Origin of the sequence: Clostridium puniceum (assembly GCF_002006345.1) — a bacterium.
In the GTDB taxonomy this organism is placed as follows: Bacteria; Bacillota; Clostridia; order Clostridiales; family Clostridiaceae; genus Clostridium; species Clostridium puniceum.
Window position 1 is genome coordinate 1 of record NZ_LZZM01000194.1, and the last position, 42,883, is coordinate 42,883.

General features: G+C 30.0%; 34 protein-coding genes, 1 pseudogene and 3 riboswitches. Of the genes and pseudogenes, 10 read left to right on the top strand and 25 right to left on the bottom strand.

Going from position 1 to position 42,883, the window contains the following annotated elements; translation table 11 throughout:
- Nucleotides 1-182: 182 nt before the first annotated feature.
- From CLPUN_RS18340 to CLPUN_RS18370, 7 genes are all read right to left on the bottom strand, one after another.
- Nucleotides 183-941: a class I SAM-dependent methyltransferase gene (locus CLPUN_RS18340; RefSeq protein ID WP_077848687.1), complete on the bottom strand. Its 759-nt coding sequence runs from the start codon at nucleotides 939-941 to the stop codon at nucleotides 183-185.
- Between the two features lie 589 nt (nucleotides 942-1,530).
- Nucleotides 1,531-1,854, bottom strand: coding sequence for an energy-coupling factor ABC transporter substrate-binding protein (locus CLPUN_RS18345; protein ID WP_077848688.1), 324 nt, complete (start codon nucleotides 1,852-1,854; stop codon nucleotides 1,531-1,533).
- Nucleotides 1,854-2,606 carry an energy-coupling factor ABC transporter permease gene (locus CLPUN_RS18350; protein ID WP_077848689.1) on the bottom strand — a complete coding sequence of 251 codons (753 nt, stop codon included), beginning with the start codon at nucleotides 2,604-2,606 and terminating at the stop codon, nucleotides 1,854-1,856. Before CLPUN_RS18350 ends, CLPUN_RS18345 begins: the two co-directional genes overlap by 1 nt.
- 155 nt (nucleotides 2,607-2,761) lie before the next feature.
- Nucleotides 2,762-2,899, bottom strand: a riboswitch (cobalamin riboswitch).
- A gap of 44 nt (nucleotides 2,900-2,943) precedes the next feature.
- Nucleotides 2,944-3,771: an energy-coupling factor ABC transporter ATP-binding protein gene (locus tag CLPUN_RS18355; protein ID WP_077848690.1), complete on the bottom strand. Its 828-nt coding sequence runs from the start codon at nucleotides 3,769-3,771 to the stop codon at nucleotides 2,944-2,946.
- Between the two features lie 12 nt (nucleotides 3,772-3,783).
- Nucleotides 3,784-4,644, bottom strand: coding sequence for a cobalt ECF transporter T component CbiQ (gene cbiQ, locus CLPUN_RS18360; RefSeq protein ID WP_423237308.1), 861 nt, complete (start codon nucleotides 4,642-4,644; stop codon nucleotides 3,784-3,786).
- 281 nt (nucleotides 4,645-4,925) lie between these two features.
- A riboswitch (cobalamin riboswitch) is annotated at nucleotides 4,926-5,107 on the bottom strand.
- A gap of 115 nt (nucleotides 5,108-5,222) precedes the next feature.
- Nucleotides 5,223-6,944 (bottom strand): methyl-accepting chemotaxis protein, encoded by a 1,722-nt coding sequence (locus CLPUN_RS18365; RefSeq protein WP_077848692.1) that lies wholly within the window; start codon nucleotides 6,942-6,944, stop codon nucleotides 5,223-5,225.
- Between the two features lie 60 nt (nucleotides 6,945-7,004).
- Nucleotides 7,005-7,087: riboswitch (cyclic di-GMP riboswitch) on the bottom strand.
- A gap of 188 nt (nucleotides 7,088-7,275) precedes the next feature.
- A complete protein-coding gene (locus CLPUN_RS18370) occupies nucleotides 7,276-7,623 on the bottom strand; it encodes a helix-turn-helix domain-containing protein (protein WP_242954179.1) in 348 nt (115 codons plus the stop codon).
- A gap of 198 nt (nucleotides 7,624-7,821) precedes the next feature.
- Here CLPUN_RS18370 and CLPUN_RS18375 point away from each other — a divergent pair, with 198 nt between their 5' ends.
- On the top strand, nucleotides 7,822-7,989 hold the full coding sequence (locus CLPUN_RS18375; protein ID WP_077848717.1) for an aspartyl-phosphate phosphatase Spo0E family protein: 168 nt from the start codon (nucleotides 7,822-7,824) through the stop codon (nucleotides 7,987-7,989).
- A 448-nt stretch (nucleotides 7,990-8,437) separates the two neighbouring features.
- On the opposite strand, the gene CLPUN_RS18380 is transcribed toward CLPUN_RS18375, so the two are convergent.
- Nucleotides 8,438-9,643, bottom strand: coding sequence for a cadherin-like beta sandwich domain-containing protein (locus CLPUN_RS18380; protein ID WP_077848693.1), 1,206 nt, complete (start codon nucleotides 9,641-9,643; stop codon nucleotides 8,438-8,440).
- Nucleotides 9,644-10,026: 383 nt separating this feature from the next.
- Between CLPUN_RS18380 and CLPUN_RS18385 the strand changes: the two genes are divergently transcribed.
- Nucleotides 10,027-12,006, top strand: coding sequence for a hypothetical protein (locus tag CLPUN_RS18385; protein ID WP_077848694.1), 1,980 nt, complete (start codon nucleotides 10,027-10,029; stop codon nucleotides 12,004-12,006).
- A 129-nt stretch (nucleotides 12,007-12,135) separates the two neighbouring features.
- On the opposite strand, the gene CLPUN_RS18390 is transcribed toward CLPUN_RS18385, so the two are convergent.
- Nucleotides 12,136-12,801 carry a YczE/YyaS/YitT family protein gene (locus CLPUN_RS18390; protein WP_077848695.1) on the bottom strand — a complete coding sequence of 222 codons (666 nt, stop codon included), beginning with the start codon at nucleotides 12,799-12,801 and terminating at the stop codon, nucleotides 12,136-12,138.
- A 204-nt stretch (nucleotides 12,802-13,005) separates the two neighbouring features.
- Between CLPUN_RS18390 and pdxR the strand changes: the two genes are divergently transcribed.
- Nucleotides 13,006-14,499 carry a MocR-like pyridoxine biosynthesis transcription factor PdxR gene (pdxR, locus tag CLPUN_RS18395; RefSeq protein WP_077848696.1) on the top strand — a complete coding sequence of 498 codons (1,494 nt, stop codon included), beginning with the start codon at nucleotides 13,006-13,008 and terminating at the stop codon, nucleotides 14,497-14,499.
- A 109-nt stretch (nucleotides 14,500-14,608) separates the two neighbouring features.
- On the opposite strand, the gene CLPUN_RS18400 is transcribed toward pdxR, so the two are convergent.
- The 3 genes from CLPUN_RS18400 to CLPUN_RS18410 all read right to left on the bottom strand — a co-directional run bounded on the left by CLPUN_RS18400 (nucleotide 14,609) and on the right by CLPUN_RS18410 (nucleotide 19,336).
- Complete coding sequence (locus CLPUN_RS18400) at nucleotides 14,609-16,291, bottom strand: ribonuclease J (RefSeq protein WP_077848697.1); 1,683 nt, start codon at nucleotides 16,289-16,291, stop codon at nucleotides 14,609-14,611.
- A gap of 1,049 nt (nucleotides 16,292-17,340) precedes the next feature.
- On the bottom strand, nucleotides 17,341-18,390 hold the full coding sequence (locus CLPUN_RS18405) for a galactose ABC transporter substrate-binding protein (protein ID WP_077848698.1): 1,050 nt from the start codon (nucleotides 18,388-18,390) through the stop codon (nucleotides 17,341-17,343).
- A gap of 475 nt (nucleotides 18,391-18,865) precedes the next feature.
- The gene (locus CLPUN_RS18410) at nucleotides 18,866-19,336 is read right to left on the bottom strand and encodes an iron dependent repressor, metal binding and dimerization domain protein (protein WP_077848699.1); all 471 of its coding nucleotides are present in this window, start codon (nucleotides 19,334-19,336) and stop codon (nucleotides 18,866-18,868) included.
- A gap of 330 nt (nucleotides 19,337-19,666) precedes the next feature.
- Here CLPUN_RS18410 and CLPUN_RS18415 point away from each other — a divergent pair, with 330 nt between their 5' ends.
- Nucleotides 19,667-20,965 carry an Nramp family divalent metal transporter gene (locus tag CLPUN_RS18415; RefSeq protein WP_077848700.1) on the top strand — a complete coding sequence of 433 codons (1,299 nt, stop codon included), beginning with the start codon at nucleotides 19,667-19,669 and terminating at the stop codon, nucleotides 20,963-20,965.
- Between the two features lie 373 nt (nucleotides 20,966-21,338).
- On the opposite strand, the gene CLPUN_RS18420 is transcribed toward CLPUN_RS18415, so the two are convergent.
- From CLPUN_RS18420 to CLPUN_RS18435, 4 genes are all read right to left on the bottom strand, one after another.
- Nucleotides 21,339-21,548 (bottom strand): alpha/beta-type small acid-soluble spore protein, encoded by a 210-nt coding sequence (locus CLPUN_RS18420; RefSeq protein WP_077848701.1) that lies wholly within the window; start codon nucleotides 21,546-21,548, stop codon nucleotides 21,339-21,341.
- 157 nt (nucleotides 21,549-21,705) lie between these two features.
- Nucleotides 21,706-22,209, bottom strand: a complete 504-nt coding sequence (locus CLPUN_RS18425) for a PTS sugar transporter subunit IIA (RefSeq protein ID WP_077848702.1) — start codon at nucleotides 22,207-22,209, stop codon at nucleotides 21,706-21,708.
- A 120-nt stretch (nucleotides 22,210-22,329) separates the two neighbouring features.
- Nucleotides 22,330-23,817 (bottom strand): glycoside hydrolase family 1 protein, encoded by a 1,488-nt coding sequence (locus CLPUN_RS18430; protein WP_077848703.1) that lies wholly within the window; start codon nucleotides 23,815-23,817, stop codon nucleotides 22,330-22,332.
- A gap of 45 nt (nucleotides 23,818-23,862) precedes the next feature.
- A complete protein-coding gene (locus CLPUN_RS18435; protein WP_077848704.1) occupies nucleotides 23,863-25,236 on the bottom strand; it encodes a PTS transporter subunit EIIC in 1,374 nt (457 codons plus the stop codon).
- Nucleotides 25,237-25,536: 300 nt separating this feature from the next.
- Here CLPUN_RS18435 and CLPUN_RS18440 point away from each other — a divergent pair, with 300 nt between their 5' ends.
- Entirely contained in the window at nucleotides 25,537-26,541 is a 1,005-nt protein-coding gene (locus CLPUN_RS18440) for an AraC family transcriptional regulator (protein WP_077848705.1), read from the top strand.
- A 162-nt stretch (nucleotides 26,542-26,703) separates the two neighbouring features.
- Here CLPUN_RS18440 and CLPUN_RS18445 read toward each other — a convergent pair.
- Together CLPUN_RS18445 and CLPUN_RS18450 are read right to left on the bottom strand one after the other, a co-directional pair.
- Nucleotides 26,704-28,113, bottom strand: a pseudogene (locus CLPUN_RS18445) (peptidoglycan-binding protein); the annotation flags it as partial.
- 112 nt (nucleotides 28,114-28,225) lie between these two features.
- A complete protein-coding gene (locus tag CLPUN_RS18450) occupies nucleotides 28,226-29,167 on the bottom strand; it encodes a DMT family transporter (protein ID WP_077848707.1) in 942 nt (313 codons plus the stop codon).
- 346 nt (nucleotides 29,168-29,513) lie between these two features.
- Here CLPUN_RS18450 and CLPUN_RS18455 point away from each other — a divergent pair, with 346 nt between their 5' ends.
- Nucleotides 29,514-30,413, top strand: a complete 900-nt coding sequence (locus CLPUN_RS18455) for a helix-turn-helix domain-containing protein (RefSeq protein WP_077848708.1) — start codon at nucleotides 29,514-29,516, stop codon at nucleotides 30,411-30,413.
- Nucleotides 30,414-30,708: 295 nt separating this feature from the next.
- Here CLPUN_RS18455 and CLPUN_RS27750 read toward each other — a convergent pair whose 3' ends face one another.
- From CLPUN_RS27750 to CLPUN_RS18485, 7 genes are all read right to left on the bottom strand, one after another.
- Complete coding sequence (locus CLPUN_RS27750) at nucleotides 30,709-30,945, bottom strand: dockerin type I domain-containing protein (RefSeq protein WP_341425890.1); 237 nt, start codon at nucleotides 30,943-30,945, stop codon at nucleotides 30,709-30,711.
- The gene (locus CLPUN_RS18460; protein WP_242954180.1) at nucleotides 30,899-32,008 is read right to left on the bottom strand and encodes an alpha/beta hydrolase; all 1,110 of its coding nucleotides are present in this window, start codon (nucleotides 32,006-32,008) and stop codon (nucleotides 30,899-30,901) included. The genes CLPUN_RS27750 and CLPUN_RS18460 overlap by 47 nt, the downstream gene beginning before the upstream one ends.
- Before the next feature lie 212 nt (nucleotides 32,009-32,220).
- A complete protein-coding gene (locus CLPUN_RS27755) occupies nucleotides 32,221-32,379 on the bottom strand; it encodes a hypothetical protein (protein WP_158078800.1) in 159 nt (52 codons plus the stop codon).
- Between the two features lie 406 nt (nucleotides 32,380-32,785).
- Complete coding sequence (locus CLPUN_RS18465; RefSeq protein ID WP_077848709.1) at nucleotides 32,786-33,985, bottom strand: endo-1,4-beta-xylanase; 1,200 nt, start codon at nucleotides 33,983-33,985, stop codon at nucleotides 32,786-32,788.
- A gap of 456 nt (nucleotides 33,986-34,441) precedes the next feature.
- Complete coding sequence (locus CLPUN_RS18475) at nucleotides 34,442-35,212, bottom strand: polysaccharide deacetylase family protein (protein ID WP_077848710.1); 771 nt, start codon at nucleotides 35,210-35,212, stop codon at nucleotides 34,442-34,444.
- 41 nt (nucleotides 35,213-35,253) lie between these two features.
- Nucleotides 35,254-36,525 (bottom strand): glucuronoarabinoxylan endo-1,4-beta-xylanase XynC, encoded by a 1,272-nt coding sequence (xynC, locus tag CLPUN_RS18480; RefSeq protein ID WP_077848711.1) that lies wholly within the window; start codon nucleotides 36,523-36,525, stop codon nucleotides 35,254-35,256.
- 164 nt (nucleotides 36,526-36,689) lie between these two features.
- Complete coding sequence (locus CLPUN_RS18485) at nucleotides 36,690-38,210, bottom strand: glycoside hydrolase family 43 protein (RefSeq protein ID WP_077848712.1); 1,521 nt, start codon at nucleotides 38,208-38,210, stop codon at nucleotides 36,690-36,692.
- 865 nt (nucleotides 38,211-39,075) lie between these two features.
- On the opposite strand from CLPUN_RS18485, the gene CLPUN_RS18490 reads away from it, so the two are divergent.
- From CLPUN_RS18490 to CLPUN_RS18505, 4 genes are all read left to right on the top strand, one after another.
- Nucleotides 39,076-40,113 (top strand): sensor histidine kinase, encoded by a 1,038-nt coding sequence (locus CLPUN_RS18490; RefSeq protein ID WP_242954181.1) that lies wholly within the window; start codon nucleotides 39,076-39,078, stop codon nucleotides 40,111-40,113.
- Nucleotides 40,114-40,115: 2 nt separating this feature from the next.
- On the top strand, nucleotides 40,116-40,784 hold the full coding sequence (locus CLPUN_RS18495; RefSeq protein ID WP_077848714.1) for a response regulator: 669 nt from the start codon (nucleotides 40,116-40,118) through the stop codon (nucleotides 40,782-40,784).
- 712 nt (nucleotides 40,785-41,496) lie between these two features.
- The gene (locus CLPUN_RS18500) at nucleotides 41,497-42,342 is read left to right on the top strand and encodes a C1 family peptidase (protein ID WP_077848715.1); all 846 of its coding nucleotides are present in this window, start codon (nucleotides 41,497-41,499) and stop codon (nucleotides 42,340-42,342) included.
- A gap of 159 nt (nucleotides 42,343-42,501) precedes the next feature.
- On the top strand, nucleotides 42,502-42,883 hold a 382-nt coding region (locus CLPUN_RS18505), incomplete at its 3' end, for a transposase (RefSeq protein WP_198944370.1).

The window sequence follows — 42,883 nt, forward strand, 5'->3', positions numbered from 1 at the left end:
TTTGTTCCACAAATGTAATTCCTTAAATTTCCAAGCAACATAGTTGCTTTATTTGTCATGCACTTTTTTATTGACTAAAAAATATGATTTTTTTATTAACTTATATTGACTTCATATAGTTAGTCTCTATCAAGGATACTGTCTTTTTTCGCTTTTCTAATAAATCACTTCAAGCTAGTAATCTACTTTTCTGCTCCAATCATAAACATAGGTGTGGAGCCATAATTGACCTTTTCCTCTTCATTCCAAACTCGACTTCCAATATCATTTTGTGTAAAAATCCTTTTAAAACCAATTTCACTCAATACCCCAATATCCCACTTAGGTCTGTAAATTTTACTTAAAGGCAAACTTCGTGCAATCTCTTCCATTGCAACAGTATTTGTTGTTATGTAATGATCCTTAATTTTTTTTGCTTTAGCATTTGCTCTGTCTTGCTCATAACCTTTTCTTTTTTCAGGATAAAATAAATGGTGGTACCAATTAGCATCAAAATTTAGTAAAATCCCTCCTGATGTCAACACACGATACCAATCTTTATACGCCTCTTGAGGTTTTTCTAGATTCCATGTTAGATTTCTAGTAATTATCAAATCAAAAGTGTCATCAGCAAAATTTAATTTATGAGCATCCATCCTCTGAAACTGTATCCCTAAATTTAAACTTTTCGCATTATTTTTAGCTTTTTGCAGCATTGCTTCAGTATAGTCTACAGCTGTAACATCATATCCACAGCTTGCCATGATGATAGCAAGAAAACCTGGTCCAGTTCCAATATCAAGTACCTTCATTTTTCTTCCAGTGATTTTTGGTGCATATTCATTAATCATATCTATCCATTCAGCTTTTTTGAAGCTATTTAGCTCTTCTAGATTCACTTGGCAATATCCTTCTGAACGCTTATCCCAATAATTTTCAACTTTATCTAATAATTCAGTCATTATTTATTCTCCTTTTTTAGAAACCTTTGAATAAAAAAAACACGACAACTACCCATAATCATTTCTGTTTACAGATAACCTTCGTGGTTACATTCTCATTTTTTCATTATTTCTATTTTTCTAACGTATTATATCTCTTTATTAAAAGTTTAAGCATTCGTGCTTAATATTCTCATTATTGTATATATCTTAAAATCAAGTTTATACAATAAAGTTAGTTTGTGGTATATGGTAACATGATTTTATTGCAAAATCATAGTTTCAATATAGATGATAGCACAATATTCCATAAATATCAATATTAAACCAACGAAAAATTAAAAATATTTTGCAAAATTGTATTATTATAACACATTATGCACCTAATATTTAATGTACATATGTTGCAATAATAAATCTACATCAAAAAACTTGTAATTATAAATCATATGCAAATGATTTATATGTAGAAATTTAATTGCAACATATATATAAAATACTAACAAAACTTAGTCAATAAAAAACCTCAAGGATGCACTGGGCAATCCTATGATTAGGTACTACTTTTGCAGTATTACTTTTCTTTATATTTAAATAATGAGAAAAAATACTATTTGCTTTTATTCTTATGATTTTCTATTTTGTTTCTCTCTACGAATCTTCCCATGAAGAAGGCAATAACGCCAACTCCAATACCTGTTTGTAAACAAAAAAGTAAACTTTCAATCTCGCCTGGTAACTCTCCACCAATCCAATTTTCCATAACAGGCGTAAACCAAGGTTCATACTCTGTACCTGTAATTTCAGCAACTACTTTGCTTCCTGCATCATCGGAACCACCAAATTCAGCTCCCTTTAATGTTAATAATGGTATAACAGCAATCAATGTAGCAATAATTAATAAAATTAAAACTTTTTTTTTCGTTTTTGTCATTAATTTTCGCCTCCATTCATGAATCCAACCTCTTTCAATTCAGATTTTGCATATGTTTCAAGACCAATAATGATTACAACCGTCAGAATACCCTCAATAATTGCTAATGGAACCTGTGTTGGTGCAAATACTCCAAGGAACTTTACTGCTGATGCAAGGATACCACCGGTTTCAGATGGATATGCAAGTGCAAGTTGAACACTAGTTATACAATAAGTGAATAGGTCACCAATTGATGCTGCCAAGAAAATACCTACATGTTTATTGACTTTCAGCTTGTTGCATAATTTATAAATTCCATAAGAAACGAATGGACCTGCAATAGCCATAGAAAAAGTATTGGCACCAAGAGTAGTCAATCCGCCATGAGCAAGCAAAATTGCTTGGAAAACTAATACAATAATACCTAGTATGCTGACTGCGCTTGGTCCGAATAAAATTGCACCAAGTCCAGTACCAGTCATATGTGAGCAACTTCCTGTTACTGACGGAATCTTTAAAGATGAAAGTACGAAAACGAATGCGCCTGCCATAGCAAGAATAGTAATTACTCTATGGTGCTTGGACAAAGTCTTCTTAATAGATAAGTAACCTGCTACTAAAAATGGAATGGAAATAACACCCCACATAATGCAGAATTTTGGTGGAAGATAACCTTCCATAATGTGCATTGCATTTGCTACGGGAGCTACTCCGAAAATTAAAGCAAATGCTGCCGCAATAGCGACAATTTTCTTTTCTTTTTGATTCATTTTTCCTCCTCTATAGTTTTTAATGTGAACGTCATTAAAAACTAGATAATAAAAATCACCTGCATTTACAAAATATAAATCAGGTGTGTGGTCCTAGGACAGGACATTAGCGACTTTCTCACTAACCACACTCAGTCATCGTTCGTAACTAAATGTAACAACTTATCACATTGGTTGGTCTCCTGACTTGGCAGCTTGTTCTACCTTTCACAGTGGCGTGACCGTATGGGATTCTCACCCATTTCCCGTTGCCCTTAACAAATATTTGCTGGCACCAATGGATATTAAATTATCAAAAGTATCATAACATATATATTCCACCATGTCTATAAAATGCCTAATTTTGAATAATTTCCTTAAATTCCTGTATGTTTTTCGGATAGTCCTTTGTATCTTTAAGCAGATGTTTTTCTATGAGCAATTCATAGACTTCCAACATGGTGGGCTGTCTAAGATTTGATTGTTTTAAAATATCTTTATTTTGGAAAATTTCTATTGGTGTGCCATCTGCAATAATTTTTCCCTGACAAAACACAAGAACTCTTTCAGCCCATCTATATGCAAAATCTACATCATGTGTGGAAATTAGCATTGTCTTACCCTCCGCTCCAAGTTTAATCAAAACTTCTTCCAACATTAATGCATTTAAAGGATCTAGTGCTGCTGTAGGTTCATCAAAGATTATAATTTCCGATTTCATAGCAATGATATCAGCAATACTGACACGCTTCTTTTCACCTCCACTCAAATAGTGAGGAGGGCGATCCTTTAACTCCGAAATATTCATATATTCCAGTGCTTCATCAACTCGTTTTAAAACTTCCTCTTTAGGAAGTTTTAAATTCATAGGTCCAAATGCAACTTCCCCTCTAACTGTGGATGCAATTATTTGGTTGTCTGCATCTTGAAATACGATTCCAATGTTTTTTCGGAGTTCCTTTAAATTCTTTTTATTAATAACTATATCGCGATAAATTATTTTCCCTTTTTCCGGTGTAAGTACACCGTCCACGTTCAAGAAAAATGTAGATTTTCCAGAACCGTTAGAACCAAGAACAGCTATTTTTTCACCTTCATAAATATCCACATTTACTCCATCTAATGCAGACTTTCCATTTCCATAAATGTAGTGAAGATCTTCAACTTTTAATATAGGTTTTCTCATAATCGTTCCTTTCTATCTTGTAAAGCTCCAAATCAAAATTAAAAAAATTATGAATGCGGCTGCGATGATAATTTGTTTTAGCTCTATGTTTTTATCTTCCTCCAAAAATATAATATCTCCATCATAACATCTGGCTTCCATAGCATCATAATAAGCATTTGCCTTATTAAGCGAAATAACCAGCATATTGCTGGCAATGCTTCCAAAGGTATAGCAAGAAGTTTTAAAATCACAATACCCCTGACGGGATTCTGCAGAGTTTTTCATTTTAGTATAAACATCCATCAAAATGAAAATATAACGGTAAATAAGACTCATTAGTTCTATAATAAGTTTTGGTACATGTGCCTTTCGAAGCACGTATATAATTTCAGAAGATGGAGTAGACAGTGTCATCATCTGTAGAGCACTGATAGCAGCAAAAATTTTTAAAAGCAAAAAAGTTACATTTTTAAGCTTTGCTTGTGACGTAAACACATAGCAAAAACCAAGATACAGATTATACTGACCAATGGGCTGCTTTGAAAAATCAATGGCAATGGTAAAAGTGCTAAGCAAGATAAATACAATTGGAATCGTAAGTATGGACAAATATCCATGCAATGAAAGCTTTCCTTTCACAACTGTCAAATAGAACATTGCAATAATAACCACAACAGATACATATATATTGTCTAATACAATGCAGAGAATCAGTGTCAGTACCGATAAAGATACTTTAAAAGTAGCATTCCAGTGTTTGATTTTAGAAGCATAAGCATAAAAATCAATTGAAGACCCTTCGCCGTGTTTATGTCCGATTTTATGATGATGTGTCTCTTCCCCATGGCTATGACCATCTTTATGTTTCCACTTGAGGAAAATGACAACCATCATAAATATAATACATAAAATAATAATTTTTTCCATATCAGATCTCCCTTGGATTTTTACTCCTTGTAAGCATTCAAAAATAATTTAGAACTAGAATTTTTCAGTTATATGTGGGCGTATACACAAAATGTCCATTTATTTATTGTATCATAACCTTAAGTTTTTTTATAAAATAAAAGTCTTTCTAACTAAAGTGTTAGAAAGACATAATAATAAAACATATTCATTCACTCATATAAAATCAATAAATATTTAAACGCCCTCTCCATCACTCGTAGAGTTTATAGTGCAAAATATAGGCAGGTCTTCTGACTTAAGAATCGTCATTTAAGTACGCCTTCCCTGTTTCCAAGTGACACACAATATACTTAAACTCCTCTAATACAGCTACGGGATAGTTCAGGAATTTCACCTAATTCCCTTTTAATTAATCAACATAAAATACAAAAAATTGCAATAAATTTTGATTAAACCTATATTTTATTATTAAATTTTATTTTTCTTACTCATATTACTCTATTATAAGATAACATTGTTAACCATAAAAATCAATTTACATATTCATAATTTATAGGTTATCATACTTTGAATTTAGTTATAATGCTTCTCAAATCTTCAGACATTTTAGCTAAAAGCTTACTAGATGATGCTATCTCTTCAACTGATGCCAATTGCTCCTCTGCTGCTGCTGATATTGTTTGTGTTTCATCAGCTATCTTCATACTTATGCTTTGAATATTATTCACAGAAGTAACTGAAGTTTTAGTTCCTGTCGTTACATCGCTAATAGAACTTGATATCTCATGAATTTGCTGAGATATTTCTTTTATCATGTGAAGAATTTCTTGGAAACTTGTTCCTGCAATATCTACAACCTTTGCTCCTGTATCAACTTCTTTGGAATTTTCCTTCATAACTAAAACTGCATTGTTAGTTTTAGTTTGAACATCCGTAATAATCTTAGCTATTTCTTTAGTTGCGTCTTGCGACTGCTCTGCTAACTTTCTAATTTCATCCGCTACTACACTAAATCCTCTTCCAGCTTCTCCTGCTCTTGCAGATTCTATTGCCGCATTTAATGCAAGTAAATTAGTTTGCTCTGATATACTTTCAATTGTATCAACAATATGTCCAATCTTGGCTGATTTTTCTTCAAGTTCACTAATAATTGAAGCTGTTTCATTTGTTCTTTTTTCTATTATTTCCATTTGACTAATTGCCTTTTCTACAGCTTCTTCACCAGCATTAGCTGAAGTTTGTGCATTGTCTGTTAATGTTGACACTGAAGTCGTATTTTTAGATATTATATTTATTTTTTCAGATATATTTTCAACTACATTAGTAGTATCATTAGTAAAGCTAAGCTGCTCATCTGCACCATGTGCCATAGTAGTTACAGCTGTAGCAACAAGATTTGATGCATCTGCTGATTGTTCAGCACTTGCAGTTAATTCTTCAGAAGATAACACTAACTGCTCTGATGTATTCCCTAATTGCTTAAGTAACCCTATAATATTCTTTGTCATTGTATCTAGAGCCTTCGTCACTATTCCAAACTCACTCTTATCTTCAAGATTTTCTTTCTTTATCTCTAATGAAAAATCTCCTTGTGCTAAAGCACCTATAAATGCTACAAAATCATCTAGTCTCTTTGTAATACGCTTTGTTATTAAAACTCCTAATAAAATTATTAAAATTGATGCTGTAATCACTATACTTAAAAATATTAATACTGCAACTTTAAAATTTGCTTTGTCTTTATTATTTATTTCTTCTGCAAGTTGTCTATTATGTTCACCAAGTTCAACCAAATCACTCATAAAAGCTTGTAAATATGCTTCAACATTTTTTTCATAATACTCATATGCTTCTTGATTCTTATTTTCTTTGGCTAAACTAATAACAGTTTTTCTCGTTTCTCTATATTTAGCTAAATTCTCTTCTATTTCTTTTATTTTATTTATTTCAAAAGAATCCATTTTTAAATTTTTATATTGGTTCATATAATTATTAAATTCTGCTGCACGAGTATCTATGTCCTTTATTAAATTTTCATTTTCATCTTTATCATTTGTCACCATAATTTTATAAATATCTGCCGAAATTGCCCTTGCATGAACTCTAGATTCATTTAACCACTCACTAGATAATAGTCTTTCATTGTACATAGAATCTAAACTTTTGCTTGATTGTGATAAAAATAAATACCCTGCCCCTCCTATTGCTAACAAACCTATTAAAGAGCATACTATAAGTAATGTTAATTTTTTACCTACCTTTAAATTATTTAACCATACCATTTTTTTACCTCCCACTTTTAATAAAAATTCAAATAAAAAAACCTACTAACAATTAATTTATTAATTGCTGGCAGGTTGCACCACTAACTCCGAATTCTTAAGGTGCCCAAATAAAAGAATCCATCCTCGTTTCCAACTTTTTACGACATTATATTATAAAATATAATAATATTCTCTTGTCTTTTTAATTATATCACTTATCGGTAAAAAGTAAACAAATCCTCATTAGGCTATAAGAAATTTTAAATTCCTTACTGATTCTTAACTCATTACCACTCATACATAAAAAGGAAAAACCGCAAGATATTTCAAGGCTTTCTTTAACCTAATCCTACGGTGATAATATGTCTATAAGATTTAAAATTATTTGTTGATCCTTAAGACTTTTTTTCCTTAATTTGTCTATTATATCATTAAGAGTTTTGGTGTCTACTTCAGTATTATTTTCATCTAAAAATCTAAATAAATCTACAAAAGTTATATCCAACGCATTAATAACTTTTTCTAAACTATGAATAGTCGCTCCTCTTTCTCCACGCTCTAGCCGTCCCATATGTGACAAACTTATTTCGGCTCTTAATGCCAACTCCTCTTGACTCCATTCTCGTTTGGTCCGTAAATCTCTTATCCTATGCCCAACAGCTTTTTTAATATCCATAATGTTTTCGCACCCTTCCAATAAATATGCCTATAGACAAGATAGCTTGTAACGTAATAAATATCAACGCCATATAGTGCATATATTTATGAAAATAATGGACTATATGGCGTTGATTACAAATCAATATATACTTATTATAGAATTAATACTAAAAATTAACACATATGTATTCATATAATTCAACATAAACAATAGTAGGAGGTTAATTTGAAAATAATGGATGAGTCAATTAATAAAATAGATCTGTGGAGACACCTGTTACATACTTCAATAAACAATAATAAAAATTTAAATAGTGGTGTAGTCTTGGAATTAAGTCAGAAACTAGATAAGGTTATTGTTGATGTATACAAGAAACAACCTAGTTTTAATAAAAACAAGTGACAAAATTAGGTGGTATGGTTGCATTTTAATTCGTGAAACTATATAACTATATAGAGAAAATATTTATATGGAAGATTTTGAAAATGAAGTCAAGCTATGAAAAAGTGCGGGATATGAAATAATTGAAAACTATAAATATTGTGTTAGCTTCTCCCAAACTATAAGCATAGACGAAGATGACATAAAGACTAATAAACAACCGGCAATAGAAAAAATAATCCCCACCGTAACAATTAAATTACGGCGGGGCTATTACAAAATATATTTTTAAGATTATGTTAGGGGCTTAAACGTGGTTCATTTAGTAAGTTTTTTAAACTTCCCCCCCTATTTTCAAGTTAGTATAAAGTATTTGTATTATTCTTTTTTAATTTTCTTTATATTTTATTTAATTCAGTGTAGATTAAATTTTTCATAGATTACTTTGTCATCTTTACTTTATACAAGATTATCTAATCCAAGCTCCATTAGCCCCTAATTTATAACCATTAATAGTTGTATTAGTAACCATCGCACCTGATGCACCTAAATAGTACCAAGTTCCATCAGAACTTTGAGCCCATCTGTTGGTATACATAGATCCTAATGGACCGCCTGAAACTGGATTTAAGTAGTACCAAGTTCCATTGTTATTATACCAACCAGTAGCTATATTTCCATCAGCTTTTAAGTAATAATATTTACCATCGTTTCTATCGTAGAACCAGTTATTTTTTATTGAATTTCCAGTTGAATCATTATATTGCCATAATCCATTTACTTGTACCCATTGATTAGCCTTAACCGTTGGAGTTGTTGTTGTTCCATTATTACTAGTATTTGTATTATCTGTAGAAGTCACACCTCTAGTAATATTTAGTGTATATGCTCTTATTTCATCATCATCATCTTCAACTGTTATTTTTATTTTATTTTCACCTTTACTTAAAGATACTGATTTTCTAAATTTGTCATCTTCATCAACTGTTGTTCCATCTATTGTGACTTCATAATCATCATACTCATCACTATCGCAATCTGGTTTTGCAGTTATTTTAATTTCACTGACAGATTCACCTACCTTTACGTTATAAGTAGATGTCTTCTTTGAAAAACTTAAATCTCCATCACTTAAAGTAATACTCTTTAAATATACATCTCCATCTTCGTCTTCATCTGTGCTATCTGAAGAACTTCCAGTACATTTTACTCTAATAGTATATTGACTAGTATAAGAATCATCACTATATTTTACAGTTCCTGGATCATCATCATATGTTCTTATAGTAAGATTTGTTGTTGAACCTTCTGATAATTCAATAGTGCTGCTTGCTTTTACCCCTTTAGTAGAGCTTGATTTTCCTTTAAATATTCTAACATGACTTGTACTAACACCACTTGTACTTATTTTTATTTTATTTGATGAAGTCTTAGCATAATAAGTTTCATCATCTTTCATTTCATCATTGTCTACTTCATTTTTACTCTTATAATCATCATCGCTATAAGTTTTTATTGTACTTCCACCTGAAGTTTTTACTTTTATACTTGTTAATTCACCACTTGATGCATAAGCCTTCGTAGTCATTAAATTGAAGTCTGTTGCTGGTATAACTGCATTAAAAGCACTAAACATAAGTGCAACTGCAATTATTTTCTTAATATTTCTGTTCATATGATTTTCCTCCTATAAAATGTAATTAGTATGGTCATTATCCTATATTGACATTATATAATACAATTATCCAATTTATTTTAGGTGCGTTTTTGAAAAGAACTTAATTCTGTATCATCATATAAGAAATCCTAACATAACATAAACTTAAATAAAAAGTATTCAAAATAAAAAGTACCTAATATAACTTTTAGCTATGTATAATATAGTACAAATAAAAATACGATATATTACATAATAATTCTAATTTCGATTTTTTTTTAAAAAGGTACCAAAATATTCATTAATAGGTTGTATTATATAGTGAAAAAGTAAAATGTTACTTTTATTTTTATAATAAATATTATCATTTTAAATTTTTTTACAAAGCAAGGGGGATTATTATGTTAAAAAGAGCAAACAAAATCACAGCTTTAGTAGTAGCTGCTGCATCAATCATGTCAGTAATACCAGCTATGGCAGTAGAAAAATTAGGAACTAAAGATGGTACTGTTACAGAAGGTATTGCTTTCGATAACGGTAATTACGCTTACTATGGTTACAGAACTGATGATGATGATACTGGAATCTGGTACAATGGCGGAAAAGATAAAAAAGATAAAGCTATCGAAGATTTAGAAGATTATGAATTACACACTAGTTCTTCTAAATACGGAGAAAAATATGCTTACGTTACTGAAAATGGTAATAGCGATGAGTACTTGGTAGATTTATCAACTGGTAAAATTGCTGATGAAGATACTCCAGAAGATCAAGAAGCTTCAGCTAAAGCCAAATTAACTTCAGCCTTAAAAAAAGCTGATAGATATAATGCAACTACAAGTCTTGAATCTTCTCAAGTAAGTACTGAAAGATTATTCCAAAATCAATTTGGTGAACTTTGGTATCAATATATTACAACTGGATCAAATGCTACATTAGATAGTAATGGTGCTGTAGTTACAACAACTGGTGCTGGTGCTTACTTTGGAGATAAAGCATTTACTGGATTTACTAACACATCTGGAAAATACATTGATGCTTCTTACTTAGCTAACTTAAAAGTTTATAATGCTAGAAAAAATAAAGCTACAGTAATAGAACAATTCAATAAATTATACAAAGATGAAGCTTTAAAGGTTAATTTAAAAGGTATTAAACCATTAGCTCAAGATAAAAATTATATCTATGCACTTGCAGCGGTAGATGTTACTTACTATCCAGTGGTAAACGGAACTTTTGATTTCAGTGATAATGCTGCAACAATAACTGTACCTCAATATTTCATTCAAAAAATTTCTAAAGAAAGAGACAGTTCAAGAGAAGATGGAGCATACATTCCAAAGAGCGTTACATCTTGGCAATTAGATACTGGTGTTACTGGAACTACTATATTTGAGGAAGATGACGATAATGATGTAGCATATGAAGTAGTAGCAGATTCAACTTCAAAATATGCAGTAAAAGATGGAGTTCTTTATGTAACACGTTTAAATGCTGCTGGTGATAATGTGCATGTGTATAAATTAAAATTAGGAAAAGATAAGCGTAAAGTTGTAAACGCAAAGCTTAAAGATGCAAGTCTTACAGCATTAACAGGAACTAAATATGAAGATGTCGATATGAGTATCGTGACTTTAGATGAAGATGATGATATGGATATAGATTCAGAACAAGGATTTGATGCAGTATCTATTGACGTTGATGGAAACACTTGGGCAATCAACGATGGAGAAATCTCAATGTTTGATAATGATAAATTCAAAGTTCAATATAAAACTGATAGATCATTCAACAGACTTGATGTATACAACAAGGATTCATTAATAGCTTGGGAAGATGGAGAAGATGCTTACACAACTGTTCAAGAAGGTAAGAGTCAAACAGTTACTGATGGTGACGACATTGAACCAAGACCAACTCCAATTACAGTAGGTTGGAAACAAGAAACAACAGGCTGGACATTCTATGATGTAAATGGTACTAAAGCTGCTAGTAAATGGGTAAATGACAACGGTACTTGGTACTACATCAAAGCTGATGGAATTTTAGCTACTGGTTGGTACAATGACAATGGTACTTGGTACTACTTGAGTCCAGTTTCAGGTGGTCCATTAGGATCTATGTATAGTAATAGATGGGCTCAAAGCTCTGACGGTACTTGGTATTATTTAGGTGCATCAGGTGCTATGGTTACTAATCAATGGGCTCAAAGTTCTAGCGGAGCTTGGTATTATTTAGGTTCATCAGGTGCTATGGCTTATAATCAATGGATAAAAAGCCCTTATAGTGGAGCTTGGTATTATGTAGGTTCAGATGGAGCTATGGTTACTAATACAACTATTAATGGTTATAAATTAGGAGCAAATGGAGCTTGGATTTAATAAATTTCTGTAATTCCTAGGCAGAAATTTATATAAAGTCTTTTTATAACTTTATTCTTTCCTACCTTTTATTAAATATAAATAAATATAAAGCTATCTCAAAATTTTGAGATAGCTTTATATTTGCATTCATTTTATGAACTTAGAGAATAAGATTTCTTTTATTAGCCTCACATGATCATTTATAAATTTGTGTTCAACTTTTTTTACATCAAATCTAAATAGCTTGAATGTAAACTGTATAAAATAACCTAATCCAAATACCATAATTAAAGTCCCAATACCCAAAGTTCCCCCTAAAAAATAACCAAAAACTAGTACTGAAAATTCAATAGAATTTCTAATAAATCTGACAGATTTTCCGGTTCTTTTCGTTAATGCTATCATCAAACCATCTCTAGGACCCGAACCAATACCTGCGCTGATATAAAAGTAACTTCCAATTCCAATAATAAACATTCCAATAAGCATCATTAAGATTTTTGCTATTATATTATTGAAAGTAGGAACTAGGCTGTTAAGCATCAATAAATCCATGAATATACCTATAAATAGCATATTGCATATAGTTCCAACTCCAACCTTCTCTCCTAATACCCAATCAAGAACTACAATAAACACTCCAGTTGCAATACTAGCTTGCCCCATTGTTATACCTGTAAGCGTTGATATTCCTTGGTGTAGAACATCCCAAGGAGATAATCCTAGATTTGCATTGATTGTGAAAACTATACCAACTGCATATAAAAAAAGACCTAAAAATAATTTTCCTAAGGTTAATAAATGTTTTTTCATTAAATAGCCCCCTATATTTAAGCATGATTCATTTCATAATTATAAATCAGCTACATATATAACAGTCAAATGCAAAGTATAACAGTTAATTTTCGAATATATTATAGTTTCAATAGCTTCAATAGTTTATTTACGATATAATACAGATATATATTTTAATAATAATCGCTATAACTGTATATAACACTTTAGGAGAGTTTGTTTATGAATATTAAAATTGATAAGAATAGTCTAATTACTATAACTCAACAACTAGTTCATTACTTTTCCGATAGAATTATGTCTGGATTTATAAAGGCTGATCAAAAGCTTCCTTCTATTAGAAGTCTAGCTAAAGAATTGGGTATTAGTCCAATGACTATAATTAAAGCATATAATAATTTAGAGCAAAATGGCTTGGTAACCACAATCCAAGGTAAGGGTACCTATGTTAATGAAAGAAACAGTACAGGGAAATCTAATGATATTACTGAAGAAGATACTTTTCAGTGGCAAATGTCTGTACCAGACTATTTATCCAGATCTCAATTTAGATATAATCCCAATTTATCCTACTCCAATGATTACCATAATTTGTCCGTAGCTTCATTAAATCACAAACTATTACCTACAAAAACTATATTAAAGGATTCTTTAAGCTTAATTCAAAATGATATAAAGCTTCTTTCTGAATATCCTCCTGTTCAAGGTGATTATGAGTTTAGAAGTATAATGTGTCAATACTTAAAGTCTAAACAAATAAGTACTTCAGCAGAAAACATTTTAGTAACTAGTGGTTCACAACAAGGAATAAGTCTTATAGCCAGCACATTTATTGGACCTGGAGATATTGTAGTTATGGAAACTCCTACCTATCCAGGTGCCATAGATTTATTTAAATGTAGAGGAGCAGTAATTTTAACTGTGCCTATAGACAACGAAGGTATGAGGACTGATATTTTAATGAACCTATGTGATAAGTACTCACCAAAGCTTATCTATACTATTCCAAATTTTCACAATCCAACTGGATATAGTATGAGTGCTAAACGAAAAGTAGAACTTTTAGATATAGCTAAATATAACGATATTGTTATAGTAGAAGATGATCCTTGGAATGAAATTTCATATAAAAGAGAAAAGGTTAAATCAATAAAATCTATGGATACTGACGGGCATGTCATTTATATAAAAAGTCTTAGTAAAATCCTAGGTCCTTCCTATAGACTAGCTGCCATTATATCAGAGGGTTCAATCCTCTCACGACTTATCGCTGCTAAAGCTAATCATGATCTTGGAACATCTGTACTAAGCCAGAAAACTATTATAAACTTTATCCGATCCAATAAAATCACATACTATATTGAAAATCTAAATAAACAGCTAATAAAAAGACGGGATAAAGTAATTAATTTACTGAAAAACCATGCGCCTTCTGGTATGAAATGGACAATACCTGAAGGTGGAATAAATATTTGGATTACACTTCCTAAAAACTTTAATGTTGAAAAATTATTATCTTACTCTATTACAACAAAAAATATTTCTTTTTTACCTGGAACCATATGTTATCCTAATGAAGTGAAATTTAACAATCTTCGAATATGCTTCTCATATTTAGAAGAAGAATTCATAGAAACTACTATAATTGAGCTTTGTAACCTCATAAAACTTCTATGTGCAGCTAAAGACATTAATGACTATAGACCTATTATTTAAAAAACTGTAGTAAATTTGTTTTTAAACAAATTTGCTACAGTTTACTAAACCATTATGTCAACACATTTCATAAAAATAATAGTTTGCTTTTTATAATTTGTAAATTATATTATATCTCAGTAATCACAGGCAAAATCATAGGCTTTCTTTTCATTTTTGTATAAACAAAACTATCTACATCTCTTCGTATAGTATTTTTTATTTCTGACCATTGAGTTAAATTGTTATCAAGGCATTTATCAACACTTTTAATAACTATTCCCCTAATCTCTCTAATCAGTTCTTCTGAATCTCTAACATACACAAAACCTCTTGTAATTATATCTGGACCAGATATAACTGTTTTGCTTGCTCTATCTATAGCTATAACAACTGTTATAATACCATCCTGCCCTAGATTTTTTCTATCTCTAAGTACGATATTACCTACATCTCCTACGCCTGCACCATCTATTAATACTCTTCCAAATGGCACCTTACCAGCTATCTGTGCTTTAGTTCTATTTACCTCTAATATATCTCCTGTTTCCATTATGAATATATTGGATGTATCCATTCCCATATTTTCTGCAATTTTAGCGTGACTTCTTAAATGCTTAAATTCTCCATGTATTGGCATGAAAAATTTTGGTTTTAATAATGCATGAATAAGTCTAAGTTCTTGTTCACAAGCATGACCTGAAACGTGTATTGCTTCTATTGACTTATATATTACATTAGCACCTTTTTCTGTTAAATCATTTATTACATTTGATACAGCCTTTTGATTACCTGGGATTGGCGTTGCTGAAATAATAACTGTATCTCCCTTTTCTATTTGAATGCTTCTATGAGTAGCTGCTGCTATTCTTGTAAGGGCTGCCATAGGTTCACCTTGGCTTCCAGTAGTTATTATTGTAACTCTCTCATTTGGATATTTTTTAATATCATTTAAATCTATTATCATTTCCTCTGGTATAAACAAATACCCAAGTGTTCTTGCAACTTCATTTATCTTTTCCATACTTCTTCCACTAAAAGCAATCTTTCTGCCATTTTTCACAGAAGCATTTGCAATCTGCTGGACTCTATGAATATTAGATGCAAAGGTAGCTACTATAACCCTTCCCTTTGCTTTAGAGAAAAGATTTTCTAACGTTTCACCAACGGTTTTTTCTGACATTGTATAACCTGGTTGAAGAGCATTAGTACTCTCAGCCATTAAAAGCACTACCCCCATTTTACCTAGCTGTGCATATCTTTGCAGGTCAATAACTTCTCCATCAATTGGTGTAAAATCAATTTTAAAATCACCAGTATGAACTATTATTCCTACAGGTGTGTGCAAAGCAATAGAACAACTATCAGCTATACTATGATTTGTTCTAATAAATTCAATTTTTAAGCTTCCTATTTCTAAAATTTCCCCAGCTTTAACAGTATTTAATGTACAATCGCTAAGTATTCCATGCTCTTGTAGTTTACTTTCAATTAAACCTAAGGTTAATTTTGTACCATATACAGGTACATTAATTTGTTTTAAAACATATGGAAGTGCTCCTATATGATCTTCATGTCCATGAGTTATAAAAAATCCTTTTACCTTTTCTTTGTTTTTTATTAAGTATGTTATATCAGGAATTACAAGGTCAATTCCATAAAGCTCTTCATCTGGAAATGATAATCCGCAATCTATAATTACTATTTCCTCTTCATATTCAAAGGCAGTTATATTTTTACCAACTTCACCAAGACCTCCTAGAGGTATTACTTTTAATTTGCTTTTATTTTTACTTTTATTCTTGTTTTCCATTTTATCTCCTAACTTGTAACTAAGTCCATAAAGTCTTTCCTAGGATCAAGTAGATTTTTGTTGATAGAAATACTACCTTAATTACTTGAAACTTGAAACATTTATTTATACACATATGGGCACAACGTTACCTCAAGGAGGGCATTGTAACAACAGGTATCACAATTTACCCTCTCAATAAGGACAATTCCCATCATGTTGCAATTGTACCATCAAAGGTCACAATATATCCTCAAGCGGTATAATATCCTTTTTAAGGATAAAAATTAGAACTTAGCTACCACTAAATTTTTTCATTATTTCATAATCTTATTTTGAATGTACTTAAAATGTGCCTAATTCCGATCCGTAGTATCACCCTAATACGGATTAATCCATATTTGATCTAATTTGTCTAAGCAATATATTTATAACAATTAATTTTGCAAAGATTAAAATTAAACTTAGAGCAGCTAAACCTTAACATTTATGAATACATCTTTTTATACTATTATAAAAAAACTTGAATAAATACAAATTTGTGATATTAAAATTCATATTATCTATATTCATTCATCTTTTTTTACCACACATGCTTATATAATTACGAACTATTTTTATAAACTTAATATTATTATATCACTATAATCTATTTCATGAACCTAATATTTTTATATTCACTATAAACTATTTAACAAACCTAATATTTGTATATGATTATAATCATCTAATAAACCTATATATAAAATATAACACATATAATATGAGTGTAACAAGAAACTTATTCTTAATTACACTCATAAATTTATATTATTAACTATTTTCTATCTTATGTAAAACAAATCTAACGTTATTATTTCACAATAATTTAGTAAATTTTATTTATATCAATGCATATCTTTATATAAACTTAATCATATTAAAGAAAATAGCACGTTAATAATTCCAGGTATATTTAGTGCTAAGCAAGAAAGTATGTTTGCCTCATAGCAGCTATTAAGCAAACCTGCTGACAAAGTATTAGGATAAAACGGACTAATATACTACCTTGTTATTTAGGAGAATATGTCTTAATCCATATATTCTTTATAAGGTATGCGAACTGCAACTCCAGTTTCATCAAATTTATATTGAGTACCTTCAAGCGGTGGTTTTCCACTAAGTAAGTTAGTTCCAATAACATAACATGCTTCTGCCATAGCTGGCGCATCTTGAAGAACAGAACCTGTCATTTTTCCTTGTTTAATTAATTCTTGAGCTGCTGGCAAAGCATCAATTCCAACAACGGATATTGTTTTTGAACTATCGCCTGTATTATATCCATACTTTTGCAATGCTTCAATAGCTCCTATTGCCATTTCATCATTATTAGAAATTATTGCTTCAATTTTATTTCCATAATATAAAAATAGTTGTTCAAATCTATCCCTAGCTACTTCTCTATTCCAGTCACAAACTGCTAATTCAAGCTGCTGGGTTTGTATTTGAGCATCATTAATTGTTGAAACAGAATATTGTGTTCTTTCAATTGCTTCTTTATTATCACTTTCCCCCATTAACATAATATACTGAAGTATGTTATCTCCATTTATATCTATTGCTGTTTTATTTTTATTCCATTCATCTATAAGAATTCTTCCTTGTAGAACTCCTGCTTCTGCCGCATTTGTTCCTACAAAATAAGCTTTATTATAGGATTGAACCGCCCCGATATCAAGTGGCTCTCTATTAAATAAGACTACTGGAACATTATATCCCTTAATTCTATCAATAACTTCATATCCATCTTTTTCATTAACCATATTTAGCAGCAAGAGGTCAGCACTTTTATTTTCCAGCAGTGTATCAATAGTTTGATTTTGTATTTGTTGATCATTCTTCCCATCATAAAAAGTGAATTCAATTTTACCTTCATTATTTTTTTGAATTTCCTCAAAACTCTGCCGAACCAAAGAAATATATGCATCATCAAATCTATATAATAAAACTGCTGCTTTTATAGGATTTTGTCTTTCATTTATTGTTTTAATAGAAATTCCATTTCCATTACACAAGAATATTATAGTAAATAAAATAATTAACAATTGTGTAATTAACAACCTCTTTTTTAGTGCTGCCATTATAATCCCACCTTTATCCAACAACAAATTATCTCTATATATTGTAATTTTGCAACAAAATTAAATAACAATAACTGTTTTCAATGTATATTCTTTTTGCAACATATATATAAATACTTATTTAAATAAAACATCATGATTATGAAACTTTTATTCAGCGGTAAAATAATTCTAAGAATTTAAAAATGTCTTTAAAATTCATATCATTATTTTAGCCAATTTCATAATAAATTAACCATCTATATTTGTTGTTTTTTATATTCAATTTCATATATATATATTGCAATTTAGATGTTGAATTTGTAGTAATTAATATTTTATTGTTTTATTGAAATATATAAGTTCTAATTGATTTACTACATTAAACTCTCCTGTACATTAGTTGAGCATTAGCCAAATGTATGTAGTTTATTTATTAGAATGTATATTAAGTGCTATAATTACTAAAATTTCTACCAACATAAATTCATTTGTATCATTTTAAGGAATTTCTATAAGCTTTAAATTCATGGACTATATTAGGATTAGCTTTCATAAATTGTATAAAATCTCGAAAACACATGGTTGTTTTTTTACTTATTGTATGCTCAATTTTTTCTGTTTCATCTAATATTTCACCTTCAGGAATGTCAAGAATTCTCAAAAAATTTTCAATAGTATTATGCCGATTAAGCAATGCTTCTCCAAGGCTTTTTCCTTCTTCTTCAAGTAGAACAATACCATACTTTTCATATTTGAGAAGTTTTAATTCTTTTAGTTTCTGTACCATTTTCGTAGCAGAAGGAGGCTGTACATTAAGTGCAGCAGAAAGTTCATTAATTCTTGTAAATCCAGTATTTATTGATAATCTATATATCATTTCAAGATAATCTTCCATAGAAGCTGTAAGTGAATTATCTTCTTTTTTCATATATTCATTAAAAGTATGAAAATCATTTTTAGCCATATTCTCCCCCACCTTTAAACCTAATTTATTTAATTCATTATATGCTTGAATCACATAAATGTAACATACCATAAATTGCTACATAGTTTATATGTATGAAACAGATTTAGTCTAGGCTAAGAAAGTTAAGTGTTAATAACTATGATAATCATATGTATGTTCTAATTAACAATTTACAGTTAGTAGTGAACAATAAATTCTAAAAACTCCAAGGATAAATTTCAAAGAACGAAATGTAAAATGGTCACTAAATTAATTTTTCTACTATTTTAATGTAGAAATTTAATTAGAACTTATATAAAAATACCATTAGAAAGGTGATGTATTTTCGTGGAAAACGAAAGAAATTTAAAAAACACTAGTATACTTTCCTCTAAATTTTTAACGTTAAGAGGTGCTATAGATACTGATATAAGAAAATTAAGGCAACTTACAAAATTTTTAGGTCCAGCTTTTGTAGTAAGCGTAGCATACGTAGATCCAGGAAATTTTGCAACTAATATTAGTGGAGGATCAAAATTTAATTATGCATTGATTTGGGTTATTTTATTCAGCAATCTAATGGCCATATTTTTACAGATAATGTCCGCAAAACTTGGAATTGCAACAGGTCATAGCCTTCCAGAAATGTGTTCTAAAGTATTTCCTAAAAGTATAAACTGGATATTTTGGTTTGTTGCAGAAATAGGTGCTATGGCAACTGATTTGGCAGAATTCCTTGGGGGCACCTTAGGATTATATTTATTGTTTCATATACCTATGATATATGCAGGACTTATAACGGGATTGATAACATATATCATCTGTTATATGGAGAGATATGGTCAAAAGGCTATTGAAATAATAATATCAATATTTGTTTCAATTATCTGTATAGCATATACCTTAGAATTATTTCTTGCTAAACCAGATTGGTTTCAAGTTGGAATTCACACACTAATTCCATCACTCCCTAATAGCGAAGCTGTATTAATTGCTGTAGGAATGCTTGGTGCAACAGTTATGCCTCATGTAATATATTTACATTCACAGTTGGTTCAGCATAGAGGTGTTGATTCATCTAACGAAGGCAAATTGAAACATTTAAAAATGGAAAAGATTGATGTTACCATTGCTATGAATATTGCTTTTGTAGTAAATGCTGCAATGGTTGTAGTATCTGCTGCTATATTTAACAGAAATGGATTAGTAGTTGATACAATGGAGCAGGCTCATACTTCCTTGCAGCCATTATTAGGTTCTTTATCCAGCAGCGCCTTTGGAATAGCACTTCTTGCATCAGGCTTGTCCTCTTCTGCCGTTGGAACCATGGCCGGACAAACAATAATGAAGGGCTTCGTAAATTTAAGCATACCAGTAAACATTAGAAGACTAATAACTATGATGCCAGCATTAATAATAATTGCACTAGGAATAAATCCAATGAATGCACTTATTTTAAGTCAAGTAGTACTCAGTTTTATTTTACCATTTCCAATTATCCAGATGCTTATTATAGCTAAACGCAAAGACTTAATGGGTATTTTAGTTAACACTCGCTTTGTGAGGGTCCTAGGTGTTTTTATAGCTGCTATAATAATACTATTAAATGTAGTTCTCTTATGCTTAACTTTTACTGGAAATGCTTAATATTATCTTAGGTATTGTTTTATATATGTTGTAAAAAGTAATCTACATTAAAATTTGTAATAGTAGATCATTTCTGAAGAATTAAAATTTCATCATATATAATTAAATATTTAAGTACCTAGATAGAAACTCTTCTTATGCATATTAGCATTTGAAGAGTTTTCTATTTATTTGAAAAAATTTCATATATAATTTTACATACGAAATACATTAAAGTAATATCTAAATAAGCTTCTAACACTTTTATAATTATAAAAGGCCAGTAGAGCAAGTATACAACAGTATTGTATATGTTCTACCAGCCTTTATTGCCGCGAAGGAAATAGTCAAAGTTCCTTGGCAAAATTTGATTGTCTCGTTCTCAGCTTATTAATTATTTTAAGCCTTGTTCGTAGCTTTCAATCATGTGTTTTACCATGTAGCCGCCAACGCTTCCATTTTGTCTTGAAGAAAGGTTTCCTTTGTCTTGATTTTCATAGTCTTGTAATCCAATTTCTGAAGCAACCTCAGTTTTTAATCTGCTTAAACCTGCCTTTGCTCCTGGTACTACTGTTCTGTTTGATCCACTATTGTTTGAAGCCATAAATATCTACCTCCCTTAATTAATATAAATTTTTGCCTGGCAGTAGTATGTTAACCAACATCACAAATTATAATCTATTAAATTGTTAGCAAAAGTGGTATTTAAAGTGTTTATTACATAACTTTAACTGATGGAACTTTTTAATAATATTTTTATTTTATTTCAAACATGTCGAAAATAGTTTTGTTTCTCCTACTTTAGCCTTTTGTGTATTTTCCCATTCAAAATTATATTTACCCTCTAAACTATTTGTAATAACTAAAATAATAAGTTTACTGTTTGCATTTTTTTCAATATACTCTAAATCTGCTTCTATAATTGATTGTCCCCTTGTAACTTTATCTCCTACTTTAACAAAAGATGTGAATCCTTCACCCTTAAGTTCAACGGTCTCTAATCCAATATGAATAAGAATTTCTTCACCTAGCGCTGTTCTCAATGCAAAAGCATGTTTTGTTTCTGCAATCATAATAATTTCTCCATCTATTGGTGCAACAACTTTGCCATCTGATGGCATAATTGCAATTCCTTCTCCCATCATTTTTTCGCTGAAAATTGGATCTGGAACCTTTTCAATCTTTACAATTTCTCCTGATGTATAAGCAAATACTTCTTCATCTTTAATATTTTTAGATAGCTTTCCTAATATTTTTTTTAACATTTATGTAACATCCCTTCAATCTTATTTATTAATAGATTCCTCTTTAATTGAAACAAAAGAGCAACTAATGTCACTCTTCTGTTATTTCAGTGATTTAATTTACTACATTTACCATAAATATTAATCTAATTTTTCACCATCACTTTCAATACACTTTTTATACCAATAGAAGGAATCTTTTTTTATACGTTTATTAGTACCTTGTCCTCTTTCATCTCTATCTACATAAATAACTCCATAACGCTTACTCATTTCAATTGTTCCACAAGAAATGATATCTATAATTCCCCACATTGTATATCCAATTAAATTGACACCATCAATTATGGCTTCTTTCATTTGAGCAATATGTTCTCTTAGATATTCAATTCTATATTGATCATGAATTTTTCCATCTTCACCAATTTCATCAAAAGCACCTATTCCATTTTCTGCAATGAACAAAGGTAATTGATATCTATCATACATTTGATTTAAACTAATCCTTAATCCCACCGGATCAATTTGCCATCCCCAATCACTTGATTTTAGATGCGGATTTTTATTTCCTGTAACTAAGTTTCCACTTGCTTTTGCCCACTCTTTATCTGTTGTAGATACCATAGACATATAGTATGAAAAACTCAAGAAATCAACGGTATTTTTAGCTAGCAGCTCATCATCTCCAGCTTGCTTTTGAATTTTCACCTTATTCTTTCTAAAATAACGTTCCATATAAGCAGGATACTTTCCTCTTGCCATAACATCTGTATAGAAGAAATTTGAATATTGGTCATCTAATATCATCTGCATAACATCATCAGGTTTGCAGGTTGCTGGATATGTAGTAAATCTTGCAATCATTCCTCCTACCATGGAACCTGGTAAAATTTCATGAGCCAGCTTTATTGTTAATGCATTAGCAATAAATTGATGATGTATGCATTGAAATATGGCACTTTCATAATCATCTTCCTGATCTTTAATTAAACAAACACCATTATATGGATTAAATTTACCTGCATTAATTTCATTGAAAGGTAACCAATAATCAACCCTGTTACCTATCCTTTCAAATAATACTTTTGCATAGCGTAAATAAAAATCAATTGTCTTACGATTCTTCCAACCCCCATACTTTACCACTAAATTTGCTGGAATATTATAATGAAGAATTGTTGCAAACACCTTCATGCCTTTTTTGTGGCACTCCTCAAACAAATCAATATAAAATTGAATTCCTTCTTCATTGGGATTTTCATCATCACCATTTGGAAAAATTCTTGCCCAATTAATACTAGTTCTAAAAACTTTCATTCCCATTTCTTCAAATAAAGCCAAATCATTTTTGTAATTGTGATAGAAATCAATTCCCCATCTAAATGGATAATTCTCTATTTCAGTTGCTTTTAATGCAGTTTCAAACCTTTCACTAGTCATATTAATATTTCTATTTTCATTTCTTTTCTCACGATTCCAGGATGAATCAAAATAACGTAAATCTTGAGTATCTAAGCCTTTTCCACCTTCATTATAAGCTCCATCTGCTTGAGATGCTGCAATAGCACCTCCCCATAAAAAGTCTTTTGAAAATCCTGTTTTAGTAGTTTGCTCTATATCTTTCAACATTTATTTGTCCCTCTCCTTCAGCATTTAATTTTATATTATTAATAATTAATCTAACTCTCTTACATCTTCAAAACCTATGTAAAGTGTTAAAGCAAAAGAAATCACAAATGCAATTACACATCCAATAGCCGCATTAATTAAATTTCCTGCAGAATTTGGATCGATAAAAATTGGAAGTGTCAAAATTCCTGTTGGCGCAAATGCCATACGCTTAACACTTGTAATTCCACAATAAAGTCCTGCTATTCCTCCTGCTACAAGTACTGAATAAAATGGTTTCTTTAATTTAATATTAATACCATACATTGCTGGCTCTGTTACTCCAATAAGTGCTGTAAAGCCTGCACTTCCTGCAATCGACTTAAATTCTTTGTTTCGAGTTTTCTTAGCTACCGCTAATGCAGCTGCTCCTTGAGCAATATTTGCTACTAAATATCCAACTCCCATTAAATCGTAGCCATAAGTTGTCATTGACTGCATAACGATTGGTATAAGTGCATAATGCATTCCTGTCATAACAAGTACAGGTGAAAATGCTCCAAGAATAAGAGCAACTAGCCAAGGTGCAGAGTTATACAATACTCCCATTCCAGCTGAAACATAATTAGCTATAATTGCTCCTAATGGTCCAACTATAACTAAAGTAACAGGAGTCATTATAAGTAATGTTAAAAAAGGCTTTAAAAAGAATCTAACGATCTTAGGTGATACTTTGTCAGCAAATCTCTCAACGTATGAACCAGCCCAAACCACTAAAATAATCGGAATAACTGTTGATCCATATTTAGCCAAGGTAACTGGAAGTCCAAAAAAATTAAGTGGACTCTGTGGTGAAGCATTTACTAACCCAGCAAATGTTGGATGTAACATCATACCACCAAGTGTCATTGCCATAAATGGATTCATGTTGAATTTTTTAGCAGCTGTATACGCAAGCATAATTGGTAAGAAATAAAATGCAGTATCTGATACGAAATTTAAGATTATATATTCTTGAGACTGCACAGACATAATTTTAAAAACATTAGCTAATAATATTAACAGAGTCTTAACCATTGCTGCTCCTGTTATAGCAGGTAACACTGGTGTAAATATACCTGCAATTGTATCAAGAACACGAGATAAAATACTTTCTTTTTTAGTTGAAGTTACTTTGTCAGCTTCTTCCACTTTATCAGACGTTAACTTTGCAACTTCATCATAAACATGAGAAACATCTGTTCCAATAATTACTTGAAATTGCCCACCTTTATTTATAAATCCTGTCACACCTTTTATATTTTTAATAGCCTCTGAATCCGCTTTATTTTCATCTATTAAATTAAATCTAAGTCTTGTTGCACAATGAGTTACATACTTTACATTATCTACTCCACCAATTTTTTGCAAAATTTCCTTTGCTAAATTAACATAATTCATAATTTCACTCCCTATATTTTAATAATTCATCTTCTTTATTGTTTATAAAATGTAATTATTGAAACCTTTATCATATTTTGTTACCATTATTCTAAAGTATTACTTATTCATATTTTTTCTTAAAAATTTAACTTATTAAAATAATAACTTATGAAAACATTTAATCATTTGTAGCTACAGTTATATTTTATACTTGAAAACAATTGCTTTCAATTTCAAAGTTACATATATTGAGTTACAAAACTTCATATTATTAAAATCTAATATAAATTAACTTATTTATAGAGAGGAAAATTTAAAATGGATGTAAAAGAACTTGATAACTTTTTAAGACAACATACTAGACGTGAAATAAACTACTTAACTAATCCTAATTACTTAAGCAGTCATTATAAAAACTTAAAAAAACTTATATCTGATAGAAAAGAATATTATATTTTTGAGTTTAAATCTGTTTTAAAAGAAAACAAAATTGCAATGCATAAGGATGATAGATTTACTTATCTCCGACCTCATACTCATAATGTAATTGAACTAAACTATATTTATTCTGGAAAATGTACATATTTAATTAATGGAACACCAAAAACATTGTATAAAGGAGATCTCTGTATTCTTGATACAAACGTAATCCATTCTACAGAACGTTTGCAAGAAAATGATATTGTTCTCAATATAGCTATGACTAAATCCTTCTTTTCTACAGGCTTCCTTACACGATTATCTAATCATGGCGTTATTGCAAATTTTCTGTTAAATGCTATATCAGATAACCAAAATCATTATCAATACATTGTTTTACGTTCACAAGATAAATCAAAAATCCCTTCTATTGTTGAAAATCTATCATGTGAATATTTTGATCAAATTATAGGCTCAGCAGAAGTAATTGACTCATACATGATTATTCTATTTACTGAAATTTTGCGTACAATTCAGCTTAGAGAAAATATAGAATTCTTTGAATCAAAAAAAGATACACAACTTATAAAGATCTTAGAATATATTCAATCCAATTATTTAACATGCACACTCTCCGAAGTAGCTCATACTTTTGGCTACAATATCAACTATTTAAGTACATTTTTGAAGAAAAAAACTGGAAAATCCTTTAAAGAATTAAAACTAATTCAACAAATGACCTTTGCCAGCTTTCTTCTCATAAATTCTCAGAAAACAGTGCATGAAATTGCTGATGAAGCTGGTTTCTCAAATCATGGCTTCTTTTTTAATAAATTTCAAAGTTATTTCTCTATGTCTCCAAAGGAATATAGGGAATTAAACAGGCAAGGAAAGCATTTATAATATCGTATATGTTTAAAGAAATTTAATTGTTCTATATTTCGAGGATAATTCTGTTTTCTGTTCCTTACTGTTTTTATTAACTTTACTTGTTGTGCTAAAAGAAAATAGAGTACCGCTCTTAATTAAGTTTTAATCACTTTGCGACACTCTCTTTTAATCTATTTAATAATAAAATTTAGGAATTCCCCTCTTATCCTCCATTCCTGGTATAATTGGTGGTATAAACTCTCTTCCTAGCCATTGTCTACTAGACTCGGTAGTAGTAAGTTCTGCAAGTTTTGTTACTCCAACATAAACATCGGATATTTTATACCAAGTTGCATAATCAACTACACCTGTTTGTGGTAAGGTAAATATTTGTTGAAATACTTTTACTGCCTCTGCAGTTCTTTCGCCATATTGACCATCCTCAGCCTGCCTTGGAATTAATGGATAGTTTCTAGCTATTCTATTTAATTGACCTTGAATTGTTCTTACATTTGGACCAGTTGATCCTATAGTCAATGGACGTCCCGGATAGGATTGTGGACTTCCTTCAACTTCTTTAGCTGTAACTAATTCAATGTTATCTCCATAATAATATCTCAATATATCATATGGAAATCTACCTTGCTGAGCTAATTCTTGACTTCCCCATTGACTTAACCACTGAGGACAGCTGACGCTTTTACCATCACAATATTGTGTAAAAAGCGGCTGTTTCCTTCCAATTCTTTTTACATAAGTAGAAAAAATCTCGTCTACAATTCGACTTATATTATCATAAATATTTCTACCATAATTAAATGCATGGTCATAAGCTGTAGAGCTTGTAATATCATAGTTCTTTCCTTTTCCTCTATACCATTCCGTAAAAATTCTATTTAAGGTAAAAGATATAATACAATAAATATTTGCTCTTAAGGCTGAATCATTCCAAGTTGAGTATATTTCACATGAAGCAACATTTTTAATATAATCTTTAAATGGTACTTTATAATTTGGTGCTGAATCATCATTTGGGCTTCCTTGATGAACAATAATATATTCTGGAACTACAGGTTCAGGTAATACAACACCTGAGGTTGGTGGTGGCACAGGTTTCTCTTCCTCTTCTGGTATTTTAGGAGGAAAGTTTCCATTTAACGTATTAGGTTGTATGTTTATAATCTCCTGCCTCATATCACCTCTTCCTAAACTTACTTCTAAATTACAGATTTGATATGCAACTCTAGTGGAAAATACTTGGCACCCCCGTATTACTATTGGCCTAAAACCATCTCTTTCAACAGTTATATCATATAAACTATACGGTAACTGAGTATTTTCTTTATTTAAGGAATACTCTAAGGGCGGAGCTGATAAATCTATTTCTTGTGTTAATCCAGATGTATCAGTAACTAAATCAATAGTCTGTAAACTTTCAGTTCCTTCTGTACCTGTTACAGTTATCTTGGCTCCATCAATTGGAATATAATTATCACCTCTAAAACATTGAACTTTTAACCTACCTATATTTGACATGGGATTTATGTTATTTATATTCTCCATATATTGCCTCTCTATATTTTTTCTCAAAATATTATATTTATTAAGATCACCATTTATTACTATATATATCCCAATTTAAATTTTATGGTAATAATATGTATGTATGTATGCTGCAATTAAATTTTTATTATTTTAATTTTTGTATCTATTGGTACTAGGAATCCATGTTAGTAACTATTTCTTCTACCTTTTTTGAACTTTCTCCACGTTTAGCATAGGACAAAATTATAATGGTAATTATAATTAAACCTGTTCCTAACCATTGCCCTATTCCAAGCTGTTCATGTAACCATACTACAGCTAATAAAGCTGCTGATAAGGGTTCTGCTGCTGATAATATACTTGACTCTGTTGGTTTTATATATTTTAAACTTTCCAAGAAGCAAGTAAACGCAATCAGAGTTCCAAATAGGACTACAAATACAACAGCCAATACTGAAGTAATAGACCATTGTCCAACACAATTCCATGGCTGATGTATAAAACTGAACGTTATTCCCCCTATTAGCATTGCCCATCCAACTATTAATAACGAACCCCATTTGGTAAGAAGGGAACGTGGCTGCACTGTATAAAAAGCAGCTCCAAAGGCTGAACTAATTCCCCAAAATAAGGATAGCTTAGAAATAGATATACTATGAATATTACCTTTTGTAATAATAAGGAATGTACCTAACATTGCTAGGATAATAGCTATAGTTTCTTGCAGTTCTGGCATCTTTTTAGTCCGAATAGCTAAATAACAAGTTATTATAACTGGTGATAAATATTGAAGTATTGTAGCTGTTGCTGCATTTCCATATTTTATAGCAGCAAAATATGTATATTGAACACCTAACATACCTATGATACTAAATAATATAAGCTTTAACCTATCATCTTTAGACTTCCATATTTCAAATATATCCTGTTTACCTTTAATAGAAGAATAGAATAATAGAATTATTCCTGATAGTAATAAACGAATTACAACAAGCCATTCTGCACTAAATTCCTTTTTCTGAAATAGATATTGAGCAACTGTCCCAGATACTCCCCATAACATTGCAGCTATAATTACAAGTATTATTCCTTTTATTCTTAATTTAGATTTCAATTATTTTCACTCACTTTCTTTATAACCATTTTAAACACATCAAATAAAATTCAAACTCTCTCTTAATATACTTTAAATTTGTTAATTTCATTAAAGATCTCCCAATCTCATATTCATTTATTTGCGGAATATACATGTACACTTATTGTATTTTAAGTACATATCTGAACAGCATATTGTTTATTTAGAAAAATCATCACATAAAAAAATATGCGTGTAAAATACTATATTTATTACAAATATATTGATTCTTTTAAATAAATCTGTAATAATCTTATTATTATTTTAGACCTTTTACAATTAATATATTATCAAAAATTAAAACTATATTAGCGAGATGATAAAAATGCAAGCAACCAGGATAGAAGTAAATGATAATTTACAAGAAACAGTAAAACATGGTTCTTATGATTTTCCACTGGCAATTTATACTGATAGCTTTAATCTGTTCGAAGAGGGATATATAAGATGGCATTGGCATAAAGAACTACAATTTTCATATTCACTTTATGATAAAGTAGTTGTTTTTATTGAGGATGAAAAAATAACTTTAGCTCCAGGTGAAGGAATTATGATAAATTCAAACGTTCTCCATCAAATTAAACCTTATGACAATAGTAATTGTATGATGTTTTCCCTTAATTTTGATCCAGCTTTAATTGGAGGTGCTGAAGCATCACTTATCGAAAAAAAGTATTTAATTCCAATCATTGAAAGTAAAAATTTAAAATTTATAAGTTTAAAACCTAATATTCAGTGGCAGAAAAAGATATTGGATTATTTAAAAGTAATTTTTGCCTTATCTAACGAAAAAAACTATGGCTATGAATTAGAAATGAAGAACTATTTAGGTATTCTTTGGTTAAACTTAGCTAGAGAAATTAAAGAAGAAATAAGAGACTCTGCTGCTACAATTTATAATGATAATGAGCGTGTAAAGCTGGCAATGCAATATATACATAAATATTATGCAGACAATGTTCTTTTAGACAATATTGCAATGGCAGCAAATATAAGCAAAAGCGAATGCTGTCGAAGTTTTAAGAGGATTTTAAAAATAACACCTTTTGAATATTTAATGGAATATAGAATTTCAAAAGCCTGTGAACTTCTTCTGAAAAATAATGAATCTATTTCCAACATTGCTTTTGATGTTGGCTTTAATGGAATAAGTTACTTTGGAAAAGTATTTAAAAAATATAGAAATTGCACACCTTCTGAGTATAGAAATAAATATAATAGATAGTACAGAATATAAGTTTTCTTTTTTATCTTCAAATAATGTACAAGGAAGGTAAGGAAACAGATATGAACTTCTTAGAAACGTGATAGATATCCATAGAAAAGATTATATATGAAAGCGGATATCAACCAATATCCGCTTTTTATTGAGTAAAAAAACTGTTATCAAATTATAAAATATAATAACCAAGTACTTTTTCTTCTGATATGGAAAGCAAGCTATTTAGTGCTTAATTTACATAAGAAATAAACTTATCAGTAATATCATATGTTTTGAAGTTACAATGATTTTAAGCTACTTAACTATCTACACCTGATATTCTAAAATAATCAAAATCAACAAAGCCACCTGCTGCTTTTGTCGCATAATTGAATAAAGCAAAACGGTAACCTATAAATATTATTTGGAAATTTCTTAAAATAATTTTTCTTAATGCAAAAAGATCTGCTGTATTAATTCTTCCATCCTTATTTACGTCTGCATTTGCTTTATTTATATTGCCTATTCCTGCAAGTATATATTGGGTAAATGCAATCTAATGCATTACTTTTAATATTACCATAGTTAAAAATACTTTTTGCAAAGTTATAAAGACCATGTTTCCAAACTGTAAAATCATGACCACCATCAGTTGTATACCAAATATGGTTAACTTTATTCTCAATTAGTGTTTGGTGATAAGTATTAGGTGTATTTCCAACAACACCATCGTTATTTCCAGTGCATATCATTACGAGTTTAGGAATATTGATAGAGTTTTGGGGAATTGTAAACTGTGCCTTAGTAAATTGACCAGAATAATTTAATACACTATCTGGAAGAAGTCCTGGTGCAGGAGAAAAGGCACCTATATAAGCAAACTTATCGAGTTTTTTAAAACCTATAAATAATGATTCTCTTCCCCCCATTGAGAGCCCAGCTATAGCAGTATTTTCTCTACCTTGTTTGACCGAATAATTAGAGTTAATAAAAGGCATTAAATCATTGTTTAAATCATTTATAAAGTTATCAAAAGCATTCATATTTTCTTGACTCAAAATATTTTGGGGTACTGAATCATTTTCAGCAGCACGAACATTAGGCATTACTACAATCATATCTGAAGCTTTGTTTTCAGCAACTAGATTTCCGATTATTGCAGCTGGATTTGCATTGAGCCATTCAGAATCTGTGCCGCCTATACCATGCAATAAATATAAAACAGGGTATTTTTTCTGGGTTGAATAGTTTACTGGTAATAGCACATAACAATTTCTTTTAGTTCCAGTTGTTTTTGAATAATAAGATACTTCTTTTAAAGTTCCATATTTTACATTAGGTTTATTAGTATCAAAACCGTAAGGAGCTTTATAGTCATCCTTAGCTTGTACCTTATTTTCAGTAGATTGTAATTTTTGTCCTTCATCTTTTACATTAATTTCTGGTGCATTTGTATCAGCAAAAGTTGTACCTGTGCCTGCAGTAATTTCTTGAATAGCCTTAGTGCTTGTAGTCACCGCAAACGCATTAACATTATAATTACCAGCTAAATAACATACAGACATAGCTATAGTTCCAACAACAATCTTTGATAAAATCATTTTTAATTTTTTTGACATATGAACAGCTCCTTTTAATTATTAATATATTTGTTTTAAACTGCCATTTTTCTATAAATCATCTAAGTAAATTATATATCTACTTATTTAATAAAATTTTGTAGATTGATCATTTTTTATTAACAACTTTTCTTTAAGATATGTTTTTATACTTAAATAATTAATTTTTGATAAATTATTCATAAAGAAGTGGCTTCGGCACTAAATCCTAACTAGGTTGCTGCATTTTCCATTAGAATATCAATTAGTTCATTTGTTTCTAGATTTTTTATGATAACACCATAGTCAAGATTCGGTGTATCTTTTGTAAAATTGGCTAATTCTAGCGACTTTGAGTTCACCGCCAATATATATCTTCTACGATATATCATGACAGGATGGAACAAAAAACTGCATTCTACTACTATTGCATGACTCTTAAAGAATCTGAATTACTAGCTATAAGTACAATATAAGTGGATTTATTTCTACTATATTGACATAAATCCACTTATATATTACCAAAATTTTAAAATTAATTAGTTGGTTCGAATCCTTATAACTGATTGCTGTTTCCTCTATAAGCCTATTGGCATACATTGGTGCCATCAGAAATTTCAAAGTTATGATCATCTAATACCTTAGTTTGTTTACTACTCATAGCTGCAATAGCATATGCACCGCTTGCTAAAGAAGATTTTATAGAAAACTTCTATGCATCATTTGAATATGCATTGTAAATTATAATCAACAATTTGAATAATTTTTTTACAACAGATGTATCATCGAAACCTTTAATTACTTAGCAAGAGTATATCCTGCATCAAAATATGCTTTTAAAACTGAATAATACGCCTCTTTTGGTGTTGAATAATTAGAATACAATAATGGTTTCTCTTTAGAACGCCATGAATGATCATCACTTAGTCCCCAAAATACAAGGGCTGTAATATTAGCACCTGATTTTTTAGCAGATAGAATAGCAGACATTAAGTCATAATAATATTTTGCTTGTTCTGATAAAGAAGTGCACCCAGCATCAAGCTCCGTAATTTGAATTTCAAATCCTGCTTTTGCAAATGCATTCAATGCACTTTTATAATAAGCAACTGATGGGAATTGAGTAGTTAAATGAGACTGCATACCAATTCCTGCACATATTTTCTTACCTGAATTAATATAATTAATCAAATTAATTATATTATTCACTTCCATATATTCGTTGTAATCATTATAAAATAACTTTACTTTATTTGTTAAACCAAAATACTCCAATGTCTCATACGCATATTGAAAGGCTTGTTTTACAAAACCTGCTCTCGCTCCAAGATTACTGCCATAAATTTTTTGCCATCCAGAGCCTCCAGCACTTTCTGCATGTAAGTATTCATTTACAACATCCCATGCATAAACTGCACTTCCATATTTGCTTGAAAAAACATGTCCCATAACAGATTTAATGTAGAATTCCATTCTCTTATTCATAACATTTTGATTTACATAGTTTCCATTTGGGTTATAACCATTTCTAAAGTACCAGTCTGGAGTCTGAGAGTGCCAAACAAGTGTATGACCACGCATTGATAATCCATTTTCATAACAAAATTTCAACATATTATCTACAGTTGTAAAATCAAGTTTTGGAACTGTACTTTCTGGATAATTATCAGGAATATAGTAACCAAGTGCTTTTGCTTGTGATATAGAAATCACATTTGCAGAATGACCTAAAACAGCATCAGGTTTCATTTCATTTTCTGGGGTTACACTATTGTATTCCTTCTTTGTAGCATTTATTGCATTGCGATCTAAAATTTGAGATGATCCTAATGTAGTTCCTACCTTTCCAAACACATTTCCATAAGTATTCAATAAATTAGCATTATTTACATTAGTTGCTGCTTTAGTTGTCGTTGCTGCTTTTACCTGAATTCCTGAAGTGAGAAATGTAGAAATTATAAGAGTTGCAGACAAAATCATACTTATATATTTTTTCATATTGTTTTCCTCCTTTTAATAAATAATTGTCAGCTACAAACTAGTTACCTACACCTGTTGCATTCGAACTAAATTTAAAGTAATCAAAGTCAGCACAGCCACTAGTATAATTAAAGAGAGCGAACCTGTACCATACAAACCATAATTTGTAGAAAAAATGCATTTTGAGATTACTGCCAACTGTGCCCAAGTACTAGCATTGTAACTATAATAGAATTTGGCTATTTGTGTATTGCAATCACCATCCACCTTTAGATACACAATATTATTAGTAAGATCAACAGAAGTTTCTAAGCCATCTAAATTACATTGAATAAGTTTTTTAGTTCCATTATCATTTCTTACTGCTATATATCCATACTTACTATGGAAATCGAATAATCCAACAATTTTTCCAGGTTTGATATTGTTGGAAAAGTAAAATAAATATCACGAACACTGCTAACACTTCCGGAATTAATTTCCAGTTATTAATTTTCTTGTAAACGTTGTAATATTATCAGTATTAACAATAGCTATTCTTGGCATATTCATTAAATCACTAGAATCTGTAGCCATTCCTCCACCTACTTTAAAAGCCATTTTTACATTTAAACTTTTTAAAACCTTAATAAAATTGTTACTTGATTCACCAAATGGATATGCAAAGTACTTTACTGGTTTATTGGTTAAATTTTCAAGTTTAGCAGTTGCACCACTTATTCTTTTTGTTAGTTCTCCAGTACTCAAATTTGCAATATGCCCATGTGTTGTAGAGTGATTTTCCAATTCTATTTTGTTGTTTGCTACTGTTTTGAGTTGATTTTCGTTCATTATTCTAATTATATCTGATGAACTTCCCCAAGATGTGCCAATCTGATCTGTTACAACATATTCTGTAGCATTAAATTCATATTGTTTAAGTATAGGATATACATTGTTATAAAAATCTATTGTCGCACCATCAAAGGTTAAAAGAACTGGTTTTACTGGCATAGGAGCTTTTTTAGTAATAATGTTGTAAAACTGATCATTAGTAAGTGTAGTATAACCGTTGTTTTTTAAATATTCCATTTCCTGTTTAAATTCAATTAAACTTATTTGCCATATATCACTTCTATTAGGATTTGTTTCGATCCTATGATACATTAGTACTGGAACTTTTATCGCTGTTGCAGCATTTGCATTTAATACAAATGTTAACATGAATATTGCAATACCAATAATTGAAACAACAAATTTTTTCATAATTCTTCCCTCTTTCTTAAGCTTAAATTACCTAATTAGTATTATTTGCTTAAATCCCCTACAAATGTAGTTACACTATGTGCTGGAAGTGATACTGTAAAATTTCCATTTACTATATTTATATCAGCTGATTTAGCTATGTTTTGTGATCCTGTTGTTACCCATGCTGATACTTTAGAAGCTGAACCCTTTTGTATATTGAAGCTTTGACTTACTTGAGATGTTCCTTTGTTTATTGCAACAATAACTACTTTGTTGCTACCTTTGTATGCAGACACGTAAACATTGGTTGTTGGATTCTTTGTTGCATCAACTCTTACATATCCAGGACGAACAAATTTAGAGAAATGAGCCATCATATAACCACGCTTACTTATGTTGCCATCTTCTTTCATAGGGCCGTATTGTCTACGAATGTACCACCAGGTATATGCCTGAAAATCTCCCTCTACCATAGCATTGTGCACATGATATGCAACATCCAATGCTTCAGGCCAACGATCTGCTGAGTTATTGTCACTATTAGGAACGTATACTTCTGTCATCCATAGCTCTTTTCCTACTCCTTTTTGTTTGAAAAGAGGATAAGGGAAATCTTTAACCTGAGTACCATAAGTATGAGTACCAAGAATATCCATATTAGCAAGAGATTTCGGATCGTTTAAAATAGAGTCATACATCTTTTTTTGATAAGAAAATGACTCAGGTGACATTACCTTACAATTAATTGCTCCAGCATTTTCTTTCATAAAGCGAAATATTTCTTCTGGAGTCCACCACGTCCAATCCTTTCCATAATCAGGTTCATTTTGAACAGAAATAGCATGTAGATTCACACCATTATTCTTCATGTATGAAACAAAATCGCTAAGATGCTGTGCATACGCTGAATACTTATCATATCTAAGTCGTTTTGCTTTCGTATCACCATTACGATTGAAAGTCTCAGTCATTTCACTTGGCGGATTCCATGGAGAAGCAAAAACTATTGCTCCACGTTCAATTGCTTTTTTAGCAGTTGCTAATTCTTTGTACCAATTATTTTTATTGTCATCTACGTAGATTCTTAAAATAGAAAAACCTAACTGATTATCACCATTACCAAAAGCTGTTTCTCTTTGAGCTGCTGTCAAATCTCCAACCCAAGCTGGGTGGTTTATTCCTCCAAATCCACGAATCACTTGCTTTTCCCCAGACAAATTTATTGTGGCATTTGATGCTGCATTAGCTGTTACAGATAATGCTGTAAATAGTGAACATGTTACTGAAAGTGTTAATAAAGATAATACTATTTTTTTTATTTTAATGTTCATCGTTAATATGCTCCTTTTTTACTTCATCATAATTGATTTTTTATTGATAAAATTCGAGTTGCTTATATACTCTCGTAAATATTGATTGCTTTTCTCTTAAGTAGTTAACTTCAATAATCATTCAATAAACTTATTGAAGTTATTAAGATTTTCTATCTGTTGCTTTAGCTAAATTGCCAATAATCAATATTAAATAAGTTTTTATTACTAATTCCAGTAAATTTTAAAAAAACATTATGAACACCACTAACACTTTTTACATTACATTGCATTTCTCTCCACTGTTGTTCTCCCCCTGTAGAACTTACATTAAGAGTACCAATAAGTTGACCATCTAGACTATCTAGATGTATTTCTATTTTTCCTCCCACCGTCGATGAAATATTTGCTTTAAATGATTTCGCTCCATTTCTAAAGTCAGCCTTTGATACAGCTAGCCAATCTCCATTATTTATGCTTGTAACATCAAGATTAATGTTTTTTACTATAGTTCCTGCTGCTTGAGATTTTTCAGTTAAAATACCACCATTCCAACCAATTGTTTCAGCTTCTGTCCTCTTATATGGATTAAAATTAGCAACCTGAGGTACCCCTTGCATATCTGCTGTAACGTTATTTATAACACCATTTCCAGAATAACCAAGCTTATTGATATGAGGAGATCGATATCCTTTTGTAACTCCTAAAGCTTTTCCTAAAGTTTGAGCATGATATACTACATACCATTGATTACTAAATTGAAAAACAGCATGATGGTTATTGCCGCCAACTCCAAAAAATGTTCCTGGATTTTTAAGGAAAGTACCCTTATAAGTAAATGGTCCCATAGGATTATCACTTACCATATAAGCGATTTCACCTTTAGGTGGCGTTCCATTTGGATGATTACCAGCAAAATTAGAACAATATGAATAATAATATTTACCATTATATTTATGCACGCCTGAATCTTCAAAAATAAATGGAGCATCAATTACAGCTGCACTACCATCAGTGTGGATCATATCATTATTTAATTTTATAACTCTACTTGTCTTTGGATTTGCAATTTGACTTTGTGTAGGACTATTACCACCTGGTATTCCACCACCAAAATATAGATAACCTGTCCCGTTATCATCTACCAATACTGCTGGATCAAAAAGCCATACGACTCCATTAACTCCAGAAGTACTGTTAGTAATCATGGCTTTTCCAAGAGGATCTGTCCATGGTCCAATTGGGGTATCTGCTGTAAGTACACCGATACTACCTGCATTATTAGCAAAATAAAGGAAGAATTTTTCCTTACCATCTATGACTTTGTGTGTAACTGCTGGTGCCCAAGAATTGCTTGCCCATTTTGCTGCTCCATTTGATCCTGCAACTGGAATTTCCCCATGATCGGTCCAGTTTACCATATCGTCAGATGATATACAGGTTATTGACTTGATATTACTATAATTATTATCAATAACATTTCCGTTATTATACATATAAGCATCACTGCTCATATAAACATATACTCTGCCATTGTAAACCATAACATATGGGTCCGCTCCAAATTTTTGTGTCATAAGAGGATTAGAATACCCTTGAATTTTTGCTACAGCATTTGTATCTGCACTGGCTACTATAGGTGTACTTAATCCAATGCCAAATAATAATGTAAAAGCTAATAAAAGTGAACCTGACCTTTTTAACATTTTTAATTTCCCCCTTTTGAAATAATCTTTTCCTTTCATTTGCCTAAATTTTTTGTTTCTAATTTAAACCTTGTTGGTATAAAAACATACCATTGTAAATTTTCTAACCTCTTAAAGATTTATTAGAAAACGTAAACATTTTTAGAAGCTTGGATTTTATACATCACCTCCACTTTTAGTTTTAATATCCTTAATATTCTTGATAATTATTTTACTTGCAAATTATCTTTAAGATTTTTAATCTTATTGATGTTCGTGGATTATAAAATTACAACTAATACATATTTATACTAAAAAGGAATTAACAAGATTTCACTAAGAATATTGTAATAACATTAACAATTTTCCTACTATTTGACAATATTTTTATCGTAAAACAGCATTTTTTAGGCGTATTTCAATATTTTATTTTTATTTTTAAAATTATATTAAAAAAACAACAAATAACCATATTAGATAATAAATCTATTATGGTTATTTCTTAAATTAAAAACTCTATATTTTATAGGTAATTTTGCCAACTTTTTTTGTTAAGAAGATTAAAAAAGAGAATTTAATAATTTATATCTTCTCCTTCTTAAACGCTTTTCATACATTTTTGTGAATAAATATTAACATAGAATCAGTTGAATTTATAGTTACTTTAGTACTCATATTAGGCAATATATTACTTAAGTAATATATTGCCTAATATGAGTACAATGTTATAATAAAAAAAAAGAAAGGTTATAAAATCTCTATGTATAGAAAGTACTTCGAAATTTTTAAATATTTTCTATTTATATTTATATTTATTCGGACTTATTATTTGTTTCACAATGAAACTCTCAAAACGGTGATGTTATTTGCTCTTATCACTTTAGTTATGGTAAATGACTACACAAGAAAAACTAAATTAACTATAAATTCTGGATATATGTATAATACATCTTTACTTTTTACTATATTTGGAGCTTCGATATTAACATATTTTATAAGAGGATTTGAAACTAATGTTTTTATGACCTTCCCTTTAGCAGAACTTTTACAATCAAAAGGAATAAGACTAAAAATTTTACTTTTAATTCATTTTCTTTTATATTTAATGCTGCTAATTACAGACATAGGAATGTCTAACTACTTGTATAAGCTTCCAAGTTTACTTCCTGCCCTATTTGGTTATTTTGCTTTATGCAGCACAATGTACTCTGAAAAAATATTTCGTGCAGAAAAAGATGAAGTAAATAAATTAAATGAAAAGCTACAGCTTGCAAATATAAAACTCCAACAGTATGCGTTAGAAGTAGAAGCATTAACTGTTTCTAAAGAGAGAACTACGATGGCTCAAGAACTTCATGATTCAGTAGGTCACACTCTAATAGCTCTTATTATGCATTTAGAGTTTGCAACAAAGATGTGTGATATAAAGCCTACAAAAGTGAAAGATGTCTTAATTAAAGCTGAATATATTGCAAAATCCAGCATTAACAGTCTAAGAGACGTAGTTAGTTTACTTAAGGAAGAACGAGAAATAGAGTTTTTTAATGATTCTATTAAGAGTATAATTAATAATTTCCATCTGCTTAATAATATAAAAATTAATTTCAACACAGATGAAGATTTGGACAACCTAAGTTCAATTATTAAAAATTCTATGTGTAGTACCATTAAGGAATCTATAACTAATAGCATAAAACATGGGAAGGCAACGGAAATAACCATAAAAATTTTAAGAAAAAATAATAATATAAATCTTATTTTAACTGATAACGGAATTGGATGTAATAAAATTATAAAATCAACTGGATTACTTGGAATTGAAAATAGAGTAACTTCATTGAATGGATCAGTGAATTACTTTAGTAATGATAACTTTGGCTTTGGTATGTATATATGCATACCAGTATTAACGGAGGAAATATAAATATGATAAATGTTATAGTAGCTGATGATCAAGAACTAGTACGAGAAGGAATAAAGATGATCTTAGGTTTATATGAGGAAATAAACATACTTGGAGAAGCAGAAGATGGAGAGCAACTAATTGCACTTTTGGAAGATTTGCTGCCAGACGTGATTCTTATGGATGTTAGAATGCCTATAATGGATGGTGTTGAAGCCACTAAAATTATTAAAGAAAAATATAAAAATGTAAAAATTATAATACTAACAACCTTTAATGAAGACGAATACATATTTAAAGCAATAAAAAATGGAGCAGATGGTTATCTCCTAAATGATGCTGGGTCAGAATATATAATTAAAGCAATAAAATCAGTTTACAATGGTGCAATGCTACTGGATCCAGAAGTAACAGCAAAAGTAATTAAAGCCTTTAATTCAATTACTAACGAAAATCAAAGTTCTTATGAATCTGATACTCTAAATCATAAATTAGATGTGCTTACACCAAGAGAAATGGATGTTGCAAAGCTAATTGCTCAGGGCAAAAGCAACAAATATATTTGTCAAATTCTCTTTTTAACAGAAGGAACTGTAAAGAATTATGTTACAAGAATACTCGGAAAACTATCACTAAATAGTAGAACTGAGTTAGCATTATATATTAATCAAACTAACTTAGATTCCTTATAACATAGGAAATTAATAACCATAAAACTTATCTTTTATTAGTAAATTAACATTTTTACTATAGAGGTTTAAATCTATTTTACTAGAACAACTTTAAATATATAAAATCAGAAAAGCTTTAAATACATAAAATATATCTTAAAAGTAATTATTCATAATAAAAATATCCCTTAAGCACTTAAAACACATGTTTAGTGCTTTTTATATTGTTTTTTGAATTAAATGTAAATATAATTATCATAAGGTTTTTGTATATTCTAGAAAATAAAACCAATAAAAAACTTTAATCTCCATAAAATTTTAAATTCATTCTAATTTCAATAAAACTAAAAATGTTGTTTAAAAAATTAAATAATTTTACTGTAACAAATTAATTAAAACTTATATCTTTTTATAAATAATTCATTAAATAGATAATTAATGACAATGGCGTCAAAATCTAAATTACACCATTGTCTTTTTTTATATCTGCAAACTGCTTATTAATTTAAAAATTAATACAAAAATATAAGTAGTCATCAGATTATATAAAATTTATTAAATAAAAGTTTTAATCTCAATAAGCATATAAACTTTTTACACAAAATAAGGGGGAATGTAAAGCAAATTAACCTTGTACAAGCAGTATGGACCTTATACTGCAACAGGACTTTCATTATAAATATGTAGATCCTAAAAAGTAAACACAAAAATAAATAAATTGGGGGTATTAAAAATGAAATTTAACAAAATTAAAATCTTAGCATGTTCACTTGTAGTCTTAGGAGGATTAGGATTAACTCCAACTCAAACATTTGCAGCTACTTTACATCCAACTGGGTTAAAGGAATTACATGAAAATATACCTGGTATTAAAACAGTAAAAGATACAAATAACAGAGCAGTATTACCAAAACAAGTTGATTTATCAAGTGAATTCCCAGCAGTAACTAACCAAGGAAATTTAGGAAGCTGTGTTGCATTTGCTACAGGATATGCAGACAAAACTTATCAAGAAAATGTTCAATGGGAATGGGGAGTAAATACAAATGCTCATATATTCAGTCCAGCATATATATACAGCCAAATACATGCTGATTCAAGTGCTGATGGCGGTGGTGCTTATTTCTCTGATGCCTTCAATCTTTTGAAGTCACAAGGATGTACTACATTATCTGATATGCCTTATAATGGTAATTATTATTCTTGGAAAACTAAACCTACAACTAAACAAAAAGCTAATGCAGCTAAATATAAAGCGAAAAGCTGGAGCCAACTTCCAAGTGGAGACTACAATGCAATAAAATCACAGCTTGCTAGTGGAAATCCTGTAGTTATTGGTATATCTGTATATGAAGATTTTGATGATTTAGATGCTAGCAATCCAATTTACGATAAAATCTCTGGTCAAAACAGAGGTGGACATGCAATATGCGTAGTTGGTTATGATGATGCTAAAAAAGCAGTAAAAATAATCAACTCATGGGGTAAAGACTGGGGTATTAACGGTTATGGATGGATTAGTTATGATTTAATAGCTAGTGAAGACATAGAAGCATATGTAATGACTGATGCTGAATAAATCATAGTTTAATTAAAAGCTGAATTAAAATAAAAAGACTCCATTTCAAAAGGGACAGTAGATAGTTTTGTGTAAAAACAAAACTATCTACTGTTTTTTTACATAATCAGTTGGTAGTTTTGGAATAATATACTTTAAAATATTTAAGGAGTGATAATTATGACAAAAGCAATTGATGATGATTTTGATTACAAATCCGAAGTGAAAAAATGTAAGACCATAGATGATGTAATGGGTAAGAATGGATTAATTCAAAGATTAGTTAAAGATGTTCTAGAAAATATTCTAGAAGGTGAAATGGAAGAGCACCTTGGTCGAAATAAATATGAAAGATCAGAAAACAAAGAACCGGCTAAGAAAAATTACCGCAATGGATATAGCACTAAAAACCTCAGAAGCTCCTTCGGTGATGTCGATTTAGACGTACCAAGAGATAGGAATGCAGAATTTGAACCACAGATAATAAAGAAATATGAAACAGTATGTACTGAATTGGACAAAAAAATAATATCACTTTATGCAAAAGGAATGACAACTAGTG

What these genes read in the sequence shown, in the direction of transcription:
- CLPUN_RS18345 (WP_077848688.1), bottom strand. Translation starts at nt 1,854, where the DNA reads ATGACAAAAACGAAAAAAAAAGTTTTAATTTTATTAATTATTGCTACA.
- CLPUN_RS18385 (WP_077848694.1), top strand. Translation starts at nt 10,027, where the DNA reads ATGTTAAAAAGAGCAAACAAAATCACAGCTTTAGTAGTAGCTGCTGCA.
- CLPUN_RS18410 (WP_077848699.1), bottom strand. Translation starts at nt 19,336, where the DNA reads ATGGCTAAAAATGATTTTCATACTTTTAATGAATATATGAAAAAAGAA.
- CLPUN_RS18400 (WP_077848697.1), bottom strand. Translation starts at nt 16,291, where the DNA reads ATGGAAAACAAGAATAAAAGTAAAAATAAAAGCAAATTAAAAGTAATA.
- CLPUN_RS18340 (WP_077848687.1), bottom strand. Translation starts at nt 941, where the DNA reads ATGACTGAATTATTAGATAAAGTTGAAAATTATTGGGATAAGCGTTCA.
- CLPUN_RS18455 (WP_077848708.1), top strand. Translation starts at nt 29,514, where the DNA reads ATGCAAGCAACCAGGATAGAAGTAAATGATAATTTACAAGAAACAGTA.
- CLPUN_RS18475 (WP_077848710.1), bottom strand. Translation starts at nt 35,212, where the DNA reads ATGAAAAAATTTGTTGTTTCAATTATTGGTATTGCAATATTCATGTTA.
- CLPUN_RS18490 (WP_242954181.1), top strand. Translation starts at nt 39,076, where the DNA reads ATGGTAAATGACTACACAAGAAAAACTAAATTAACTATAAATTCTGGA.
- CLPUN_RS18465 (WP_077848709.1), bottom strand. Translation starts at nt 33,985, where the DNA reads ATGAAAAAATATATAAGTATGATTTTGTCTGCAACTCTTATAATTTCT.
- CLPUN_RS18375 (WP_077848717.1), top strand. Translation starts at nt 7,822, where the DNA reads ATGGATGAGTCAATTAATAAAATAGATCTGTGGAGACACCTGTTACAT.
- CLPUN_RS18430 (WP_077848703.1), bottom strand. Translation starts at nt 23,817, where the DNA reads ATGTTGAAAGATATAGAGCAAACTACTAAAACAGGATTTTCAAAAGAC.
- CLPUN_RS18365 (WP_077848692.1), bottom strand. Translation starts at nt 6,944, where the DNA reads ATGGTATGGTTAAATAATTTAAAGGTAGGTAAAAAATTAACATTACTT.
- xynC (WP_077848711.1), bottom strand. Translation starts at nt 36,525, where the DNA reads ATGAACATTAAAATAAAAAAAATAGTATTATCTTTATTAACACTTTCA.
- CLPUN_RS18420 (WP_077848701.1), bottom strand. Translation starts at nt 21,548, where the DNA reads ATGGCTTCAAACAATAGTGGATCAAACAGAACAGTAGTACCAGGAGCA.
- CLPUN_RS18350 (WP_077848689.1), bottom strand. Translation starts at nt 2,606, where the DNA reads ATGAATCAAAAAGAAAAGAAAATTGTCGCTATTGCGGCAGCATTTGCT.
- CLPUN_RS18380 (WP_077848693.1), bottom strand. Translation starts at nt 9,643, where the DNA reads ATGAACAGAAATATTAAGAAAATAATTGCAGTTGCACTTATGTTTAGT.
- CLPUN_RS18425 (WP_077848702.1), bottom strand. Translation starts at nt 22,209, where the DNA reads ATGTTAAAAAAAATATTAGGAAAGCTATCTAAAAATATTAAAGATGAA.
- CLPUN_RS27755 (WP_158078800.1), bottom strand. Translation starts at nt 32,379, where the DNA reads ATGATATATCGTAGAAGATATATATTGGCGGTGAACTCAAAGTCGCTA.
- cbiQ (WP_423237308.1), bottom strand. Translation starts at nt 4,644, where the DNA reads ATGGTTGTCATTTTCCTCAAGTGGAAACATAAAGATGGTCATAGCCAT.
- CLPUN_RS18495 (WP_077848714.1), top strand. Translation starts at nt 40,116, where the DNA reads ATGATAAATGTTATAGTAGCTGATGATCAAGAACTAGTACGAGAAGGA.
- CLPUN_RS18355 (WP_077848690.1), bottom strand. Translation starts at nt 3,771, where the DNA reads ATGAGAAAACCTATATTAAAAGTTGAAGATCTTCACTACATTTATGGA.
- CLPUN_RS18435 (WP_077848704.1), bottom strand. Translation starts at nt 25,236, where the DNA reads ATGAATTATGTTAATTTAGCAAAGGAAATTTTGCAAAAAATTGGTGGA.
- pdxR (WP_077848696.1), top strand. Translation starts at nt 13,006, where the DNA reads ATGAATATTAAAATTGATAAGAATAGTCTAATTACTATAACTCAACAA.
- CLPUN_RS18500 (WP_077848715.1), top strand. Translation starts at nt 41,497, where the DNA reads ATGAAATTTAACAAAATTAAAATCTTAGCATGTTCACTTGTAGTCTTA.
- CLPUN_RS18405 (WP_077848698.1), bottom strand. Translation starts at nt 18,390, where the DNA reads ATGGCAGCACTAAAAAAGAGGTTGTTAATTACACAATTGTTAATTATT.
- CLPUN_RS18485 (WP_077848712.1), bottom strand. Translation starts at nt 38,210, where the DNA reads ATGTTAAAAAGGTCAGGTTCACTTTTATTAGCTTTTACATTATTATTT.
- CLPUN_RS18460 (WP_242954180.1), bottom strand. Translation starts at nt 32,008, where the DNA reads ATGTCAAAAAAATTAAAAATGATTTTATCAAAGATTGTTGTTGGAACT.
- CLPUN_RS18440 (WP_077848705.1), top strand. Translation starts at nt 25,537, where the DNA reads ATGGATGTAAAAGAACTTGATAACTTTTTAAGACAACATACTAGACGT.
- CLPUN_RS18390 (WP_077848695.1), bottom strand. Translation starts at nt 12,801, where the DNA reads ATGAAAAAACATTTATTAACCTTAGGAAAATTATTTTTAGGTCTTTTT.